Here is a 57,671-nt window from a genome sequence, read left to right as displayed (position 1 = left end):
GAAAGTATACAAACAGATGAACTGATTCGTTAATTACGAATGTCCCACCCCCAGTTAAGTTTGCTACGGAGGGTATTCAGAAAATTATCATCCTTCAATTTTACCAGTCTCGCCTTAAACGCTTCTTTCCGAACGTTGATCCGAACGGAGGTGTCGACGGTAAAGGAGCGGGAGTCCAGGGCGGCCAGAAAATTCCCGCTTCGGCTTTCCACCTCAAAAACAAACTCGCAGGTATCCATCACAATCATGGGCCTTACGTTGAGATTGTGCGGGCTGATGGGCGTGATAATCAGACTTCCGGTATGAGGCAACAACACCGGCCCGCCACAACTGAGCGAGTAGCCCGTAGAGCCGGAAGGCGTAGACACAATAAGCCCATCGGCCCAGTACGAATTCAGGAACTCCCCGTCCAGATACGCGTGAACCGTAATCATGGACGATGTTTGAGTTCGGGTAATGGTAAAGTCATTCAGACCGAAGGGTAGTTTCCCGAAAATGTCCTGACTGGAACTAACACTCACCAGCGTACGCTCATCAATGCTGTACTGTTCGCTAAACAAAGCGTCAATCATGAGCCTTACCGAAGCGGGTGCCACCGTTGCCAGAAAACCCAGCCGACCAATATTGATACCGATAATCGGGATTTGACGGGCACCTACGTGCGTAACGGCATCGAGCAGTGTGCCATCCCCCCCCAAACTGAAAATAAAGTCAGCGTCGGTAACTCCTTCGTCGAAGGTGTAGGTGGCCTGACTGTAATGGCTTACACCGGCGTTATCCAAAAAATCGCGGTACCCCTGAGAAATGATTATTTCGGTTTGCCGCCGGGCCAGCTCTTCAAACATAGACTGGATGTAGGGGCGGGCAGATTCGGGGAAGTTGCGCCCGTGAATGGCGATTTTCATTAGTCAGTCGGTGAGTTAATCAGTTGGTCAGTGAGTTGATGGGTTGATCAGTCGTTACATGTTGCCTTAGTTTGCTACTAACCGACTGATTGACTGACCACCACACTGACTGGTTTACGTATTTAAGTAGCGAAGCAGTGAATCGAGCCGTTCCTGGTCGATACTTTCAACGGGGGCATTGGCAAATGCGGCTTCTATCTGATACCCAAACCGCTCGAGCGTCGAAATGACGGGGGCAATATCCCGGCGGTTGAGCTTGAGCGTTAGCCGGGAGCGGTCGGGCATGCCATAGGCTGCGCTAGAGTAATAGCTGCTGATAATCTTGACATTGTTGGACTCAACCAGTCGGCTGATTTCCGTCAGGGAATAATCGCGTTCATTGAGAGACAGAATCAACACAGCCCCTGCTTCCTGTACGCCCAGTTCGTGCGCAAAATGCTTGAGTAGTTCGTTGACGGAAATGGTACCGATAAAGCCCTGCCCTTCATTAAGCACGGCAATTACTTTCATCTGATGCTTGATAACCAACCCCAGCACCTCCAGCAGATGCTGGTCTTCCAGCACGAAGGTTTGTTCGAACAGGCACATCACATCCTGGAGTAAACGCTCGGTATCAACTACATCCAAAAGCAGTTCTTCACTTACTATACCCCGGTACTCATCCTGATCCGTTAGAATAAGTTGCCCGACATGGTGCTCCTGCATCCAGTCCAGTGCCTGCCCAACCGAGTCGGTTGGTTTCAGGGCGGGGAGCATGGGGTCTATTAGTTCGGCAGCCAGCATAAGGAACAATGTATAATGGGTAAAAACAGCTATCGACTCTGTTTAGCAGAAAACTACGGAAATTATCCCTTAGTTTCCAAATTCTCGTCTCTTTCTCTTACGCTACCAATTCGCCAACCACCTGTTGGGCCAGCCAGGTATCCAGGAGTGTGTTGAATCGGTCGGGACATTCCATCATGGGCGCATGACAACATTTATCAATAAAATGCAGCTCCGAATTAGCAATTAACCGGTTAAACTCATGCCCAACCTCGGCGGGGGTGATGGTGTCGTTCAATCCCCAGACGAGCAATGTCGGCACCTGAATCCGGTGCAAATCCTTTGCCACATTATTACGCTGAGCCGATTTTGCGATGGCAACAATACTCATGCATTTTGGAATACTGCTGGTAATCTCAAAAACCTCGTCGATTAATTCTTTGGAAGCTACCTCGGGGTCATAAAATGTGTAGGCAACGCGTTCGGAAATATACCCATAACTCCCCCGCTTGGGAAAAGAACCTCCCATTCCGTTCTCGAACAGGCCGGAACTTCCCGTTAGCACCAAACCCCGTACCTGTTCAGGATTTTTGAACGTGTACAGTATAGCTAAATGCCCACCCAGTGAGTTACCCAGCAGTGTCATGTCATGCAGGCCTTTCTGCACCACAAACTTTTCAATGTACGTAACCAGCCCTTCCAGACTGGCCTGCCGGATAGGCATCTCATATATAGGCAACAACGGTATCACGACCCGGTAGCGGTCAGAAAAAGTCGTGATAACACTATCCCAGTTGCTGAGTGCACCAAAAAGCCCGTGTAGCAGCAGGAGGACATCACCCTGCCCTTCGTCCACAAATCGGAAACCCGCTTCTTCCTGAATCTGATAGTTCATGTGTTGACTGGTTAAGGATGGAGCAATGGTTGTTTTCTATAACGAAGAAAAACTACGACTGTTCCGTTTTCAATGATTTGTACCAACGCCGGATAAAAGGTGCCAGTCCATTCCTACTGCTATAACATAAGGTAGTACCACAAAATTAATAGTTTCTAAAAAAAACAAAAATAATTAATAAAAAAACACTGACTTTCAATGCATTACCTTTTCATCAACGTAGAAATATTATATTTTTATAAAAAAAATACCACGAATTTCCTATAGAGGGTAGCGTGAATTTACCCAGCTATATACCTTTGACTTTTATTCATGCGTTCAACTCGTTGCTGCTATGGCTGCTGAAAATTTGCCCGTTATCATTGTTGGTGCTGGTATGGCCGGTTTAACCTGCGCTGTTTACTTAAAACAAGCGGGTATCCATGCGCTCGTGCTCGAAGCCAGTGACGGGGTAGGTGGCCGGGTTCGTACCGACCGGGTTGATGGTTTCCTGCTTGACCGGGGATTCCAGATTCTCCTGACGGCGTACCCCGAAGCAAAGCGGCTGCTCCATTACTCCGACCTACAGTTGAAATCCTTCCGGTCGGGTGCGCTGATTCGCGACCGTACCGACTGGATACCCTTCATCAATCCGCTACAGGAGCCTTTGGCGGTGTTTCAAACGCTGTTTTCGTCGGTTGGTACCCTGGGCGATAAGCTGCGTCTGGCCGAACTTATGTTCCGGGTTCAGGAATTACCGCTGGATGAGTTATTCAACCAGGCTCCTGTAACGACGCGGGAGTTCCTGGAAGATTTTGGCTTCTCCAGCCAGATAATCGACCGGTTTTTCCGACCGTTTTTTGGTGGCGTCTTTCTGGAAGATGCCCTCATAACGGCCAGTAATTTCTTTGAATTTTGTTTTCGGATGTTTTTTTCGGGCGATGCCGCCGTACCGGCACGGGGTATCGGTGCCATTGCCGACCAGCTGGCCAGCCGGTTAACGCCCGACCAGATTCGACTCAATACTCCCGTTGCCACCATTTCGGGGAGTGCGGTGTACCTACAGAATGGCGAATCGCTGACGGCCGATGCCGTTGTTATGGCCGTGGATGCAACCCAGGCCAGCCGGTTGATGGGTAGCCCGTTGCCTTCTCAACAGGCATTTAACCATACCACCTGCACCTATTTTGCGGCCCGTACGGAGCAACTCCCGATTACGCCAGCCCAGAAAAAACTGTTATTGCTCAACATGCACCGGAGTTCAGCTGTGCATAACGTGGCCATTATGAGTGATGTAGCACCTGGCTACGCCCCGGCAGACCAAACGCTGATTTCGGTCAGTACGCAGGGAGTGGAACTGTTTAATGAAGCAACGCTGACGGAGGAGATACGGCAGGAACTGACCGGCTGGTTTGGTAAGGGTGTTCAGCAGTGGCAGCATCTGCGAACGTACCACATTCCGCAGGCTTTACCCAGCTACAATCCGGCTCAGGCGGGCCAGTCGGCCCTTCGTAAACCCCTCCGTATAACGGATACCCTCTACCAGTGTGGCGACCAAATGACTTATCCATCGCTCAATGCCGCCATGCGAACCGGGCGGGAAGTGGCAGAGATGATTAGTCAGCGATAACGGCCCTAAAATGCCGATAACTGGTAGTAGGTCAGTTTGTGAAGTCAGCGACCTAAATATAAACGTAAAAATCGTTCTACTAGGACTACACTTTGTCACGAAGAGACGTGTTTATAACTGTCCCAACGACACGAAGTGCTGATGGAACACCGAATCATGGGCAAACAGCCAGAGTTAGCTAACCTTCCCACTCTTCGTCCTGTTGGGCACCCCAACGTGCTTAACTACAACTAATTCCTGTCTCCCGACACCGCTGAGCAGCAGAGCTAAAGTAGCACCGCACATTGCCATTTCGACTTTACAAACCTGCAAGCGATGTCCAAAATGACGATATATACAATTGCTAGCCAATCATGCTGATTGTTGTTACGCCATCCTTACGCTCAAAATCAAACATAGCAGCGTAGTCTATGTCGCTATTGTCTTTACTCACAGTATCAAAATTAAAACCTAAACAATCAAAAACGAAGTCTGAAAAATCATCCTTTTGATTTCGACTGTCAGATGGATTAAGCTTTCGATTAATCGCTCCTGTAAACAAATCTACAATCTGAATAAGTAAATCTTCCTTTGAATCCACAGGAGTGAATGAGCCTACATACAAACCATCTAATTTTTGGGCTTTGACTCGCTCTCTAATATTAGCCGCCTTCAAAATATCACTTCCGCTTTCATTTTCATCAAACAGAGTGTAAAGAGACCTAGGCAACGGTGCTCTTCCTGATTGGTTTTCGTGCTCTACACCATTTATAATTAAATGGCATGTTAAATCAGTGATTGCTTTTTCTTTATCTTGATGACCAGAATTTTTGAGAACTATAAACTTGAAACTGTACGACGTGTAAATGTCGAGAAACTTAAGAAAAAACTCCTTGTAATTATTTACAGTTTTGGGGGTCATCTTGACGAAATGAAATTCAGATGTAAGTCCCTTGTCTTTCTTCCATTGTGTTAAAGCCTCTACACAGTGATAAATTTTAAGCCCACCTTCTAATAACCATAAAGAGCCTACCGATAAATATTCTTGAGTTTTACCAGACTCATCAATGTAAACAGAATAAGCGCTCGGATAAGGTTGATCTTCTACTGCATTCAGCCTGAACTCCTCACTCATGCCTTTTCTGTGCCTCCTAACTTCTGCATCAGCGAGAAAAAGATTATACTCATTTTGAATCTTAGCCCGGTGTCTAGATAATGAGGGTAGTCGCGTCAGTTTGTATAAATCCTCTTTGGATATAAGTTTACCATTAAACTTACTACGTTCAAATAGTTCCCAATATGTCCAAGCCAGCTCTATGTCTGAATTACGTGCTTGAGGATATTGGTTCAGTACGTATGCTACTCGATCTCGAGTACTTATGAGATTTCCAGTCATTACCCGGCTGAGTACCTCGGCAGTGTTCTTTTCATTGAGTTCTTCTTTGGTAAGCTTGGTTTTGTTTGCTTGTTGATGCGAGGCTTGGCTGGCCTCTTCTATTGAATCATCTGATTCATTACTTCTATCCTTCATGATATGCTAACAGGTTGTGTGTTTACAAGGTACGCAATGTACCAGGATGTTGGGCACGATACAGCTATGTCGCTGCGATTTAAGAGGGGTAATTAGTTGATAGATAGGCAAAAGAATACCCGCATCGAATCCGACGCGGGTATCAAAAATTACTATCTTTTTGAATCAATATCAGGGCTTCGCCGTCATTTCTTCCAGCAACAGGTAACGCGCCCGATTCTTGTCGGTTTCGGCGCGGGTGTTCACGTCGATTACCATCACATTAGCCTCCGTTTTGTCCGTTATCGGCGACCATTTTGGTAAGCCCGGTCCATTTGGATTGCCGGTTTTGATAAAGTTGGCAAAGTAATTCTGCATCAGTTCCGACACCTTATAATCCTCCGGCGACCAGGCGTATACTTTATTGGTAGACAGATTACCCAGCGCGTACTCGATTTCGGCCGAGTGAACTGCCCCTTTAGCCGGTGGTGCTTTGGGAGCAGCCGGGTCACCACCCCGCACAACGCCCCCTGCCAAACCAGCCGTAGCATTACCCATTTCGGGCGTCATAACCGGGCGCGGACGCGAATAGAAATACTTGTATACGGGCTTACCGCCGGTTTTGGCCTGCATTTCGGCCCACCGCCAGGTACTGAACCCGATAAAGCGGTCGCTGGCTAGTGCCGTAGCCGACTGCATCACTTCCTCCGGCGTATTGCCCGGATACACTTTCAGCACCTCTTCGGCTTTATCACCGTACAGTTTCTTCACGGCAGCCGTGTAGTTTTCAGTCGTGGGTTCGTCCTTGCCCAGAACAACCCGACCGGTCATTTCTTCCGAGTTCCAGCCTACCAGCAGGGGTACGTGTGCCTGCTCACCAGCGGCAAAAATGGCGTATGGGTCCTTGGGGAAGAAATACCCGTCGATGGCGGAGCCGAAGCGGGGAGCACCGGGTTTACCAGCCAGTTCGAGCAGTTGCTGAGCGGGCATGGCCCGTAGGTCGGCCAATGATTTGGCCCCAACACTAGCCGCAAACGTAGTTCCCATTTCCTCGGCCTTGCTGAGGGGGGCGGGGGGCAATGTGCCTAAAACAGAACCACTTTCTCCGATGGCACCGGCAATCAGGTCTTTCGACAGGGGCGACATCATTTGCGCACTCACCGACGCCGAACCCGCTGATTCCCCGGCAATGGTAACCCGTTTAGGGTCGCCACCAAAGGCTGCAATGTTCTGCTGTACCCAGCGCAGGGCGGCACTCTGGTCCAGATAACCGTAGTTGCTCGATGAGTGATGGGGCGATTCTTTCGTTAGTTCGGGGTGGGCCATAAAGCCAAACACGCCCAGCCGGTAGTTCATCGTAACGGCAATAAGGCCTTTCTGAGCGATGCTTTCTCCATCGTACCGGGGTTCGGAGCCATCGCCCGCAATGAAGCCACCGCCGTAGAAGTACACCATAACCGGCAGTTTTTCACTGGCCGATTTGGCTGGTGTCCATACGTTCAGGTACAGGCAGTCTTCACTGACCCCATTCGACCGAAAATTCATGTCGCCAAAAACGGGCAGTTGCATGGCACGGGGGCCAAACTGATCGGCTTTACGCACACCCGTCCAGTTTTTGGCGGGTTGTGGCTCTTTCCAGCGCAAATCGCCAACGGGGGGCTGGGCAAAAGGAATCCCTTTAAAGGCGCGAATACCGCTGGCTTCGGTAACTCCCTCCAGCATGCCATTTGCTACCTTCGCCTGCGGGGTCGTTTTCGATAAGCCATCTTTCGATTGAGCATTGGCCTGATAAGCCAATGGGGCCGTCAGTAGCGAAACTAATAGCAGTGCTTTCATGGTCATTTTTTTCATGTACTAAGAGTTATTTGATACGAAAAATATCCACTGGATGCGAATAACTGTTTACTATTGTAACAATATGATACAATAATAAACAGTTAGCCTGAAACAACCAAAAAAATCTGTTACTTGCAATGTCCCTTCCCCGTATGAGCAAACCATTAAAAGTTGAGGAAGCCGAGCCTAAGGGAGTCGATTTTTTGCCTGGCCTGGCTGTAGACACCGTTATTTTCGGGTTTCATCTCAACCAACTGAAAATTTTACTGCTCGAATACCGCAACACGGGTTTAATGGCACTCCCCGGTGGCTTCGTCAGAAATACGGAGAACCTGAACGATGCCGCCCGGCGTATTCTGGCCGAACGAACGGGATTACAGGACATTTACCTGGAGCAGTTTTACGTTTTCGGCGATCTTACCCGGCACGACCCGGCACCGATGCGAGCCATCATGCAGGCTAAAGGACACATGCCCGACGATGACCACTGGCTGCTGAGTCGGTTTGTGTCGGTAGGTTACTATGCACTGGTCGACTTCACGAAAGCCATTCCCATTCCCGATGAATTATCGGACAGTTGTGGCTGGTATGATTTGGCTGCGTTACCTCCGCTGATGCAGGACCATACGGCTATTGTACAAAAGGCACTGGCTACCCTGCAAGCCGACCTGGACCGAAAGCTGATTGGTTTTAACCTGCTATCGGAAACGTTTACCATGGCTGATTTGCAATCCTTGTACGAAACCATTCTGGGGCAGCCATTACACCGCTCCGGTTTTCAGCGCAAAATACTTGGTTTGGGTATCGTGGAACGGCTGGAAAAGCAGTACAGCGGTGGGGCACACAAAGCACCTTACCTGTACCGATTTGTTCCGAATAAATAGCTCGTCAGGCGTTTTACGTGAAAAAAAACACCGTACGTTTACGCATGAGGTCGTTGACCAATAAACAAACAACCTGATTCGTTGACTTTTCATGCGTGGAAACGTACTGCTTCGTACTGGTTTATTACTGCTGATTATACTGCCAGTTGGTTTCCTGCTCCTTACTCCTCCCCTGATGCGGTGTCTGTGGATTAGTCGGTCGGTCACCTATCGGCCACTGGCTGGCGTGAAAGACGCCTATACCCATCAGGCAGTAACCACCCGGCAGGAGAACCAGCTCAGGCAACATGTGGCGACCGCCCGAAACCGTATTGTCTGGTTCTGGGGCGACCGGCGCGGGCAGGCCACGCTTATTTATTGCCCGAATCAATCCGAGTATGAGCAGTTTTGCGACGGGGGCGAGGGAGCCGGTTGTAGCCTGGGTTTACCCTGGGGCGACTCTTATCTGATACTGGGACCCGATGGCAACAATGCCGACGTGATTGCCCATGAGTTGTGCCACGATGAACTATTTGCCCGACTGGGCTGGTGGCGCGTAAAAAGACAAATTCCTCAGTGGTTCAACGAAGGCCTGGCATTGCTGGTTGATTATCGATTCAGTAAACCAGCCCTGTGGGATACCCCGCGCCGGCCCGGAAAACGTCCTCCCACCGAATCAAATTCCTCCCCATTTACCACCCGCCAGATGATAAAACTATCCGAGCTGGAAACCACCCGCGACTTTTTCGGGGGCGATTATGGGCACACCATGCTGGCCTATCAGACAGCAGCCAGTGAGGTGGCTCACTGGCTGTCGGTGGTAGGGAAAGCAGGGATTCCGGCCCTGATGGATGCTGTTGCGAAGGGAGACAATTTCAGCGATGCGTATCGGCAACTTGAGCGCCAGAGAACGGAGAAATAACCGGCGTTACTTATAACTTCAGTACCCGTTTGGAGGCCGTTCTGTCGCCCACCCGAATCCGCAGAATATAGGTGCCTGTCGGGTGATGGTCGAGTGATAACGAGGTGGTAGACTGCCGGGTTTCCTGTCGGTGTGTGATATGCCCGGACAAATCGGTTAGCTCCAGAACGGCTTTCTGGCTGGCAAACAGTCCCCGGATACGCACCGTCAGCACCGAGGTTGTCGGTATCGGGTATATATCTACCGCTTCGGCCAGGGCCTGGTCTTCGATGCCCAACAATCTATTTACGGTCACAACTACCGAGCGGGCGGCCAGCGTACCGGTTCCACAGCTGTTACTCACCTGAGACAGCAGGTACGCGGTGGTTTTGGCCGGTCTCACTTCCAGTGCGTACGGACTAACGGCTGTCGTTATGGACTGGGCCGTACCCAAACCGGTGGCTGAACTGTCACGATAGGAAAAAGCCCACGGACCATCGCCCGAAAAAACAACCGTCAGACTGGCAGGCTGGCCCTCAAAAATGGTTTGATTGCCAACGAGAGTAGCTACCGGAAGTGGGCGTACGGTTAGCAGCGTTGGGCTATTGGCACCTTTAATCGGTATTTTCGGGTTGGTAGCCAGTACCCGCACCCAATACGTGCCAGCCGGTGTATTGGCCGGAATCGTACCGTTTACCTGACCGTTACCCGCCTGACCATTCACCAGATCGGCGAAGGCAATTTTCGTCGTGTCAGTTTCTACTTTAGCCAGTTGAAGTTTGAAAACGCTGCCGGGATTGAAGGAGCCCGATGTGGTGAAGTTCGCAGTCAAACTAGTCCCGGCGCAGAGCGTTGAGGACGTTAGTGCCTGGGTCTGGATAGTGGGTACTACCACGGTAATGGTAGCCGAAGAACCATTGCCGGGTAACCCGGCCCCGCATTTGTTGGCCACATCAACAACCTGGTAGATGGTAGTCCGGTCGGCCAGCACCAGCAGCGTGGTGTCTTTTGTGGTTGTTCCGGCAAGGCCATTGGTCAGTTTGTACGTATAAGGCCCCACCCCGGTAAATACTAGCTTTAGCGGTACATCCAGACCCAGATTCGCGGTGGTACTGCCCAGGACTGACAGCGTGGGCGGACTTTGTATGAACACACTGACAGCAGCTCTGGGGCTTTCGCACCCGTTGACGGTCTGCGTCACATAGAAGCGGTCTCCGCCAGGGTTTTGAGTTGCATTCAGGGTAGCTGGCGTGGGAGCCTCGGTGGTTACCTTACCGGTTGGGTCAGTCCATTTCAGGCCCGTTCCGGTAGCCGATAGCGGTTGAGCTGTGGCACCCTGACAGATTTCGACGGTTGCTTTGCCAACGGCGGGCGTTGGGGTTTCCACTACGATTACACTCTGCGTAGCTTTCGGCCCTTCGCAGCCGTTAACCGTTTGCGAAACCAGCACCGAAAACGACGCCCCCTTATCGGTACCAACGACCGGGGCTGAGCCAAACTTGCTGCCATCCACATTGTACCAGGTCAGATTATCGCCCGTAGCAGACAATATTTCGGGGGGAGCAAACTGACAAACTACTTTCGGCGAAACGGTGGGAGCCGAAGGCAGGGGTTTCACCGTAGCGGACAGGGGCGCGCGGGGTCCCTCGCAACCGTCGAGGCTTTGACTTACGTAATACGTTGTTTGACTGGTCTGTCCCGTGCTTACCAGCGGTGCGGCTGCATTGCCCGTACCACCCGTTTGCGCCGTATACCAGAGCAGGTTCTGACCCATTGCCGTTAGTGTGGGCGCGGCTGCGTTCTGGCACACCGCTACGGACTGCACCGTGGGCGCGTTGGGCGTGGGTCTGGTGGTGACGCTGATTTCGGCCCGACCACTTTCGCACCCATTTACCGACTGAGTCACGAAATAGCTAACCGTACCCGGCGTGTCAGTCGAAGGGGTTGGAGCATTGTCGCTGCTTTTACCCGATGCGTCGTACCATTTCAGCCCCGTTCCCGCAGCGGTCAGCGCCGGGGCCGGGGTTCTTTGGCAATAACTAAACGTTCTGGTCACACTGGGCGTCGACGGGGGCGCTACTACCGTAACGGTAATACTGCTGCGCGGTCCTTCGCAGCCGTTGCTGCTCTGACTCACGTAGTAGGTAGTAACCCCGGCGGTTTTGGTGTCGGGCGTGAGGGTACTACCCAACGAGGTCCCCCCGCTTACTTCCCGGTACCATTTCAACTCCTGCCCGGTTGCTGTCAATGAGCTGGCTGCTGCATTCTGGCAATACGTCGGCCCGGCATTGGCCACTGTGGGCGCATCCGGCAGGGCATTGATCGTGACGACTAAACTGGCGCGGGCACTTTCGCACCCATCCACACGCTGACTAACATAAAAAGTCGGCTGCCCCGTCTGACTGGTGCTCACTACCGGCGCAACAGCCGTACCCGTGCCACCCGTTTGCGTCGTGTACCAAAGCAGGTCCTGACCACTCGCCGTCAGCGTGGGCACGGCTGCGTTCTGGCACACCGCTACGGACTGCACTGTGGGCGCGTTGGGCGTAGGTCTGGTGATGACGTTGATTTCGGCCTTTGGACTTTCACACCCATTTATCGACTGAGTTACGAAATAGCTAACCGTACCCGGCACATCGGTGGAGGGCGTTGGAGCATTGTCGCTGCTTTTACCCAATGGGTCGTACCATTTCAGCCCCGTTCCCGAAGCGGTCAGCGTAGTGGACGAAGCTTTCTGGCAGTAACTAAATGTACTGGTAACGGTGGGAGCCGACGGAGAAGCAACCACCGTAACGGTCAGGCCATTGCGGGGGCCTTCGCAGCCGTTTTCAGTTTGACTCACGTAGTAGGTAGTAACCCCAACTGTTTTGGTGTCGGGCGTGAGGGTATTGCCCAACGAGGTTCCCCCGCTCAATTCCCGGTACCATTTTAAGTCCCGTCCGGTGGCCAGCAGGGAGCTGGCCGTTGCGTTCTGGCAATAGATTGGCTTGACACTACCCACTGTCGGCGCACCCGGCAGGACGTTGACAGTGACGACTAAACTGGCGCGGGCACTTTCGCAGCCGTTCACTAACTGACTGACGTAGTACGTTTTGGCCCCCGCCAGGGACGTGCTGACAACCGGCGTGGTGCCCGACCCGGTACCACCGGTTTGAGCGGTGTACCAAAGTAAGCCCTGACCGGTCACCGTTATAGGTGGGGCCGTTGTGTTCTGGCAAACCGTTAAAGACTGCACCGTAGGGGGAGCGGGTGTTGCTGTCACTTCCACCGTAATTTCGGCTCGTTCGCTTTCACAATCGCCTGATTTTTGCGCTACGTAATACCGAAATGTTCCAACCTTGTCCGTTGCCGGTTGCGTTGGCGTCGCTACGCCCGTCCCCCCCGTTGCATTGGTACCGTACCAGACCAGCGATGCCCCGGCGACAGTAGTCGTGGCAGTCAGAGGGGTAACTGACTGCGACTGGCAAATTGACAGCGAGTTAGTGGTGGTAGCCGGTTTGCCGGGGCGGGCGTTTACGGTTACCACCAGTCGGCTGACCGGATCCACCGCTGCCGGGCATCCATCCAGATAGGTTCTGAACGTAATAGTCGCCTTACCGGGCTTATCGGTAGCCGGAACGGGCGGAATCAAGGTGCTTTGTCCGGGGGCCGCACCATCGGTAAACCCTGTCAGAGACAGGTCGCCAGCTTCCTTGATATACTGAACAACTACATTATCGGGTAGGGGCTTAATGCCAAATTCTTTTAAAGACACCGCTTTGTCACCCTGACAGAGGTCTATTTTACCAAACGAGCCACCAAAACCATCACTGGTAAAGGCGTTTAACGGAACTACTACCGGCGGCAGGGGCTTGATGGTGACGTTTATTTCCTTCCTGTCACTTTCGCACCCGTCAAGCTGCTGGGTAACGTAGAATGTTTTGGTACCCGGTAAAAACTTGCTTATTTCGAACGATTTAGCGTCGGAAGACGGTCTGAAATAACCGGCCACGCTGCCATCCTGGTTGTACAACTGCGTGCTGGCGGCCGACGAACTGGCGGTTACAGATATAATAACAGTGATTTCGTTTGAAGTAGCCGCTTTCTGACATCCGGTGATGCTCGACAGAACGGCCGGTGGCGCGGGCTTCGCATTTACCCGCAAGAGCGTTGCGCTGGGACTTCCTTTAGCATCAGGACCTCTTGATATGAACCGGACCCGGTAATTGGCTCCGGGGGCGGTACTGGCCGGGATGGTAGCCCGATACGTAATTTCGTAACGCCCCGACGTGCTTACAACCACGGAAGGAACTTCAAAGTAGGTTGCCCCATCGCTCGACAATTCTATCCCGTAGCTATCAGCCGGACTACTCCTAAAGCCAGTTACCTCCAGCTGGGCACCGGGGCAAACGGAAGTTGTAGTCAATGGATCTGTACTGAGTTGAGCTCTTGTCTGAACACTCCACAGAATCGGAACAAGTAGTAAAGCCCATTTGATGAGCCAACTTCCATTACTTCGTCTGAGTTGATTGTGATACCGTAAAAAGCAGTTCATATGTATGGGTAAATGAGGATTAAGGCCGATAGTACGAGTAGCCAGTTAGCCCGGTAATGGCGTACAGACAGGGCTTTCATTTAACTATTAGTCAACAAAAACTCACTCCCTGGCGCCAGTTTTACACAAAGCTGGCTTTTAGTTTGATTTAGCAATAGTGAATGAAGCAAAGATGATTCCAGAAAAACAGGCAACTGACCATCAATCACTTAAAAAGTATGGACAAAAGGAATAGGTAACAAATACGCGTTTTCGAGGTCTAATTTTGCTCGAATATAAACAAAACGCCATTTATGGACCATAGCCAGAACAATTTGTTCTCTGTTTATTTCATTTCCACTACCCGGCCCGCTAGCTCACCTAGTTCTGCAGGTAAGTGAGCCAGAATCTCCGCCCTGAATGTATTGATTAATTTACGCTTCAGGAAGCTCCGATGCATAACCAGACTTACCTCACGCACGGGATGGGGCGCCGTAAACGACCGCAGTCGCGCACGGCGTTGCGGGTCCATATCGGGCGTAGCTAAATAAGGCAACAGGGTATACCCCCCCTGTTTGTCAATCAGTTTGATGAGCGTTTCCAGCGACCCCGTTTCGTAGCGCAGTGCGCTCGTACCATTGGCCTGCCGGTCGGCCCCGCAGAGATTCATGACCTGATTCCGGAAACAATGGCCCTCTGTCAGCAACCAAAGCCCGTCGGCAGGCAGGTCTGCCGGCGAAACTGTGGTTCTGGCCAGCAACGGGTTGGACTCAGCCGCGTACAGGACGAAGGGCTCCTGAAACAGCGGGATTTCGGCAATACCATTTTCGGACAAAGGCGTTACCACCAGTCCCACGTCAATCAATCCGTTGCGCAATCGTTCAACCACCTGCTCGGTTACCATCTCCTGAATCTGTATGGATACGGCGGGGTACTTCGCCATGAATTCACCGATGAAGTACGGCAGCAGGTACGGAGCCAGCGTTGGAATGATGCCAATGCGGAAGTCGCCCCGGAAATTGTCTTTCGATTCACTAACGATTTCGGGTATACGCCGGGCCATTCGGAGTACATCCCGTGCCTGAACCAGTATGGCCTGCCCGGTTTCGGTGGGCACTACCGGCTGCTTCGACCGGTCGAATACCAATACCCCCAATTCATCCTCCAGTTTCTGAATCTGCATACTCAGCGTGGGCTGCGTAATGTGGCAGGCTTCCGCTGCCGTAGCGAAATGCCGGTAGGTGTCAACGGCCACGATATAATCGAGTTGGGAGAGGGTCATAGATGGCGCATGATGGTTATCAATAAAATCTATACAAATCTAAATCATATTAGAACCAACAATCCAGCCTATGTCTTATTTTTGTTACGTAAACCCCTGTAATTTTATGTACACACGTATTCTTACCGTCGCTATTCTTTTAACTATCAGTGGAATAGGCTGCGCTCAATCAAAAAAATCAGCTAATCCGGCCGCCGACGGCTTCGACATGGCCAGTTCGGACCCCAAAGCCGTTGAGATTGCCGATCAGGTCATGCAGGCCATGGGCGGCCGTAAAGCCTGGGACAATACCCACTACATCAGCTGGAACTTCTTCGGCTTTCGCAAACTCGTTTGGGATAAATGGTCGGGCGATGTGCGGGTAGATAACGTGCGCGACGACCAGAGTGTAATTCTGAACATCAACACCGACAAAGGCCGGGTGTTTCGGAAGGGAGCCGAAGTGACCAATCCCGATTCTGTGGCCAAGTACGTGAAGGCAGCAAAAGGAGCCTGGATCAACGATTCGTACTGGCTCGTAATGCCCTTCAAGCTCAAGGATTCGGGTGTTACGCTGAAAAGTGTGGGCGAAGACAAAACGCAGGAAGGCAAAGCCGCCGATGTGCTGCAGATGACCTTTAAAAACGTAGGTAACACGCCCGACAATAAGTACAAGATATGGGTCGATAAGGATTCTCACCTGGTTACGCAGTGGGCCCACTACCCCAAGTATACCGACGAGCAACCCCGCTTCACCCTGCCCTGGGCCGATTACAAGCAGATGGGTGGTGTCCTGCTCTCCGGCGAACGCGGTGAGCGCGATCTGACCGACATTCAGGTGTACAAAAAACTCCCCGGCACAGTTTTCAGCGAACTTACCCGCCCCGACATTAGTCAAATGAAATAAGTAAAAACCCGGCAGATCCTGAAGGTCTTCCGGGTTTAATTAAAACCAAGCCGTTCAACTTACTGTTGCTTTTTTCATGGAAGTTTCTGCTTTAAAACCGCCGGTTGCTACCCAAAAATCAGTAGGAAAAACGGGCGTTCTGATCGTAAACCTCGGCACGCCCGACAGCCCCTCGGTGCCGGATGTTCGTAAATACCTGCGTGAGTTTTTGATGGATGGCCGGGTAATCGACATACCGGCTACGCCCCGTTTTGCGCTCGTAAACGGTATTATTGCCCCGTTTCGTGCACCAAAATCGGCCAAAATCTACCGGGAACTCTGGCAGGATACGGGTTCCCCGCTGAAGTACTACGGCCATGTTGTAGAGCAGGATTTACAGAAAGCACTGGGCGATGACTACGTGGTGAAACTGGCCATGCGCTACCAGAGTCCCAGCATTGACGCGGGTCTGGATGCCTTTCACCAAATGGGGTTGACAACTATTGTAGTGGTGCCGTTTTTCCCTCAGTATGCCTCAGCCTCAACGGGTTCCGTTTACCAGAAGGTGATGAATATCGTTAAAGACTGGCAGGTGATACCGGCTATTCGGTTCGTCAACCGGTTTCTGGACCATCCGGGCTTTATTGAAGGGTTTGCCCGGATTGCCCGTAAGTACATGGCTGCCTACGACTACGACCACTTTCTGTTCAGCTACCACGGCCTGCCCGAACGGCAGATCCGGAAGGGGGATGTGACGAAAACGGTTTGCCAGTTCAATGATTGCTGCGGCACGCTGCACGCTATGAATCAGCACTGCTACCGGGCGCAATGTTTTGAAACGACCCGCCTGCTGGTGCGGGCACTGAATATTCCCGAAGGTAAATACACCACTTCCTTTCAGTCACGGCTGGGGAATGACCCTTGGATTAAGCCGTATACCGACGATGTGATTAAAACCATGCCGGGTAACGGCATCAACAGTGTACTGGCTTTCTCGCCCGCTTTCGTAGCCGATTGTCTGGAGACAACTATTGAAGTAGGTGTGGAATACAAGGAGCTATTTGAAGAAGCGGGAGGCAAGCACTGGCAGCTCGTCGAGAGCCTGAACGATAGCCCCATCTGGATTGAGACGCTGGTTGATCTCGTCACCAATGCCTGATCGGATTTTTATCCTCATAAGCCCGCTTCTTTAAGTAAAGAGCGGGCTTTTCATTGCCTTACTTTGCTGAACAGTAGCGATCACCAACTTTTTATGCAGACTACCCAGGCATTCCCGTCCAAACTTCCCCAGGTGGGCACGACTATTTTCACCGTCATGTCGAAATTAGCCGCTGATACAGGCGCGCTGAATCTCTCGCAGGGGTATCCCAATTTCAACACCGACCCGGTGCTGATTGAGCTGGTTGCCAAGGCCATGCGGGATGGGTACAACCAGTACGCACCGATGCCGGGTGTACCGGTTCTGCGGGAAGCCATCGCGCAGAAAACGGCCCGGTGTTACAACGTTACTTATAACCCCGAAACGGAAATCACCGTAACCACCGGGGCTACTGAAGCCATCTATGCGGCCATCACAACCGTAGTGCAGCCCGACCGGAACGCCGGACCGCGGGGTGCCGGACCGGACGAAGTTATTGTGTTTGAACCAGCCTATGACAGCTACGTACCCGCTATTGAACTGTCGGGCGGGAAACCGGTATTTGTATCGCTGAATTCGCCCGGCCGGTCAGAAGGCTGCATCCCCGCCGATGCGGTGGATGCGCCCCGCGTGGATACGCCCGGTTCAGCCATCGACTGGGATGTGGTTCGGGGAAAGATTACGGAGCGCACCCGGCTAATTATCGTTAATACTCCCCACAACCCGACCGGCTACGTCTGGTCGGCTGACGACCTGAATCAACTGGCCGGGATAGTTCAGAAGTATAACCTGTTCGTTATCAGCGATGAGGTGTACGAACATATTATCTTCGATGAACGGACGCACCACTCCCTGATGCAACAACCGTTACTGCGCGAACGGACATTTGTTGTCGGCTCATTCGGCAAAACATTTCATACAACTGGCTGGAAAATCGGCTACTGCTTGGCCCCGGCTAACCTAACGGCTGAGTTTCGGAAGGTACACCAGTTTGTTACGTTCAGCGTATCGACACCCATGCAGTACGCGCTGGCTGAATACCTGCAGGACCCCGCCCCGTACGAAGCCCTTCCGGCCTTCTACCAGCGCAAACGCGATTTATTTTTGCAGTCAATCCGCCAGTCACGTTTTCAGTTTGTGCCCTCGGAAGGCACCTTTTTCCAAAACGTTTCGTACGCCGGCATTACCGATGAGCCAGATTATGATTTAGCCATCCGCCTGACCCACGATATTGGCGTAGCATCCATTCCGGTATCGGTGTTCTACCACGAGCGAATCGACCATAAAATTCTGCGCTTCTGTTTTGCTAAAGACGATGAAACGCTCTTACAGGCGGGGGAACGGCTCACCCGCTGGTCACTCAGTCAATAATCTTTCCAAAGGCCTTCTCCTATGCCCCGTATTCACCCCCTTCCTGACGCTGAGGCTCCCGACGAGTTAAAAACGGCCTGGGCACGGCATATAACCGATTACCCCGGCTCGCGCATCACCAACATGAAAGCTACGCTGAGCCATTCGCCCCTGGCGTTTGCCGTGTATATGCAGTGGTACCCGCTGTACCACGACGTTATCCGGATTGTGGGGAAACGGTCGGCGTATCTGTTTGCCCACGCTGTTTCGGAAGCGAATGATTGCCCGGTCTGCACCACGTTCTTCCGGAAAATTATCATCGAACACGGCGAACGACCCGAGGCCCTGCACTTGACCAATGATGAGCAGCACCTGCTGAACTTTGGAGCCGACATTGCCCGCAACAGGGGCGAGATATCAGACGAACTTTTCGCCCCAATCCGGCAGCGATTCAATGATTCCGAAGTTGTGGTGCTGGTGGCATTCGCCGGACAAATGATTGCCACAAACCTGTTCAATAATGTGCTGGAGGTGACGGTGGATGATTACCTCGCTCCTTACCTACCCCTAACCCAACCGACCACGCATGGCTGACTTAACCGGAAAAGTAGCGTTTATTACCGGAGCCGCTCACGGACAGGGCCGTGCCGTAGCCCTGGCTTTAGCCAAAGAAGGGGTCAATATACTGGCCTTCGACGTGGCTAAAGACCTGCCTTACCCAGCCTATTCCTTCGGCTCGTCCGACGAGTTAACCTCGTTGCAGCACGACATTGAAGCCCTGGGTGCCCGTTGCCTCCCCATCAAAGGCGACGTTCGGCGGGATACCGACGTGCGCGACGCCGTGGAGCAGGTAATGGCAGCCTTCGGGCGAATCGATATTCTGTTCAATAATGCCGGTATCTGCGCGTACGGACTGGCGCACGAACTCACCGAAGAAGAATGGGATAGTATGCTGGATATTAACCTGAAAGGGGCCTGGCTGGTGGCACGCCGGGTAATCCCCGTTATGATTCAGCAACAGTCGGGGGTCATTATTAACAATTCTAGCATTGCCGGGTTGCGGGGTATGAACCGCCTGAGTCACTACGCAGCGTCCAAATGGGGGCTGGTGGGGCTAACCAAATCGTGGGCTATCGAACTGGCTCCCTACCACATTCGCGTCAATTCCATCCATCCGACTGGGGTAAATACACCCATGAATGATGGACTGGCCGCGCTGGAAGGTACCACGACCCAGGCCATTGCCGAACGCTCGGCGGGCAATCTGCTGCCCGTTCCGTGGGTTGAACCGGAGGATGTATCGGCTATGGTGCTGTATCTGGTATCGGACGGTGCCCGCTACGTCACCGGTGCCCAATTTGTACTCGACGCCGGGTTGCTGACCCGGTAGAGGTATTGTCCGCAACTACTACCGGATTATACGCTAATACCCCACCCTAACCCTCCCCGGTAGGGAGGGAATTGCTCACCGGATTTTTCGAATCCCTCCCTGCCGGCGAGGACAGGATGTAGTCAGTTGGCTGCCACCTTGTTAGCAGGTGTAAACCGCTCTACCTTGTTCTCAACCGGTGCCACCGTATGCAAATAATCGTAGATAGCCCCCAGGTCCTGCTCGGTCATGTCGGCGTACATGGTCCAGGGCATGATAGAATTAAAATCGGCATCACGAACGGCAGGCGGCTCACCCTGTTCACCGGCATACGCTTTGAACCGGGCAATGAATGCCGCTTTCGTCCAGGTGCCAATGCCCGATTTGGCGGGGGTGATATTCATAGAGCGTACTAGGCCCGTTGGCATCGGAAACCCGCGACCACCTGCCATAGCCATACCCGGCAGCGGTTGTCCCTGTTCGTTTACAGGCGTATGGCATTCCCCGCAGGAGGCAAATGTGGTGATGTATTTGCCATAAGCGATTCGGTCCGTTGTATCAGGTCGTTTCCCCGCGTCAATTTTAGCCGGAATCGTATTAAGGATAAAATTCATCGGGAAATCGGGTTCAGCCGGTGGTATTTTGTTGGGAATCGGCTTTAAGGTGCGCAGGTAGGCGATGATGTCTTTTATATCGCTGGGATCCATCTGCGCATAACTTTTGTAGGGCATCACCGGAAACAGCGCACTTCCATCCCGGCTGACGCCCGTAGTGATAGCCCGAAAAATTTCACCATCGGTCCAGGTACCCAGGCTGGCTGGGGTTAGGTTACGGGCGTAGAAAACACCGGGAAAACCCATTTCGCGGGAAAATTTCTCACCACCCATCCCTTCCGTTCCCGGAACTAGTGGACCGGTAAACCGGGTAAAATCACGGGTCGAGTGGCAATCGACGCAAGCGGCCACGTGATGCGCCAAATACTTGCCGTGCGCTACCTGGGTCACTGTTGGATTAATCGTTAGTTCGGGAGCCGGGCCAACATCAGGCAACGCCCATTTTACGTAAGCCAGTGCTACACCAGCAAATAGCACGAACCCAGCAACGACGAACAGTGCAATTTTAAGGAGTCTCTTTTTCATGGGCGCTACGATGAGGTTTAGTAAGCAAGTTTACATTTTTCGCTTTTCAAAGCCCGGAAAAGTGTGTAAACGGTAAAGAGTACAATGATCAATCACAAAAAAACCCGGTTAGCAAGTTTGCTAACCGGGCCTTGATGATTACTTGTTTTGCTATTTAAGCCGCCATGCGCATGTCGGTGGGCAACGACTGCTCCGGGGTCAGCATGGGAGTGATGATGGTATTCATCCGATCCCGAACGAAACTCTCCTGTAAATAGGCGGGGAGTTTGGCCACCAATTGCCGATAGCCCTGAATACCCAGCGCCTTGGCAATGTAGGCTTCGTGTACGGAATTGACGTGAGCCACGATATTGACCAGACTTTGGTGGAACAGTTTCACATCAATCTCCGAATCGACAAAGCGTTCAATCTCCCGGTTCGTGGATGAAATACGCAACCGGCTCAGCATATCGAAGTACGTGGTGTAGCCAATTTGTTTAGCTAATTGCTTATACTGCTCCACGCTGAATTTTTGCAGAATCTCGCCGGTTTTTAGGCTGCGCAACGCCGTTTTGGGATTATTCTGAATCACGTTCCGCAGGGTTTTTACGCGCTGATCGCGGGTGGTTTTCAGGAACTGTGCCAGTTCGACCTGCACGAAACCCTCCCGGGAGGGCAATAGCAGATCGTTTTTGGTTGCTACGCTAAAGCGTTTGGCCATTGGCAGCCGCTGAATGCGGTAATTGTTGATTGGACCAAGGGCATAGTACCCAATGGATGGGGGATAGTAGCCCCGCACAACCATGTTGCCCACGCGCTTGCGGATCAACTCTTCGTTGCTAACGGTAATCCCCTGCACCGCCAGGAAGGCCCGCGCGCTGAACAGGGCACTGTAGTAAGCCTGCGGAAAGGTCCAGTGCAGCGAACTTTGCAGGTATTGCTCGTCATTGACAACGGGCGTAATACGAAGTGCGTACTCGGCGCTCCAGCTATTGAGTAACAACTTTTCCAGTGCCTTCCGCGTCTCGTCCGTAACGCGTCCGTAGAATTGCTTGAATACGGGGAATTTGACGATGTCAAACAGGTCATTCTGGTTATGGATATGGTAATCCATCGCAAAAAAATGGTTCAGAAACACCTGCGCCGGAATAGATTTCCGCCAGCTGTCATCAAGTGGCATATTGCCCGTAGAAGCCGGTGCAGAAGGTGCCTGAACGTTCGGGGAGTGCATCGATGCGTTGGTTATCTGTGTCATATTTTATTAACGAAAAAGAGCTTTTTCACGTTCATTTTTGGTTAATTATTTTACCTACACAATATACTGAAAATCAGTGCATTAATTGTAGTTTTGCCCCGAAAAAAGTACAATAGAATGTACTCTTTTCGGGAATAGCCAGCTGGGTAACTTTTACAGCTGTAAAGACACTTTTAAGCGCCCTATTTACGTTGCCTTTACAATATGAATTGGACGAAATACGTATTAATTGGCGGGGCTCTATACCTGACTAATCTGGTATCCCCGGTGGTTTTGGGACAAACCGGCCAACAGGCTGCCCCTGTAGAAGGAAGAACAACAGTGGAAGGCTCCATTCAGGATGCGCAGACGAAAACGGCAGTTATGGGAGCCACCATCCTGGCGAAAAGCGAAGATGGAATCGTTCGTGACCAGCAGGTCACGAATGCGAATGGGGATTACTCACTGACACTGGATTCCAGGAAATCCTATATTTTCACCGTTAAAGCAGCGGGCTACATTGCGCTGGATGAGCAGGTGATGTTTACCTCTGAGAAGGCCTATCGGCTGAAGCGAAAGCCTACGCTTCTATTTCGTCAGAGTGCGTCTTCTGTCCAGAAAATAATTGCCCCTTCTTCACCATCCGTCCCCACCCCTGCTGTTGCCTCAACGCCGGCGAGAACGACTCCTGCCGCAACACCACCGGTCACTGAACAGACCGTAGCGTCCAGCGGCTCCAGCGCTGATAATGCCCGCGTGGCGCCACCTAAAACGCTCGATGCGAAGGTAATTTACACACCGCCCCTCGTTGTGGCTCCTGTGGGTAAAGCTACCCAGCTACAGGCTCTACAGTTCGTGCAGAGCCAGCCGGAGTTGCTCCCTGAAGCACAGCCCGCTCTGGACCAGCTATTGGGGTTCATGCGCGACCATCCAACGACAGAAATTGAACTGGCGGGGCATACCGACAATCAGGGTGACTTTGACAAGAACCTACAACTTTCCAAGCAGCGCGTTGAGGTAGTGAAGGATTATCTGGTGAAAAATGGTATCGCATCCGGTCGGATTACCACGCGCGGCTACGGCCCAACGCGCCCCATTGCCAGCAACAACCGCGAAGCTACCCGCCAACTCAACCGACGGGTCGAAATGACGGTGGTAAAGCAGTGAGGATTAGCTTATGGCTTATGGTTGGCTGACGCGAAATTGTATGGCGCGTCAGCCAACCGTGAACCAACATTACCTTTTCCGTCCCAGCCACAGCCCACCAATTACGAACGTGGTGCCGATGAGGGTGTACAGGGTAATTGGTTCTCCCATCAATACGTACGAATACGCAAAACCGAAAATGGGGCACAGGAATAGCCACAGTGAAGCCCGGACGGGGTCCTGCCGGATGAGGTAGAACCACAACTGCAAAGCCGCCACCGACACGGGTAGAATCAGCCAGAGTACCGATGCCCAAAAACGACCGTTGTACTCAGATTCGCCAAAGCCCCCCGATACCAGCGTGAATGGCAACAGCAACAGACCACCGATGAAAACCTGCCAGCCATTAATGACCAGATTCGGCAACCGCCATTGAATACTGGCGTAGTATACCGTAGCCGCCGAAACAGAAATCATTCCAACAAGTAAAATCAGCAGGCCCGATACGGTAGCATAACTGGTTTGCAACAAGGGATAAGTGGCAATAGCCACCCCCAGCAAGCCCAGCATCAACCCACCCGTTTCGTTCCAGCGAGGTATCCGGCGCAGCCACAACGCGGAGAGCAGGGCAATAAACAGCGGATTAGTGGCCGTTGACAAACTACCGATTCCCGCCGAAACCTGCTTGAGGGCCAGCACGAAAGCACCCAGATAAATGGTGGTATTCAACAAAGCAAACAGGGTAAGCTGTCGCCACTCGGTACGGGTAGGCCAGGCATTTGGGGTACGCTGGATGCCATAAGCGAAGAGCAGCATACCACTCCCTGCAATAAAAAACCGAACATTGGCCAGTACGAGCGGGTGTACCGACTGAACCCCAAATTTGGTGGCTACGGAGGCCGAAGCCCAGAGGGCGGCAAAAGATAAACCAGCCAGGACTCCGGCAGAAAGACGTTGTTTCATTAGTCGCCCTGAATAATGCGAAGTTTCCGAGTTGTAAGAACGGCGGATACATCGATTAAATCAGTTCCATGCTTGTCAAATAAGTCAAAAATCAACGCTATTTTTCCTTTCGGCTTATATGCTTATGTAAGCCGCATAGCGTAAAGAAACTACTATTTCTTCCCGCGTTAAGGGTGGATAGGATTCCAAGACGGCATCAATCGTTTTGCCATAGCTCATTCTGTCAACCATCACCTCAACTGTTCGGGGCCTTATTGGTTGGCTTCCCTAACATGATCTATCGGTCAGCGACACTGGAAATCCACCAGTGAATTACCTTCTTCCCCTAATCCCTTTTTGGCAAATATACACTTGTTTTACCCCACCGGGTAACCCTAGGCAAGTAAGCTACCTGCTTAGTTCGGCTACCTAAATGCCCTAAACTATGGTCACTGTTAACTTTAGTACGTCATCTAAAAAAGCATCAATGAATCGATGATAAAGTACGGACGACTCATGTTCAAACCTCTAAAACAATTCAAGCCATTGATTCTATTTATGTGAAAGATGGGTAGATAAACTCGTACGGTGTTATCTGCAAAGTATCTTTCCGAGTAAGTGCCGCATAGATGTTGTTTTTTTACGCTGTCAGTTATACCAGAAAGCACTCGTGAGAGGGCTTTTCGCATTTGACTCAACCTGGGTTGTAAGTCGGTATCGGTATGGGCAAAAACCCGAACGTTTTCTGCTTTCCGAACCCACCTAAGGGCTTAATTCAGCCTGCTGGTTAAACCCATTTTTAATTCGTATCAGTGTAGAATCGCTTCTACACTTGTAGGCATCCTTATTCCCGACTACTCTATAAACCCTCTTTACTAGATTGAGTTAATATTAAAAGCTATTCAGTGTTATTTGACGTATATTACTATATATCAGTTTGTTATGCCGAATAATTCACAAGCAATAAAACGATGGGTTAAACTGGTACAGCATTTGGGTAGTAGTAATAGATACCAAACATTCACGATATTATGATGAGTAAAAGCAATCAGTTAAAATCAGCCGGAACAAAGTCACTAGCGGTGCTGCTAACCGCGGGCTTACTTTCAGGCAGCATTTTAGTGAGTTGTAAGTCTGAAAAAAGCTTAAACAAAACGCAGAAGGGTGCTGTCGTTGGGGCATCGAGTGGTGCCGTTATCGGTGGCATGATTGGTAAAAGTAAGGGGGGTACTGCCCTGGGGGCCATTTTGGGGGCTACCGTGGGTGGAGCAGCCGGTGCTGTTATTGGTCGTCGTATGGATAAACGAGCGGAAGAGATAAAACGACAGATGCCCGATGCCCAAGTAGAACGAGTAGGCGAAGGCATAAAAGTTTCCCTAGGCTCCGATATTCTGTTCGACGTTAACTCATATGCGCTGAAACCAGCTACGAGAAAACAGTTGACCGATTTCGCGCAGACACTCAATAAGGAAGAGGAGACAGATGTATTGATTGAAGGTCATGCTGATGCTACCGGACCTGAAGATTATAACCTGAAACTGTCCAAACAGCGGGCCAATGCCGTAGCCAGTTTTCTGGAAGCGCAGGGCGTGAAAACGTCACGGGTCGATGAGAAAGGGTACGGTGAATCACAACCCGTTGCCGATAACTCCACGGAAGCAGGCCGTCAGAAGAACCGTCGGGTCGACGTTGCCATCTTCGCCAGTAAAAAAATGCAGCGGGATGCTAAAAATGGTAAACTAAGCGAATAGGTTAGTTAACTGCAATGTGGTACCGTTGCCTAACTGCTCGGTTGTTTTTAGCAAAGCAATAAACAATCCTACCAGACAAGTAGTCAATTGTACATAATGAGAAAGCTGAACAAAGGAGACGAGGTAACCTGGAAATACGGAACAGGGAAAGCGACGGGAACAATTGACTCCGTACACACGGATGATGTTGAAAAAACGGTGCAGGGAACAAAAGTAAAACGCAAAGGCTCTGATGCGGAGCCTGCCCTGGTTATTAAGCAGGGAAAAAAGAAGATTGTCAAATCGGCTAGTGAAGTGAAGAAATCGACGTAGTGAAAGAAGCAGGACAATAGTGAATACAACTTTCTGATTTACTCAACTCATAAATTAAGTAGTACACAACGTTAAATTTTTAAAATGTAGTGCCCATGAATGACACAAGAGAGGAAATCCTTGACCAGCTAGGCAAACTGTTAACGCTGAGCAACGATGCCGAGGAAGGTTATAAAGAAGCGGCCGATAACGTTGATGACAACGAATTGAAAACGTTGTTTCTGGAGCAATCACGGCAGCGGGCCGATTTCGCTCAGGAACTGAACCGCGAAATAAGCACTCTGGGTGGCAATGCGGATAATGGCACCAGTCTGACGGCTGATTTGCACCGGGCCTGGATAAATATAAAATCGACATTTAGCAGTGATGATGATAAAGCGGTAGTACAGGAATGTCATCGGGGTGACCAGGAAGCACTAAATGACTATAATTCTGTGCTACAGGGAACGAACTTAGCGGCCAGCACGCGGGAACTGTTGCTTCGCCAGAAGCAAAGTATCAGCACAGCCAATTCAACAATGGCTCGTCTGGCCCAGGTAGTGTAGTGAATGGTGGGATTAGAAAGCCTGCTCTCTGTGAGGGCAGGCTTTTTCGTGTCTCAAAGCGCAGAAACATTTAAAGAATACTATGCGTTATGCTTGAAGGCGAAATAGCTAATTTCTCCTGGATTTCAATTTATTTACCAAGTTTTTTATGAACAAAACGTCTAAAGAAGGAGTCCCTTCTGACAAAACAGGATCGGAGAAAATAGTATCAAAACCAGGAAAACCATATCCACGCGGAGCAACCTACGACGGTGAAGGCATCAATTTTGCCCTGTTCAGTGAAAACGCCACGGCTGTGTATGTCTGCTTGTACGATACCGCTGACCCCACCCGCGAAACCAACCGCATTCCCCTTACTGAACGGACCGAAATGGTCTGGCATATTTACCTCGAAGGCCTGCATCCCGGTCAGCTATACGGCTATCGCGTTGATGGAGACTACAATCCACAGGCGGGCCACTTTTTCAACCCCAATAAACTACTTCTCGACCCGTATGCCCGCGCCATCAACGCGCCGGTCAATCATGATGATTCATGGCTGGGTTATGACACGGCAAAAGCGACCTCCCGCGAGTTTGGTCGGGAGCTACACCTGAAGAGAAGTGAGATAGACAGCGGTCCTACTATGCCCAAGAGTGTGGTAGTAGACACAACGTTCGATTGGGAAGATGACTCACTGCCCGATGTTCCCCTGCACCGGTCTATCATCTACGAAATGCACGTGAAGGGGTTCACGTACCAGAACACAGCCATTCCGGAGGCAATCCGGGGAACCTACGCAGGCTTAGCCGCTCCGGAAAGTATTGAGTATCTGAAAAAACTGGGTATCACCGCCGTTGAGTTGCTACCCGTTCATCAGTTCTCCAACGAAAGTTACTGGGGCTACAACAGCATCGGCTTCTTTGCGCCCCAGAATACGTATTCCTCTTCGGGAATGAACGGTGAGCAGGTTACCGAGTTCAAGCAGATGGTTAAAGCCCTGCACAAAGCCGGTATCGAAGTTATCCTGGACGTTGTGTATAACCATACCGCCGAAGGCAACCAGATGGGCCCTACGCTGTCTTTTCAGGGTATTGACAACCGGGTATATTACCATCAGGTAGGTGACAGCCCGGAGTATTACATGGATTACACGGGTACGGGCAATACGTTCAACCTCAGCCACCCTCGGGTGTTGCAGATGGTTATGGATAGCCTGCGGTACTGGGTAACGGACATGCACGTTGATGGTTTCCGGTTCGACCTGGCGTCGGCCCTGATTCGTACCGACGAAGAATTTGGCAGCGTATCGTCCTTTCTGGATACGGTAGCGCAGGACCCCATTCTGGCGCCTGTAAAACTTATTGCCGAACCGTGGGATATTCACTCCTACCACGTTGGCGGTTTCCCCGTTACCTGGTCGGAATGGAATGGCAAGTACCGCGATGCAATCCGGGCGTTCTGGATAGCGCACGAGGGGAAAGCGGCCGAAACGGCTGCCCGGCTGCTGGGCAGCCCCGACTTGTATGCCAACGATGGACGTTCCCCTGCCAACAGTATCAACCTGATTACGGCGCACGACGGTTTTACGCTGAATGACCTGGTCAGCTATAATGAAAAGCACAATGACGCCAACGGAGAAGACAACCGGGATGGCAGCAATGACAATATAAGCTGGAACTGCGGGGTAGAAGGCCCAACCAAAAAAGCGGCTATCAACGAACTGCGCGAACGGCAGAAGCGGAATTTCCTCACCACCCTCATGCTCAGTCAGGGCACACCCATGCTGGTGATGGGCGATGAGTACGGACGGACGCAGGACGGCAACAATAACGTGTATAACCAGGACAATGAGCTCAGCTGGATGGACTGGAAATGGACTAAAAGGCAGAAAGACCTTTTCGAATATACCAGCCAGCTTATGCGGTTACGTAAGGAGATTCCGCTTCTGAGCCGACGACGTTTCTTTGGTACCGACCAAATTTCTTATCTGCTGCCCGAAGGAGGAGAAATGACGGGGCACGATTTCGACAATCCCCGCACCCACTGCCTCGCTTTGTTTATCGATGGACAGCGCGTAGATGAGCAAACGGAAGATGGAAAGGATATTGGTGATGAGCAGCTGCTCTGGATACTGAACGCCTACTGGGGAGAAATTCCGTTTAAGCTCCCTAAAGTGGGCCGCAAAAACTCGCAGTGGCAGATACTGGTCGATAGCTTTATGGGTACTGTACATCCAACCAGCCAGCCATTCGACGGGGGCGAAACCTATATGGTACAACCCCGGTCATCCATGTTGTTTCGGCTGGTTTAATTCGGTACACAGTAAACGATTAATGAAATCAGCCCTTCCTGACTAAACAGGAAGGGCTGATTTCATTAAAACAAGAGTAGCACTGCAAACTCAGGCCGACCTGAACGTCCATTCTTTTGTGGCTACTACTGCATCCTGTATAGCATTATACAGTTCATCGTCGTTCTTGAAAACCAGCTGGGATAGCTGAAATAGTTCGACGTGCGCCGTTACGGATGATTCCTCAAATGGCCAGGGATCCAGACACAGTGTTTCATCTGGTTGCTGGTAAATATAGTATGGGATGCCATCCGGGCCGGGGCTTACCTCAAGTCTGCGGCCTTCGGGCGGTACCTGATCCATGCACAGTATCAGCGAGAGGGCATCGCACCATTGCACGAAGCCGTATGCGTAAGCGACTTCGGCTTTTGTAGTCTTTGTCTGCTTGCGCCACTTAGCCTGGTTTTTCACCTGCTGATCCAGAAATACGTCAAGAGCTTTGTCGGTACCCCGTTTAGGTTCGTACAAAAAAGAGGTGTGCATTGATAACATGAGGGCATTCCAGCGGCTTTTCTGGAGACCAATATCGATCATGTTTTTGCATTGCTCCACCGAGTAATCCAGAATCTGGAAGTGCATCGGTGCTCCAGCCGTAGTCAGGTGATTTCGCCCCTCCCACTTCGTTTGCCCATCATCGTGCTCAGTCAGGGCTACCAGTGTTTCTACCCAGTTTATCGGACGCTTACCAACCTGCCAGTGCAGGGCCAACTGCATAGCCAGCAAGCCGTGCGCCTGCTGATGAATAACCTGCCAGCCCGTATCTATTTGTGTAACAATCATAAACTCATTTCAACCGCGAACGGGTAGCCCGACTGACTGATCTACTAAAATCACCCGTCCGACTACCCGCTCGCTGTCAAAAATATAATTAGTTATAAACTTTTTCGTTGTCGCCCATTTTTGGCGGACTTCCCGTTACAGCAGCAGTAGCCTGCTGAAAAAACCGGACCATCTTGCTATCGTTCGCGCTCCAGTATTCAGCCATGTCGATATGTACTTTCAGCAATATCAGTTCGGGATCTTCTTTCCCTTCCGGAAACCAGGCTTTTACCTGTGGATTCCATAGTTCATCAATTTTGGCCTGATCGTCTACTTCCTGCCCCGTTCCTGATACCGATACGTAATCAGAATCATCAGCGTTGGCAAACGAAAGGTTTACTTTGTGCTGATTCTGGTCTATCTGGTCAACTTTTGGCGACGACCGTTTGGTAAAAAACCAGATATCGTTGTGCTCGTCTATTTGAGCAACCGCCATGGGGCGGCTTACCAGGTTTTCCTGCTCGTCGACCGTGGTCATCATTGCGATACGAATGTCCTCAATCATATCGTGCACTTTTTTCAGTGACTCACTCGCTTTTGACTGTGTTTCCATAAGGGTATAAAAAATGCTGATCAGCCGATATCAGCTGGGTATCACGCCTAACTGACAACGCCTGACCAGCCTCTTGGGTCATTGATGAATTATGCGTTTTGCCTGGAGCAGTTCTGCCGAAGCATTTATTTGTTTAACATTTAAGCGCTTATGCGTACTGTGGCACACTGCCAGTTGGCCAGTCTTGCCTGTTCCACTCACGGCGTGCCCATTGACGGGCTTCATCGATGCTTAGCACGACAATGCGTTGTTTATCCATTTTCCCTAATTCCGTCAATTGATTGGCAATTTCTATTGCCTTGGCGCGGGTGCTTGGATTTAGCGAACGCATGGCTGCCGGAAAGTGTGTAGTAGACCACATAGCTGTAGCTGGTTTGTTACTACTATCATAGCCTATATTGTGCCACTTCCCGTTTTAAACCTAAAAACCATACGCATTCGAAGACTAATCTACTAGCCATCAGGACATTACTAACTACTGTTATCCGATGCCCCTTTTTTACAGCGTACCGGCGTTGGTAGTTATTTGTAGAACCGGTCACAAATAGTGAGTATATTTTTCTACACTTTACCCCCACATTACAGGCAGTGCCAACGAGAAAAAGAATTCGCGTAAAAGTATAAAAGTATATGTTGTTTGTCGGTTCGTACACAGTAAGTATACAATACTACGATAACCCGGCGGGGCATAATTCCGCTAACAGGAACGGGTCACTGACTTTGCCGAAAACCTGTGCCTGCCAAAACAACTTTCCCCGCCCGTTGTTGCATAAAGACAAACTGTTACACAAAACCAATTGTATTTTATGAACTCAGGAACAGGAAAAACAGCCCTGATTACCGGTGCCTCCAGTGGTATTGGTCAGGAACTTGCCAAACTCTTTGCTCAGGATGGCTATAATTTAGTGCTGGTAGCTCGTAGTGATGATAAACTGGACCGGCTGGCCGAGGTATTCAAAGGTAATTATGACACGCAGCAGATTACCGTTATCGGCAAGGATTTGTCGCAGGAAGATGCAGCTCAGGACGTGTACGACCAGGTGAAGGCAAAAGATATCACCGTTAATGTACTGGTCAACGATGCCGGAGTTGGCCTGTACGGCATGTTCGGTACCGATACCGACTGGGAGCGTGAGAAGGCAATGATTCACCTGAACGTGCTGACCCTCACGCAGATGACAAAGCTTTTCCTGTACGACATGCTGGCCCGGAATGAAGGAAAGATTTTGAACCTGGCTTCGCTGTTGTCCATCACTCCTTCGCCCCTGATGGCGGTATATGCCGGCACGAAAGCCTACGTGTACAACTTCACGCAGTCGCTCATCAATGAGTTAAAAGACACTAATGTTACGGTTACGGCACTGCTGCCAAACGCCACCGACACCGACTTCTTTAACAAAGCCGGTGCAGAAAATACCAAAGTAACCGATGAACTTCAGGACCCTGCTATGGTAGCTAAAGACGGTTACGCAGCCGTAATGGCTGGTAAAAACAAGATTGTGCCCGGCGGACTGAAAAATAAGTCGTACGAAATACTAGCCTACGTAGCTCCCCAGGAGGCTATGGCGGCTGCCATGCGCGGCAAGATGGCCCAGAAGCCAGAGCCCGATGCGGAAAAAGAAGGGTCGGTTTCGGTAGCCTGGGCGCTGGGGTTTGGCATTGCCGTTCTGGCAGGTATTGCCCTGACCATAGGGTACAAAAACACCAGCGATTTCAAGAAGGCCCGCTATAAGTATAAGGCAAAGGCGGTCGGCAGCAAAGCAAAATCGGCTGGTAATGCGCTGTCTGATGCGCTCTCATCAACCGCCGGTACCATCCTGAACAGTGTGTTCGACTCTTACAAAACGACTAAGAGCAAGGCTACCGACCTTACGCAGCAGGCAAAAGAAAAAGGTAACGATCTTACACAGCAGGCAAAAGAAAAGGGTACCGAGTTGAAAGAAAAAGGAAAAGAATTAAGAGATCGCGCCGAGAAGTTAGTGGCCTAACGAACTAGACAAAATCATGAAAAATTCATCATTTTGGCGAATCGCTACGGCGGTGCTGGCCGTTGGTAGTATCGTTTACACAACGGTGTCCAGCAACCGGTCACGCCAGCAGAACGATGAGCGCGAAAAATCCGAAAAAGGTGGCCTGGCTTATGAATATGATGTTCCGGTAGAGTACGAAAAGGTGTTCGAGAAGAACCTGATTGTACCGGCAGGCTGGACCTTTGCCACTGTCTGGTCGACCATCTATACCGGGCTAACCGCGCTCATGGTTCATCAGGCACTCCCTTCTGAAGAGGACAACCCGCGTTATAGCAAAGCAATGCCGTGGTGGTGGGCCAGTTGGGCATTGAACGCTGTATTCGGACGTTTTTTCTCCCAAAATGATCCGCAAAGCATTGTCATCTCGGACATAACCACCAAACTTAGCTTACCGGCTGCGCTGGGCTTGCATCAGAGTCTGGGCATCGGAAAAACGGAGGTATCAGGCGTTGAAAAATACCTGCGGATTCCTGTTAGCCTGTACACTGGCTGGCTCACAGCCGCTACAGTAGTAGGAACGCCCAACACCGTGTTAACGCTCAATGCCTGGCAACCCGACGAAGAGCGGGATGGCCCCATTGCTGCAGGTATTCTGGGCGCTACAGCGGGGGCTGGTTACCTCATTGCCAAACAATTGAACGACCCCTGGTATATGGTTCCTTTTGTGGCTGGCTTTTCGGGCATTGCCACCCGACAGGTAAAAAAACAACCCGTTGTTGGCTGGACAGCAGTGGGCCTGGCAGCCATCTATACCGGTTTGCTGGCCTATTGGCTCCCAAAAGGCAAGTTTCGTGAGTTTGTGAGTGAAGTTGATGATTAGTAAACCGACCTGGTACGATAAACACCTGTATTCTAACCCGACCCGTTTGGCTACCGGTTTGAACGCAAAAAGCCGCCTTCGTGAGTACGAAGGCGGCTTTTTGCGTTCAAACCGGTAGCCACATTACTACGCTGTCGCAATGATGAGCGCCGGGTAAAAACTATGAACTAATCAGGATTTATTATAAAATAAATTGCCGGTCAGACTAAGGGTAATCCTGTATATTCGTGTCATTCCAGTAGCTGACCGCCCAATAAATGATACCTGGACCCCAAGACCAACCGCTGTTTGATCAAGGAGACTTAATACGGCCTCTTAACGAACATGACCGGACAACGCTGGTTGTGGACAACGAGCATCTTATCCGCTCAGCCTTCGCCAATTCACCCGAAAAAGGGTTTGAGTCACTATTCCGATTGTACTATTTACCCCTTTGCAGTCATGCAGTACGCTTTGTGTATACCCAGGAAGTTGCCGAAGACATAGTAGGTGAAGTTTTTTATCAACTCTGGAAAACCGGCGCCTACACGGCGATTCAGCATACCTACCGAACCTATCTCTACGCAGCGGTACGACACCGGGCGCACAACTACCTGCGCGACGAACTGACAGGCACCCGTACCGTTTCCTCGCTCGATCAGGTAGACGATGGTCGGCTGGACGAAACGCCCCAGACCCTCATTGAATACGACGAACTATTCCAGCGGGTAGAAAAAGTGATCCACGAATTACCTCCGCAATGTCAGCGAATATTTCTAATGAGCCGGTTCGAAAATCGAAAAAATCAGGAAATAGCGAACGAGTTGGGTTTGGCCCTCAAAACCGTAGAGGCACACATGGCGCGTGCGCTTCTACAACTACGCCGGGTCTTTTTAGCGACGGTATCGATCCTTTTTGTCGTTTTTCCTGGCCTATATCCCCTGCCTGGGTAAAACAATCAACCACCCTATATGGAAGATATTGTTAACAAAGCAGTTTTGTTTGATTATTTCTCAGGTCGTGTGAGCCCGTTGCAGAAAAAGTCCGTTGAAAGCTGGCTGGATGGGGCCGGTAATCGGGACCTATACTACCAATGGTTGCACGAATGGGAAATGAGCCGTTTACAGGTAACGGCCAATTGGCAGTACGCGTACGGGAAGACGATGTCGCGAATGAATAATTCGGCAGACGGACCTCAGATGGAAAAGCAACAGCCAAACCGCCGGGAAACAGGTATAGTAAGGCAGTGGATAAACCGAAGCTGGCTTATAGCCGCTTCCTTACTGCTGACACTGGCTGTTTGCGGTTGGCTGTTCCGCGATGCACTGTTTTATAAAACCGTTCGCACAGGTTTTGGTGAGACCCGGAGCCTGACCTTACCCGATGGTTCGACCATAGTGCTCAACGCCAACTCATCGCTTCGCTTCCTGCGGTTTGGCTTCGGGGAATGGACGCTCCTCCCCGATGCTTCCTATCAAAGTTTGAGAACCGTGGAACTGGTCGGCGAGGCCGACTTTTCAATCCGGCACTTGCCCAATCATCAGCCCTTTATCGTGATGACGCCCAAAGGGGTGACTATACTCGTGCTTGGAACCCAGTTTACCGTGTTCAGTCGGGCGCGGGCCACAAGGGTAGCACTCCGGTCGGGTAGTATTCGATTAACTAGTCACGAAAAAAATGAACGACCACTGCTTATGCACCCCGGCGATCTGGCCGTACTAAACGAGCAGGGTAAACTGGCCCTGACCCGAACGCCCCATCCGGAAACAATGGCATCCTGGAAAAACCACCGCTTTAGTTTTGAGCTGACTCCCCTTCGGGAAATTGCCGATATACTCCGCGAAAACTATGGGTTGACCGTGGTCATTAAAAACCCACAGTTAGCCAACCGTACTATTTCAGGCTCGTTCACCGCCCGAAACGCGAACGAAGTATTACAGTTGATAGCCCAGTTGCTACAAATAAACTATGCCCGCGATAACAACCACGTGTCATTCACTGATTAATGCCCAACCACAAAAACCAATCAATTACATGCTGTACACTCTACGCCTATTTTTCGCCTTGCTGGTTTGTTCGCTGGTAGCGGCAGGCCACCCCGGACTGGCACAATTTGTGGCAAAAGCCAGTCCCTTTCCCCGAATAACGCATCAGGCCGCACAGCCTCAGGCACTGTCGCTGCGTGATGTACTGAATCAGTTCAAGACGCGCTACAAGGTTGATATTCTGTTTGAGGACCGCCTGATTGACGATCACCTGGTTGAGTCCGACATGATTGATACTGCGGCCCCGCTGGAAAAAAACCTGACCAGTCTGCTGAAACCGAAGGGGCTTCAATTCACAAAAATAAGAAACGGAGTTTATGCCGTCCTGGCCGATACCAGGACCAGAAATATGCCATTGGCTGATGATATAAATCGCCTGTCTACGCCTGCCATACTCCCTAAAGAACAACCAGAGTCTGCTCAGTTAATCCAGCTTAAAACGAAAGAACTGAGCCCTGTTGCTGCCGATCAGACGATAAATGGCCGGGTAACTGATGGAACCACGGGTGGTGGACTACCTGGTGTAAGTGTAGTGGTGAAGGGAACGAGTCGGGGCACCACAACGGATACCGATGGTAATTTTCGGGTTACGGTGCCCGAGCAGAATGCTACGAATACATTGACACTGGTTTTCTCCTTCATTGGCTATGCTACTCAGGAAATAGTGGTAGGCACCAGAAACACGGTGAACGTAACGATGGCCACCGATGATAAAACCCTGAATGAAATTGTGGTGGTTGGGTATGGTACCCAAAACCGACGTGAGTTAACCGGATCGGTGGCTTCCATACAAACCCAGACCATCAAAGACCAACCCGTTACCAATGTAGTGGAGGGTCTTACGGGCCGTATGCCGGGTGTTTTAATACAGCAGAACACGGGAGCCCCCGGCAATGCCCCTTCCATAAAAGTGCGGGGTTTGGGGTCTATCAGTGCAGGAAATGGACCGTTGATTGTTGTTGATGGCCAGCCGTTAAATTCAGGTACGACGACCAATGCGGGCGGGTTGAATCAGATTAACCCGAACGACATCGAGAAAATCGATGTACTGAAAGACGCTTCGGCCACAGCCATCTACGGGTCGCGGGGGTCAAATGGCGTTGTGATGATTACAACAAAGCGAGGCAAGTCAGGGCAGAGCCGCATCAACTTTGACTTTTACACCGGTGTTCAGGAAGTCAGCAAAAAAATGGCTATGCTGAATGCCCAGCAGTTTGCCGACTTCTCGAAAGAAGCCTTCAATACCGCCTATCTGGACCGGGTTCCGGGGGCATCGTTGAGTGACCCGAATTCGGTTCGGGCTTCGGGGCAGCGTTACCGCTATCCACGGGGCGAGTTTACGGGGGTTAATTTCGACGATCCAGCCAGTTTAACGACGTATGATTACCAGGATCTGATTTTTCAGCGGGCTCCAATCAGCAACTATCAGTTATCGGCCGGGGGCGGTACCGAGAAAGTACAGTATTTCATTTCCGGAAACTACCTCAAACAGGACGGTGTCATCAAACAGTCGGGAATAGACCGCTACACGGTACGCTCCAATATCGACGCTCAACTATCGGCCAAACTCAAAGTAGGAGTAAGTTTTAGCCCCTCCTTCATGTCGGAAAACCGGGTTAACTCCGATGGGCACTGGGCGGGTAACGGCGTAATCAATGCCGCCCTGTCTTTACCCCCGTTCATCCCGGTTTATCAGGCCGATGGGGTTACCTACAATTCCCAGGCTTTTTATGCCGCTCCCTACGACTGGCCCGGTATTACCAACCCACTGGCCAATATTACCGAAGTAGACAACAAAGTAACGCAGCTGCGCCTGCTGGGTAATGCCTACGCCGAACTGTCAATCTGGAAAAGTCTGCGTTACCGGGGTACAATTGGGGGCGACCTGAACTACCTGCGCCAGAATCAGTATCAGACATCGGCTTTACCCCTAAACCAGTTACTGCCGCCAAACGTCAGCACCGGCTCGGCTTACACATCGCAGAATATCAACTGGGTCACCAACCATACCCTCAGCTACACACTCGACCTGAATACTACGCATCACCTGGAAGCACTGGTCGGTTTGGAATCGCAGCGTAATGATTTCCAGGAGAGTCGGGTGAATGCCAACAACTTTCCAAACGACATTGTGAGAACGGTTAATGCGGGTACTATTATCGGTGGAACATCCTATCAGGATCAATGGTCGCTGGCCTCCTATTTTGCCCGGGTTACCTACAGTTTAAAGGATCGTTATCTGTTCAATGCATCGGTTCGGCGCGATGGCTCATCCCGATTTGGGGCCGTAAGTCGCTACGGCACATTTCCTTCAGCCTCCATCGGCTGGCGTATCATCGAAGAGCCATTTATGAAAACGCTACCCGTGTTTTCGGAACTCAAGCTGCGGGCCAGCTACGGTCTGGCGGGTAATAATGCCTTCAGCAGTAATTACCCGGCCATTGGTGTGCTTAGCAAAGACAACTACCTATTAGGCAATAACCTGGCGAACGGGCTGGCAACCAGTGCTATCGCAAACGATAAGTTGGGTTGGGAACGAAGCCGCCAAACCGACGTTGGCCTGGATATGGGCGTATTTCAAAACCGCATCCTGTTCACGGTAGATTATTACAAACGTATCACCACCGATTTACTGCTTTCCGTGCAGGTACCTACGCTGACGGGTTTCTCAACGGCGGTTCGAAACATTGGACAGGTCGAAAACAAAGGGATGGAATTTTCGCTGTCGACCCGTAACATCAACGGAGCAGGAGCGGGCAGCTTTAGCTGGACAACCGATCTTAACCTATCCTTCAACCGAAATAAGGTGCTGGCTCTGGGACCCACGGGCGACCCCATCCGCAGCGGTACGGGCGTGGGCGAAACCAATATTACCATTATTGGTCAGCCATTAGGTAGTTTCTTCGGTTACCAGCAACTGGGTATTTTCCAGGATCAGGCTGATCTTGACGGCTATCCACACTTTGCTGATAGTCGCCCCGGTGATGTAAAATTTGCGGATGTGAATGGAGATAATAAAATAACCGCCGACGACCGGACCACCATTGGCAACAATCAGCCCGACTTTATCTACGGTATCACTAACTCGTTTTCAGTCAAAGGCTTCGATCTGGGGATTGTAGCGCAGGGCGTTCAGGGCGGACAAATCCTGAATTTATCCCGCCGGTTCTACGAAAACCTGGAGGGTAATGCCAACGCACTGACGACGGTACTAAATCGCTGGCGTTCGGCGCAGGACCCTGGCGATGGCAAAACGCCACGTGCCAACACCCGCAGTACGGGCAACAACAATCAGGTATCCAGCCGCTGGGTGGAGAGTGCTTCCTATTTCCGAATCCGAAACATAACGCTGGGCTATAATGTACCGCGTACCGTTATGCAAAAGATTAAAGTACAGTCGTTACGGGTGTATGCCGGGGTGCAGAACGCGGTCACTTTTTCCAAGTATTTAGCCTATAACCCGGAAGTGAGCGGCTACGAAGGCCCCCTGACGGGTGGCGTCGATTATGGCTCTTATCCGCTGGCACGCACGTACACCATTGGTTTAAACCTGGGCTTTTAACCTTCTTCCCTGACTTGTCATGAAAACAACGTATATACTGGCTGGCCTCCTGGCGCTAACCCTGACTGCCTGCAAAGAGAAATTTCTGAACCTGGCCCCCGTTTCGGCCGTCAATACGTCTTCCTATTACCAGACTCAGTCGGATATTCTGACAGCCCTGAATGGAGCCTATGGTGCGTTACAATTCGGCGGGCAATACGGGCAGCTCTACGTGGTAGCTGAAATCCCCTCCGACGATACCACGCCTGTCTTGTCGGGGTCGGTGACGGACCAGGACGAGTTTGATAAATTCTACGTCCGTACAACAAATCCATTCATTCTGGCCCGGTGGAGTGATGGCTACCGGGGTATCTATCGCTGCAATACCGTTGTGGATCGCATTGCGGGTATCACGATGGACGAAACCCTGAAAAAACGTATTGTGGGTGAAGCTAAATTTTTACGGGCACTAATGTATTTCAACCTGGTACGGGTATTTGGTGATGTGCCCCTGGTGCTTACCGAAATCACGGACCCATTACAGGGGTATGAGTATGGCCGGGCGCCGGTTGCTGATGTGTATGCCCAAATTATCAAGGATTTAAGCGAGGCAGAAGCGGCTCTGCCCACTAGCTATGGCGTTGCTGAAGTTGGTCGCGCTACGAGTGGTGCCGCCAAAAGTTTGCTGGGCAAGGTATACTTAACCCAGAAGCGTTATGCCGATGCCGCTGCGAAACTGAAGGAAGTAATTGACCTGGGGATTTATGCGCTGTTACCAAACTACGCCGATTTGTTCGTAGCTGCCAACAAGAACAGCAAAGAGTCGGTATTTGAAGTTCAGTACAAGAAAGGGAATATTGGGGAGGGAAGTAGCTTTGCCAACACCTATGCCCCCGAAAACTCCGGGAATGCCGTTATTGCCTTTGGCGGTGGTGGCAACAATCGCCCTACCCCCGACTTGGCCAACAGCTACGAAGCAAATGACCCCCGCAAAAACGTATCGCTGGCTACGAGTTACGTGAATAGTAGCGGGGCAAAAATCGATTATTTCTACATCAAAAAGTACGCCGATCCACCAGTTGTCAATGGAGATTCGGGTGATAACTGGTATGTGCTGCGCTACGCCGATGTACTGTTGATGTATGCCGAAGCCCTGAACGAAACGGGCAAACCAACCGAAGCGTTACCGTACCTTAATCAGGTTCGGAAGCGGGTGGGGTTGACGGATAAAACCAGTACAACACAAGCAGACCTTCGCCTGGCCATTGAGCAGGAACGGCGGGTGGAACTGGCATTTGAAGGCCACCGCTGGTTTGACCTTGTCCGCACGGGAAGAGCGCTGCCCGTTTTGCAGGCCAAAGCCACAGCCATCGGCATCAAAACTGCTCTCACCGAAAACAACCTTATTTTCCCCATTCCCCAAAGCCAGATAGACATTAACGCGACCAAGATCAAGCAAAATCCCGGGTATTAACGTCGGCTATATAACGAACAACGCGGCATGAGCATTAAATTGCCCATGCCGCGTTGTTCGTTATATAGCAATCAGTCTGTCTGGTACAAAACTCAGGCCGTTTCTTTTTTCAGCTTATCCCTCAACTGGAATAGTTCATCCCGGTAACGGGCGGCTTCCAGAAAGTCGAGGTCTTTGGCGGCCCGCTCCATTTTTGATTGTGTTTCGTTGATTACTTTCTCCAGATCGCCCTTGCCCATGTACTGAACGACCGGATCGGCAGCAATGCGGATTTCCTCCGGCTCCACGTAGAAGTGTTTTACCTTCGAGTCGGCCACTTTGGTTTGCCCCATGATAGATTCCCGCGATTTCAGTACCGTTGTAGGCGTTATTCCATTCTCAGTATTGTAGGCCATCTGGATAGCCCGCCGACGGTTGGTTTCGTCAATGGCTTTCTGCATCGAGCCGGTAATCCGGTCGGCGTACATGATTACCTTGCCGTTGGCATTCCGGGCGGCACGTCCTATGGTCTGAATCAGGGACCGAATGTCGCGCAGGAAACCCTCTTTATCCGCATCCATAATCGCCACGAGCGACACTTCGGGCAGGTCGAGTCCTTCACGCAACAGGTTGACCCCCACCAGCACATCGAAATTACCCAGACGCAGGTCGCGCAGAATCTCAACCCGGTCCAGCGTTTTCACTTCGGAGTGAATGTAGCGAGTTTTGATACCCACCCGGTCCAGGTACTTGGTAAGTTCTTCGGCCATCCGTTTGGTGAGTGTAGTGACCAGTACCCGCTCTTTCTGTTTGACCCGGCTTTCAATGGAGTCGAGCAAATCATCGATCTGGTTCAAACTTGGCCGAACGTCGATTTCGGGGTCCAGTAGGCCGGTTGGGCGGATAATCTGTTCTACCACAACGCCTTCGCTCTTCCGCAGCTCGTAGTCCGACGGGGTAGCCGACACGTAAATTGTCTGGCCCGATAAATCCTCGAATTCCTGGAAGGTGAGCGGACGGTTATCCATCGCGCTGGGCAACCGGAAACCGTAATCGACCAGTGCCGTTTTCCGTGAGCGGTCGCCCCCCCACATAGCCCGGATTTGCGGGATGGTTGCGTGGCTCTCGTCGATAACCATCAGATAATCATCCGGGAAGTAATCGAGCAGGCAGAAGGGTCGCTGCCCAGGTTTCCGCTTATCGAAGTACCGCGAGTAGTTTTCAATGCCGGAACAGTATCCCAGTTCACGCATCATTTCGAGGTCGAATTCGGTACGCTCCTGAATGCGGGTTGCTTCCATTTCCCGAAACTCCGATTCGAAATACCGTACCTGTGACACCATATCATCCTGAATTTGATGAATAGCCCCGTTCAGCGTATCGCGGCCCGTAACAAATAGGGTGGCCGGGAAAATAGTCACCATGGTTTCGTCCGACAGTTTTCGGCCTGTGCCGGGGTCGATGCGCTGAATCGTTTCAATTTCATCGCCAAAGAAAATGACCCGGTAAGCAAAGTCGGCGTAGGCCACGTACAGATCCACGGTATCTCCTTTTACCCGGAAGTTACCCCGCTCAAAATCACCTTCTGTCCGGCTGTAAAGAATGCTGACCAGCTGATGCAGAAACTGATTGCGGCTCATCCGCTCCCCCACCCCAATCCGAACCACATTCCGCTTGAATTCTTCGGGGTTACCCATGCCGTAAATGCAGGATACGGAGGCCACCACAATTACATCCCGCCGACCACTCATGAGGGCCGACGTAGCGGCCAGTCGCAGTTTATCAATTTCTTCGTTGATAGCCAGGTCTTTCTCAATGTAGGTACCGGTGGTAGCGATGTATGCTTCGGGCTGGTAATAGTCGTAATAGGAGATAAAGAATTCGACGGCGTTTTCGGGAAAGAACTGCTTAAATTCGCCGTAAAGCTGGGCTGCCAGCGTTTTATTATGGCTGACTACCAGCGTTGGGCGGTTAGTCTGCGCAATCAGGTTAGCGATGGTGTACGTCTTACCTGATCCCGTTACGCCGAGTAGAACCTGGGACTGTTCACCCTGATTGGTACCCTTTACCAGTTGTTCAATAGCCTTCGGCTGATCGCCGGTTGGCTGAAATTCTGAGGTTAATTTGAAGTTCATTAGCCGCGTTGATAATCTGGCTAATTTACACAGATTTGAGGGTGATTACAAGGGCGTTTTTAGAAAAATTCCCACGCGAATAGTATCAGTATCCGGGTTCTTTTGAGCCGATTGGAAGACGTTGCGTACGGACCTCACGCAGAGCGACCAGCCCCACCGAAGCGATTGACAGCACCGCCAGAATGTCGATCAACAAAAGCCTGTTAGTGTTTTCCCTGTAGCCAAACAGCCAACGAACTTAAGGTACCTCATGTGCAGCAAACGCAGAAGTGGCCCGGTGAATAATCCACGAAAGAAACCAGGCCAACGGGGCAGCCGGCTGGAATTTATTCCGTTATTTTGGCTGTGTATCGTGCGTCGGGCAAAATCCGGGGTACGATACGTTTCTCAACAACACCCGGTACAACGAATGCCCCAACCTAAATTTGCCCGGGAGTCGACCACGGTAATGACCGAAATGGTGCTCCCCAACGATACGAATACGCTCAACAACCTGATGGGTGGGCGGCTATTGCACTTCATGGATATTGCCGCAGCTATTGCTGCCCAAAAGCATTCCAATCGCATTGTTGTTACGGCCTCCGTCGACAATGTTTCATTCGCCCAACCGATCCGTCTGGGCAACATTGTGACGATGCAGGCGCAGGTAACCCGCTCGTTCAACTCGTCGATGGAGGTATTTATCGACGTTTGGGCCGAAGATATTCCGGCGGGTATCCGGGTCAGTACCAATAGCGCCTTTTACACCTTCGTAGCGGTCGATCAGAGTGGCCGACCCATCGAAGTACCCGCCGTTGTTCCCGAAACCGACGATGAGAAAGACCGTTACAAAAGTGCCCTGCGTCGACGGCAGTTGCGGTTGGTACTGGCCGGACGCATGAACCCAGCAGATGCGACGGAGTTGCGGGAGTTTTTAATGGTATGAATTCGATTTATGGTTTATGGTGGCCTGCCGCGAAAGCTATACGTAGTCTATGCGTCAGCCCACCGTAAACCTAAAAACCTTATACCTTAATTTGGCACCCTCAGGGATTGCCAGGTCACCATTTGCCACTGATTCCCCTTGCGGACGTATACATCGGTGTATTTGAGCGTAGTATTGATGGTTTCGCCATTGTTAGTTGCCTTAATCAGGCATTTTCCATTAATAATGGCCGTGTTGCCATATACACGTACCTCTTGCCCCTGGCTCTCGATAGAATCATATTGCGATTTTCCATCCCGAATTGACTGAATATACGACTGCTTGTTATCGGTATTCCCGTTCGAGTGATTATAAACCAGGTCATCGGCCAGCACGCGATCCAGCATGGCGTAGTCCTTCTTCATCTGAGCCTCAAACCGTTGTTTTTCCGCGGCAAGTACCGCCTTCTCCACGCCGGAGATAGTCTTTTTAGCAGCTACGGCTCCCGCAGAAGGTGATACCGGTGTCTGCGCCCGGACGAACGAGACAGTTAAGATGAGGGCAAAGGCAATGAGGGTTTTCATAGTTTTGAGGGATTATGCTTTAATCAACTTTGTACAGAAAATCATTTACGCCTTTTTCCGGGCGTTTACTTTGGGGCCTGTAACTGTGTAATGGCCTGATAGACCAGCACTTTGAATTTGTCGCTCAAATCACCGTAACTGTTCGGCACTTTCTGGGTGTAAATCAGGGCAACGATACCTTCTTTCGGGTCTACCCAGTAGGTAGTACCAAAGAAACCGCCCCAGTCAAAACTACCCTGTGAGACGGGTAACTGGGCCGCACTTTTCTCAGACGTTATCGCAAAGCCTAGCCCAAATTTATTGTTTCCCTGGTTCAGGTCACCAATCTGGTTGGTGGTAATCAGCCGTACGGTCGTAGGACTCAGGAACCGCTTGCCGTTGTACTCGCCACCGTTCAGCATCATTTGCAGAAAAATGGCGTAATCGTACAAGGTTGATGACAAACCTGCTCCGCCGGAGTAATATGTACCGGCCATTTTTGGATAATCTGCCGATATACCCCCCTGAGCGGACATCGGCTGAATCATTTTTTCGGCATCTTCGGTATACACCTTCGTGAGTCGGTCCTGCCTGGCAGCAGGCAGGTAGAAATAGGTATCCTGCATGCCCAGTGGGTCGAACAGCCGAGTCCGCAGAAACTGATCGAGGGATTGGCCGGATAGTACTTCAATCAACCGCCCGACCAGATCGACGCTCAGGCCGTAAGTCCATTTTTCGCCGGGCTGATGGACGAGCGGCAAGGCTCCCAGCTTGTTCATGGCATCTTCCAGGGTGCCTGCGGGCGTACCGATGCCGCTCGGAATCCCGTATTTTGCGTACATGGCCACCGCTTCTTTACTACCAATACCTGGGTAACTAATTCCGGACGTATGGGTCAACAGCTGCCGAATCGTAATTTCCCGTTTAGCAGGCACGGTGGTAAACGTCGTGTCTTTCTCATTGAATTTATCCACCACTTTCGGACTTTTGAACGCGGGAATATACCTGGATATGGGTTCGTCGAGCAGGAATTTACCTTCTTCAAACAGCAGCATCAACCCAATACTGGTAATGGCTTTCGTTTGGGAGGCAATCCGGTAAATGGCGTCACGTTTGAGGGCAGTTTTGGCCTGCATATCGTCCAGACCATAGGCTTTGTGGTACACAATACGGCCGTTGCGGGCTACCAACACACTCACTCCCGCCTGCCGCCCTTTGGCAATGTAGTCATTGATAACCCCATCCATGCGCTGCAGCCGGGACGTACTCATACCCACCGTTTCGGCGGCTGCTTCTTTCAAAATCGGGTTTGCTGATGTCGTCTGGGCAACCGTGATTTTGGGAGTTACTGTGACAAAAAAACCGGCCATGAGGCCGGTTAATACGAGTGTTTTCATAAAAGACCGGAGTTAAGGAACCGGCACGAAGTTAGTTATTTCATTGTACTAAAAACCTCATCAGTGCGGGAGTATTCAGCCCCATTACGTAAAGCGCGTGCCCGGGATGTATAAACGAATTGTTTAGTACTCAGATCAAATAGACCAGTAGCCGTATAATCCGATGTTACCTTACCACTTGGCAAGGTTATCTCGTCTGAGGACTTATCAATTACGGTAAAATTCACCCCATCTAACTCGGCCGTTACCCTCGTCGTATAGCCGCCAGAAAACCCTCCATTGAACACCACTGTGTTCTCAATGTATATTTCTTTAGGATTGGATGCTTTAGTAATTGTAGTGGTAGCGGCTCCGGGAATAGGCCCCTGAAAAATATCAGCGCTCACGTACAGAGTACGCCGGGAATTACCTTCATAAACGCCAACATATTGATCGCGGGGGTCAACGTCATCGACACCCCCCGATTTTTTGCAGGCGGTAGTCAGCGAGCCAATAATGAACAAAGCCAGTAACGAAGTACGCAATGAGCGTACGGCGTAAGGAATAGTCATGGTAGTATTTGCGGAGATTAGGTTCACACGTTTCCTATCAAACGCTATACCAGCTTTTTCCAGTATAGAAAGGCTCGAAAAGGCTGAATTTATGTAGGTTTACAGTCTGGTAGAACCCTATAATTTACCGGTTTCTTCATGACCATAAAAACCCTGCTCGTTTTCGCATCCCTCTGCGTTTCCTCATCGCTGATGGCGCAGCCGGTTGCTAACACATCGGCCAAACCCCGTACTATCATCACAACAGATGGCGAGGTCGATGATGTCGATACGTTCATTCGGATGCTGCTGTACAGCAATGAGTTTAACGTGGTGGGGCTGGTATACAGTAGTTCGCAGTGGCATTACAAAGGCGATGGCAAGGGCACTAAATTCACCTCTGAAATGGCCAGCACCGAAAAACGATACGGCGAGCGAACGGAACTACGCTGGCCCGGCACTACCTGGATGGAGGAGTACATTGGCAAGTACCGGGAGGTGTATCCCAACCTGATCAAACACGCCAAAGGCTACCCAACGCCCGATTATCTGCTGAACCTCGTACGAATCGGCAATATTGATTTTGAAGGGGAAATGGACCACGATACTCAAGGCTCGGACTTTATCAAAACGATTCTGCTCGACGACGATTCCAGTCCGGTGTATCTACAAATATGGGGCGGCACCAACACCGTGGCCCGCGCGCTGAAATCCATCGAAGACCAATATAAAAACACGCCTGACTGGCCGACAATCGCCAAAAAAGTAAGCGACAAAGCCATTATCTACGCCGTGCTCGACCAGGACGCTACCTACCAGAAATACGTGGCTCCGAACTGGCCGCACATCAAAGTCCTGTACAATGCCGACCAGTTCTGGAGTTTCGCCTACCTGTGGCCCCGTGTCGTTCCGGCCGAATTACAAACTTACCTGAGTGGAAAGTGGTTTGCCGAACACATCAAATTTAACCATGGCCCGCTGCTGAGTGCCTACTACCTCTGGGGCGATGGCCAGAAAATTACGGGTGACCCCGAGCATACGCATGGCGACATGGAAGAAGCCAAAAAATATAAGTTGAACCAGTACGATTTTATTTCGGAAGGGGATTCGCCCGCGTTCTTCTACCTGATCGATGTGGGACTTCGTAACAAAGAAGATGTTTCGTACGGGGGCTGGGGAGGTCGCATGGTCCAGTCAGCAATCAATCCTTACCGTTGGGAAGATGGTAAAACCGTGACCGACTATGACCCGTACACAAAAAAACAGGATGCCGCGTACCCACAAACCCGCTGGATTCCGGTGCTCCAGAATGACTTTGCCGCCCGCGCCGACTGGTGCGTCAAATCCTACCGGGAAGCCAACCACCCACCCGTTGTCAAGCTCAATCAGGCCCACGACCTGCGGGTAAAACCGGGGCAGCGCGTAACCCTTAGCGGTTCCGCTACTGACCCCGACGGCAACCCGGTCAGCTATCGGTGGTGGCAGTATGAAGAGGTGGATTCGTATCCGGGCAAGGTAATGATTGACCAATCAGGCCAGGCCAAAGCATCGTTTGTGGTACCTAAAGACGCTTTGGCTGGCAACACGATTCACCTGATTCTGGAAGTGACCGATAAAGGCACCCCAGCCCTGACCCGTTATCAGCGCGTTATTGCGACGGTTGTCGACTAATTCATAACGGGCCTAGTCGTCAATCGGGGCAGAAATCCTGCACTCACGTTACAAAAACGTATTCAGGGGCCCACATAAGATCGAAAAGAAGTGACCCATAGAGACAGCCTGCCGACAGGCTGAAAGTCGATTATTGAAAGAGCACAGCAGGCCTTATGTCTTATGCCTTTAAACTTACTATTTTAAACAGAAAGTAGACAAATACAAAGCGATTACTACTTATCTCCACAGCCACTTATTTTACCTGCCTGCTAGCTGGCATGGCGTTGATTCCCTGTAGCGTGCCGGGGCTGAAGGCAAAAACTTTCACCTCGCTCAGCAAAATTCGTTCCTTATCGTCATAACTCCGGGGCAACACATTGGTCGGCACAATGGGATTAGGCCCTTCCCGGTAGTGGGTAAAGCAAAAAGCAATGGGCAGGAGGTATTTTCCGGCGTGTGCCGGGCTGAGGGGCGGCATGTGCTTCAGTCCCGCTTCTATCTCATAATCAAATCCATAGTTCTTGCTCATCTGAGTGCTCATCTTGGGGTAAAGCACGGAAACATCTCTAATATGTCCCGTTTCGTCGATGCTGAATCCGGCGTAGAAACGGCCATAAACAGCTCGGGAAGCGGGTTCAGAAGGGTAGTGTATCCATTGGGCAATAGTCTGATTAAAAACCGGATCCTGCTCCAGCGCAGCAGGCACGTTTTGTGCACTCACTCGTTGGCTCAGCAATAAGAGGCTCAGCAGGATTGCTTTTGTCAGATTAGCCATGTTTATATGTTTTATTAAACTTTCAGTTTACTGTATATATATTTTATATACAATAATTTTGCCATTATTTGCTTTTAGTAGCGGTCAGGTTGAGGTAGTATGGCCAGCACAGTTTCTTTGCAAGACCAATCGATTTGATAACGAAGTACGCTGGTAGGGCGTCGGGTTTTGGAACCGGACCGGACCATGTTAGCAGAATACAGGTCAGCTAACAGCAAAAGCCGCATCGGTTAATTCCGATGCGGCTTTTTGTTAAGGTACCGATGTTGATGGGGCGATTACACCGTCAGTACTTTCATGTAGTCGGCGTCATTTTTCATGCTCACCATAACCGGGCCGGGGTACTCCTCCTGCTCAACCAGAAAATACTTAATACCGCTATCCATGGCAACACGTAGTGTCTTTTTAAAGTCTACGCCACCTTTACCAAGATCATCCTGAACGGGCTTTCCTTCTTTCATGGTATAATCCTTTACGTGGCAAAGTTCATACCGCTTGCCGTACTTCTTGAGGTGGTCGGCAGTGTTGACACCCGCTACATCGATCCAGCACAAGTCCAGTTCAAACATCACGTATTTTGGGTCGGTGCTGGCCAGCAGATATTCCTGCGGGAGTTTACCATCCAGCGGCCGGAATGAATAGTCGTGGTTGTGGTACCCGAATTGCAGGCCCGCTTTTTTAACCTGTTCGCCCACGGTGTTGAATTCATCGGCAATTTTCTTCCAGTCGTCCCAGGTTTTCTGCGCACCTATGTACGGACAAAGCAAGTACGTTAGTCCCGCGTCGTGCGCCATTTCGATACTTTTCTTCAACTGATCGGGCTTTGCCACGTCGCCCCGGTAATTGAAGTGCGTGCTGATCATTTTCACCCCCAGGCCATCCAGAAATGATTTTATTTCTTTAGGCTCCATACCCCACAAAAACCCCTGCGGACCACTGTAGCTTTCAAACTGTTTGTACCCCATTTCGGCCAGTTGCGTCATAATGCCTTTTGGGTCTTTGGGCAGTACGTCACGAGTACTATAAAGCTGCACACCGAACGGACTGATGGTTTTGGCAAATTCACCGGATAGTAGATCGGCAGCCGTCGATATGGATTGGCTAAGGGCAAAAGCACCAGCCGTAAGCAGGCCGGACTGTTTCAGGAAATGACGTCGTTGCATAATAAAAAGAATAGTTAACTAATTTGAAACGTAAAGATGTACCTGTTTTGGATGGAACCGGCTGCAAATGGTTTAAAAAACACGTTCCGGCTTGCGCATGAGCCGCTTTTATGTTTCCCTGTTCTCCTCCGTTTTATCCTTCCTCCCCTTCGGCGTATCTTTGTAGCCTTTTCAAAACTGTGAATGACATTTTCTAAATTATTTCTACAGGCTGGACGCGACGAGGCTGTGCGTCGGTTTCACCCCTGGGTGTTTTCCCGGGCCATTAGCCGATACGAAGGTGGCCTGAATGACGGCGATACGGTGGAGGTATTTGACCATAAAAGTCGTTACCTAGCCACCGGCCACTATCATAATGGCAGCATCACTGTCCGTATTTTTTCCTTCGGTGCCACAACAGGAGGCCCCGTTACGCCTGATTTAGCCTTCTGGACGCAAAAATTAACGCAGATTCGCCATGTCCGGCAGGCTATTATCAGTAACCGGGAACAAACTAACTGTTACCGACTCGTGCACGGCGAAGGCGATGGGTGTACGGGCCTGATCATCGATATGTACAAAGGCGTAGCCGTGTTGCAGGCGCACTCCATCGGGATGCACCGCGAGCGGGAACTTCTGACGGAAGCCCTGAAAACGGTTTTCGGGGATGAACTGAAAGCGGTATATGATAAGAGTGCCGATACCCTCCCCGATGAGTATGGCAAAACCATAACCAACGGGTACCTGTTTGGCGAGGTGCCCCTGCCGCATCCGGTTCTGGAGAATGGGCACACCTTTTTAATCAACTGGCAAACGGGTCAGAAAACCGGCTTCTTCCTCGACCAGCGCGACAACCGTGCCCTGCTGGCCCGGTATGCGCAGGGCAAAAACGTACTGAATGCCTTCTGCTATTCGGGTGGTTTTTCGGTGTATGGACTTGCAGCGGGGGCTAAGCAGGTTCATTCGGTGGATGTGTCGCAGAAGGCTATCGACCTGACCAACCAGAACGTAGCGGCTAATTTTGGGGAGACGGAAACAAGACACGAAGCGTACACCGACGATGTCATGCACTTTTTGAAGGCCCACGATCATCAGTACGATGTGGTGGTACTCGACCCGCCGGCCTTTGCCAAAAGCCTGAGCGCGCGGCATCGGGCCGTGCAGGGTTACAAACGACTTAACGCCGAGGGTCTGCGCCGGGTGGCGAAGGGCGGTATCCTGTTTACCTTTTCATGCTCGCAGGTAGTGGACCGGGAATTGTTCTATAATACCATTGTGGCAGCGGCCATTGAAGCCGGTCGGCAAGTGCGGGTACTGCACCACCTGAGCCAACCTGCCGACCATCCCGTTAACCTGTTCCACCCGGAAGGTGGTTACCTCAAAGGGCTGGTTTTGTGGGTAGAGTGATAAATTATAACTGAAGAATTAGGAGTGAAGAGGGAAAAATAAACGTACATCAGGAGATTATTCTTCATTCTTCGCTTATAATTCTTCACTCATTTTACTTGCTTTCCGTTAATTTTGACTTTTACCGGCCCGGTACGTCGGTCAACGGTCTGTCTTTTTGTATAATCCGATACCTCTAGAATAAAGCTACTATGGCTGAATTGATCCGAATGCCCAAAATGAGCGACACCATGACCGAAGGAGTCATTGCGGAGTGGCACAAGAAGGTGGGCGATAAAGTTAAATCCGGCGATGTACTGGCCGAAGTCGAAACCGACAAAGCCACCATGGACCTCGAAGCCTACGAAGAAGGCACGCTGCTTTACATCGGCGTTGAAAAAGGGGCATCCGTACCCGTTGATGGTGTAATGGCCGTTATTGGTGCCGAAGGCGAAGATTACAAAGCGCTGCTCGACGGATCTACCGGTGGCAGTCAGGAATCAAAACCGGCTCCCCAGGAAGACAAACCGGCCCCTGCTCCCAAAAACGCAGATAATAGCCAGGTTGCCACCAAACTACCGGACGAGAAAGCCGTTTCTGCCGCTCCAGCAGAAAATGTCAATGCCTCGGTGATTCGAATGCCAAAAATGAGTGATACCATGACCGAAGGCGTTATTGTATCCTGGCAAAAGAAAGAGGGAGATACCGTTAAAGCGGGCGATGTACTGGCTGAAGTCGAAACCGACAAAGCTACCATGGACCTCGAAGCCTATGAAGAAGGTACGTTGTTGTATATTGGCGTAAAAGAAGGCGAATCCGTTGCGGTTGATGCTGTCATTGCCGTTGTGGGCGAGAAGGGTGCCAACTTCAAAGTATTGCTCGATGGCGGACAGCCTGCATCCGCCCCGGCTGCGGCTGGTAAAGAAGCCGCTACCAGCGAAGGCGGCAGCGAAACCGCTCAACAAAATCCACAGGCAGACTTACCCGCCAACGCCGACACCGATTTGTCGTATGGTGGTGGAAAAGGCGATGTCATCGAGTCGAATGGCCGAATGAAAGCATCGCCGTTGGCCAAACGCATTGCCGAAGAAAAAGGAATAAACCTGACGCAGGTGAAAGGTTCCGGACCGGAAGGCCGCATTGTTAAGAGTGATGTTGAGTCGTTCGTACCTGGTAAAACCGCACCGGCAGCGCAGCCCGCAGCCCCGGCGCAGCAGGCCCCAGCCCCCGAACAGAAATCAGCCGCTCCAATCCCCGCCCCAGCCGCTACACCCGCTGGGGAGTACGAGGATGTTCCGGTTAGCCAGATGCGGAAAACGATTGCCCGTCGGTTGAGCGAAAGCCTGTTTACAGCTCCGCACTTCTACCTGACCATGGAAATAAACATGGACAAGGCAATTGACCTGCGCGGCACGGTAAACGGCATCAGCCCGGTAAAAGTATCATTCAATGATTTCGTGGTGAAAGCCGCAGCCCTCGCGCTGAAGCAACACCCGAACGTCAACTCGTCGTGGCTGGGCGATAAAATCCGCAAGTACAAGTACGTGAACATCGGTATTGCCGTAGCGGTCGACGAAGGACTGCTGGTTCCCGTTGTTCGCAACGCCGACCAGAAAACGCTCTCGACCATTTCGAGTGAAGTGAAAGACCTGGCTGGAAAAGCCAAAGACAAAAAACTCCAGCCGAAAGATTGGGAAGGCAGCACGTTCTCCATCTCTAACCTCGGCATGTTTGGTATCGACGAGTTCACGGCCATCATCAACCCACCCGATTCCTGCATTTTAGCTATCGGGTCGATCAAACAATCCGTGAAATTTGAGGACGTGGATGGCGTACAGGTTGCCAAGCCAACGAACGTTATGAAGGTAACCCTCTCCTGCGACCACCGCGTAGTGGATGGTGCAACAGGCGCATCATTCCTGCAAACGGTGAAGCAGTTACTCGAAGACCCCATGCGGATGCTGGTATAACTCAGACTACTGGTCTTTCTTACAAAAAGAAGCCGCCCCGAGTATCGGAAAGCACTATTCATTCCTACCACGAATATTGGCCCGTTGTAAAAAAGTTTTGCCCTATTTTCACCTTTTTACTCCATTTTAATATAATACTATGATGGCGTAAACTTTGGATGCAACCACTATATGTTTTAGTTATCGTATAATTAGGCAAAAATTATACGATACCATGCCCTTTCAACGAATAGCCCGGATGACACCTTTCCTTTCCTTTCACGTAAGGAGTCAGAAAAAATCAGGACAGGTAATGCTCTACTGCCGCCTTAGTTTCAACTCTGTCCGCACGACCGAATACAAGACCGGCATCCTGGTTCCGGTCGAGTGCTGGCCCGATTTGCCGCCTGCTCACCCCGAAACGCCCGCCATTTCGGTTCGCATTGCCGAGTTTCGCGCCCAGCACAATTGGATTGCCCTGAACCTGAAAGAGCCGACGGCGGAGGCTATCCGTACCGACTGGATTCGTCAGCATTCAGCCCTGCCCCCTGCCGTGCCTAAGTCCCTATCAATTATCGAAGCCTACGGACGGTGGGCTACCTATAAGCTCCGTCCGCCAAATCGTAAGCCCGCCGGCTGGCGGCCCATGTCGGACACCGGCCAGAAACGTATTCAGATGTCAGGCCGACACCTGGCCGGTTTTCTGAAACTGACCAAACAGGTGCATCTGTCGCTAACGGAAGTAAAGCCCAGCACCGGCTACGCCTTTTCGGAATACCTCTTTGACCTGGGCGTTTCAGCCGACACCGTTACGCGGCACATAACCAACCTGTCGGAATCGCTTGACTACGCCGTTCGGCTCGATGAGATTGAGGTCAACCCCTGGGCAGGTATCAAAATTAAAGGCGAACCACCCAAACGAATAGACTATTTGAACGAACTGGATTTGATTCGCCTGGCAGCCCTGCCACTGACCGGCATTCGGGACACGGTGCGTAACTGGGCACTTTTGATGTGCTACACGGGTCTGGATTACAATGATGCGCTACTTGTTACATCTAACTTGGGTAAGTACTACAAAACAACGCCCGATGGGGATGTGATAATATTCCAACGCCTAAAGTTTGACCATGCCCCGCAGTGGGGTGAATGCCATATTCCGGTACTCAGCATGAGCCGTGAACTACTCTCGGATGTACTGAACTGGAAACGGCCCCGATTGAAGGTCATCAACACGCACCTGAAAGAAATTGCTGTTCAGATTGGGCTTTCCTTTCCGATGAAAGCCAAGCATTGCCGCAAATCGGCAGCCCTGGTTTTTTTGCTCTATTACGAGAATATCTTCATGGTTCAAAAGATTCTCGGACACCAATCGGTGAAAACGACCCAAGCCTGCTACGTAAATACCCCGCCCGAAATTGTCTATTCTGGTATGAGGAAAAAACCCGTCCAAAAATAGGATAACCCCCTGATATTCACTATATTTAAGTGTTCAAAATGAACGGCCCGATACTACGCTCTAACATAGTATCGGGCCTAACCAACACAATAAACAACTATTGCAATGGGTAAGGTAAAGGTAGACAAAAAAGTAGTTGAAAGTTTCTGGTCAAAAGTAAAAACGGTAGAATCCGGCTGTCACGAGTGGCAAGCCGGTAAGTCGGCAGCGGGTTATGGCCGTTTCTACTCGAAAGAATTAGGCGCACAGGTCTATGCACACCGCTATAGTTTTGAATTAACAAATGGGCCTATTCCGGCTGGCCTTGTTATGTGCCATAAATGCGATAACCCTAGTTGCGTAAATCCAGAACATTTATTCTTGGGCACGCATGCGGATAACAGTCAGGATATGGCAGCAAAGGGGCGCGGTGGTATGCAAAAGCGTACTCATTGTAAAAAGGGCCACGAATTATCCGGCAATAACCTGAGGTATGATAAACAGAAAAAGTGCAATACATGCCTTACCTGTCATAAAGAATCGCGCAAACGAATAGACGACCGCCGTAATGCTGAACGTAGTGCTAAGTTATGGGCGGGTAAGCCAATCGAAATCCCCCTACCACCCAATACCCATGTATGCTGTGTTTGTGGCGTACTGGCATTAACCGAGAGTACGCGAAAGTTTCGTTGCCAGTCCTGCCAAAACCAGTACGAGCGAGATTACCGGGCAAATAATCGGGAACGAACTAATGCCAATACCCGCGCTTACAAGGCACGTAAACGGGCTGTCCAGGTATGATGTGCTATACAAAGTGGGTGTTTACGCCCGGCCCCTACCCATTTCTCCCGGTGTCCGTCTACACCGATACCCAGCAGTGGCATTACCGAATGGGGCTGAATTAGTACCCCCCGGCCTGTTCAGCTTCGGGCGGTTTTGTTTGCGGGCGGGTCATCGGGAGTGGTGCCCCGTTTTTTTGTGGGTGTTTGTCGCGCAAAGTAGAAACCGTATCTTTGGGCATGGCTAAAAAAGAAATGAACGTCAATGATTTTGCAAAGCTGATAAACTACCACCGTTCGGGCGTAACAAAGGCGTTACGGGATGGTAGAACCCTTCCGGGTATCGTTCGCAGTCGGCAGGTCGGCAAGGTCTGGGTGCTGACGGTTGATACGGAACAGGTAAAAATAAAGGCGGGTAAAAAGTAGCGTTTGCGCGACTTATTGCGTAAGTTTGACAACAATTAACCATTACTATTATGGGACGCGAACTAAGAAAAGTACCTGCCGATTGGGAACACCCCAAACAGCATAACGGAAACTACCAGCCGATGTACGAAGAATACTACGGCGATGCGATTGCTGACTGGATAAATGAGCATCAACAGTGGGAGAACGGCACACACCCAACACTGGTAGTGCATCCCGAATACAAAGAGGAATACCCGTTCTATGCTATGTGGAACGGCGGCCCGCCGAACGTTGACTACTACCGGACGCGAAAGTTTACGCCCGAAGAACTGACACATATTCAGCTATACGAAACAACCAGCGAGGGAACACCAAAAACGCCGGTATTCCCTGCTGACCAGTTAGAGCAACTTTGCGAATATGCCGCCGAGCATTGCACAACCTTTGGTAGTTTTAAGGCCACTAAGCAGGAGTGGTTTGATATGCTGTCACGCGGGTTTGTGTCACACACTGAGGGGAACGCAATATTTATTTAACCCCCCACCCCATGAAGCACATACTGGAATCCCCCGACGTAATGGCGACCGAAATGATATGACCACCACCGAGAAACGGCAGCACGGAAAGAAATGGATGCCCGCTATGTACGTGGCTTACTTTGGTATCATTCAGGAATTGGCAAACCGGCACGGCTACGCGCTTTGTGTGCATGGTTCGGTAGTTCGGGATTTTGATTTAATTGCCGTTCCGTTTGAGCCGGTTGTTAGTGCGCACGAGGTGTTACTAGCTGATATTAGGCTGGCTATTGGACTGACCGGCCCGACTGACCCTATTTTTGATATTGTTGGTCAGGAAGCACACGGTAGGATGTGTTATACGATTGAATGCGGGGCGGGTGGATATTTTGACATTAGCTTTACGCCATCCCTTAACGATGCGGTTGCCTTCGTTAATCGTGAAGAAGAACGAAAAATAGAGATACAGGCCATGTTTGCCGCAATGAACTAACCCCCCCCCCGAACCAATCAACCCCCGCCGGGATAGAAACCAGAAAGAGCGATGGAAAAGAAAGTAACAGATTTTCGTGAGGTAACAACGCCGTTGATCCGGGCAATGACCGCGTTTGGCCGGTCTATGAACTTAACAGCCGCGCAGGTCCGCACATTGGGTAAGGATATGGAACTCGTGGGCATGACACCCAATCAGCGAAACCGGCTTAAAATCCGTAGACTATTGAAGGCATGAACAGCACCAAACAAACCACCCGTTACCGTTTCCGCTTCCTGGCTGAATCAACCAGACCGCGCGGGCAGACTTACTACTATCAGGGCGAAACGTTCCGGCGCGGTCACTTCTTTTCCAACACGGATTTATTCACGCTGGATGAGGTACGGAGGTTCCTTGCTGCGGGATTCGTCAGCAATGACATTACCCACGTGGGCGTTGTGCAATGGGATTTTCCCGGCTCGTTCAGTCTGGAACGGGTCGTGATTACCGAAACGACGGAGGTGGAAGCGGTTGAGGTGGGGGAATTGATAAACGAGATTGAGCAATGAAGAAAGAAATCAGAGAAATCCTGTCAACCAAAGGCCGGGAAAATAGAAACGCTTTTATTGAGGATGCCGTTTTAGCGTTTCACCAATCCGATTTACCTGCCGATGACCGGCTGGCTCTTTCCACGAAGGAAAACTCCCGTCTGCGCCAAATTATAGCCGCCAATGAGGAATACATTGCTGAACTGGAAAGTAAAATCAGTCAGCTAAAAAAACAGATACGTGACCAAACCAAAGTCCTTGACGATAACCAGGGACGTATCAATGGTTTGGAAAGGGAAGTATGGGCAGCGAAGGTTAAGCCATCTAATGCTAACGCTCAACCTGTTGATGAAGAAAGGACAGCAATAAAAACCAGTAAACTTATTCTTCTTCGTCAACGCAATAAAAACCTACAAGTAGCCAACAGGCAGTTAGTGTACACCTTGATACAGAACGGCCTTACGGTTGATAAAAGCCTACATTATGAGCCTTACATTGAGGAGCGCGATTGAAGCCAGCCACGTTCAGGAGAACGAATACAACACCCGTATCGGGGAAATAGATAAGCAGATACGGGCATTACTGGCAGAAAAAAGGCTGAATTTAGAACAGGTAAAAACTGTCAAGATTGGCAAGGCGAAGGACTACGAAAAAGATAAAATGCTTTTTCTGGTTACTAC

At 50.9% G+C, this 57,671-nt stretch carries 52 protein-coding genes; 32 read left to right on the top strand and 20 right to left on the bottom strand.

The features are described from left to right. Positions 1–29: 29 nt before the first annotated feature. The 3 genes from B156_RS0107810 to B156_RS0107800 form a co-directional block, all read right to left on the bottom strand. Positions 30–905: an NAD kinase gene (locus B156_RS0107810; protein WP_018619123.1), complete on the bottom strand. Its 876-nt coding sequence runs from the start codon at positions 903–905 to the stop codon at positions 30–32. Positions 906–1,019: 114 nt separating this feature from the next. Continuing rightward, the gene (locus B156_RS0107805; RefSeq protein ID WP_018619122.1) at positions 1,020–1,688 is read right to left on the bottom strand and encodes a CBS domain-containing protein; all 669 of its coding nucleotides are present in this window, start codon (positions 1,686–1,688) and stop codon (positions 1,020–1,022) included. Between the two features lie 97 nt (positions 1,689–1,785). Continuing rightward, a complete protein-coding gene (locus tag B156_RS0107800) occupies positions 1,786–2,562 on the bottom strand; it encodes an alpha/beta fold hydrolase (protein ID WP_018619121.1) in 777 nt (258 codons plus the stop codon). Between the two features lie 334 nt (positions 2,563–2,896). Between B156_RS0107800 and B156_RS0107795 the strand changes: the two genes are divergently transcribed. Continuing rightward, positions 2,897–4,171: a protoporphyrinogen/coproporphyrinogen oxidase gene (locus B156_RS0107795; RefSeq protein ID WP_018619120.1), complete on the top strand. Its 1,275-nt coding sequence runs from the start codon at positions 2,897–2,899 to the stop codon at positions 4,169–4,171. Positions 4,172–4,514: 343 nt separating this feature from the next. Here B156_RS0107795 and B156_RS0107790 read toward each other — a convergent pair whose 3' ends face one another. After that, the gene (locus tag B156_RS0107790; RefSeq protein ID WP_018619119.1) at positions 4,515–5,681 is read right to left on the bottom strand and encodes a DUF3800 domain-containing protein; all 1,167 of its coding nucleotides are present in this window, start codon (positions 5,679–5,681) and stop codon (positions 4,515–4,517) included. Between the two features lie 171 nt (positions 5,682–5,852). Next, complete coding sequence (locus B156_RS0107785; protein WP_018619118.1) at positions 5,853–7,511, bottom strand: carboxylesterase/lipase family protein; 1,659 nt, start codon at positions 7,509–7,511, stop codon at positions 5,853–5,855. Between the two features lie 137 nt (positions 7,512–7,648). On the opposite strand from B156_RS0107785, the gene B156_RS0107780 reads away from it, so the two are divergent. Together B156_RS0107780 and B156_RS0107775 are read left to right on the top strand one after the other, a co-directional pair. Beyond that, positions 7,649–8,380 carry an NUDIX hydrolase gene (locus tag B156_RS0107780; RefSeq protein ID WP_018619117.1) on the top strand — a complete coding sequence of 244 codons (732 nt, stop codon included), beginning with the start codon at positions 7,649–7,651 and terminating at the stop codon, positions 8,378–8,380. Positions 8,381–8,471: 91 nt separating this feature from the next. Continuing rightward, on the top strand, positions 8,472–9,281 hold the full coding sequence (locus B156_RS0107775; RefSeq protein ID WP_018619116.1) for a hypothetical protein: 810 nt from the start codon (positions 8,472–8,474) through the stop codon (positions 9,279–9,281). 10 nt (positions 9,282–9,291) lie between these two features. On the opposite strand, the gene B156_RS0107770 is transcribed toward B156_RS0107775, so the two are convergent. Both B156_RS0107770 and B156_RS0107765 read right to left on the bottom strand, forming a co-directional pair. Next, positions 9,292–13,665 carry a T9SS type A sorting domain-containing protein gene (locus B156_RS0107770; protein ID WP_245563699.1) on the bottom strand — a complete coding sequence of 1,458 codons (4,374 nt, stop codon included), beginning with the start codon at positions 13,663–13,665 and terminating at the stop codon, positions 9,292–9,294. Positions 13,666–14,119: 454 nt separating this feature from the next. Then, positions 14,120–15,055 carry a hydrogen peroxide-inducible genes activator gene (locus tag B156_RS0107765; RefSeq protein WP_018619114.1) on the bottom strand — a complete coding sequence of 312 codons (936 nt, stop codon included), beginning with the start codon at positions 15,053–15,055 and terminating at the stop codon, positions 14,120–14,122. A 106-nt stretch (positions 15,056–15,161) separates the two neighbouring features. On the opposite strand from B156_RS0107765, the gene B156_RS0107760 reads away from it, so the two are divergent. The 5 genes from B156_RS0107760 (at position 15,162) to B156_RS0107740 (ending at position 19,798) form a co-directional block, all read left to right on the top strand. Beyond that, positions 15,162–15,941, top strand: coding sequence for a hypothetical protein (locus B156_RS0107760; RefSeq protein WP_018619113.1), 780 nt, complete (start codon positions 15,162–15,164; stop codon positions 15,939–15,941). A 76-nt stretch (positions 15,942–16,017) separates the two neighbouring features. Beyond that, the gene (gene hemH, locus B156_RS0107755; protein ID WP_018619112.1) at positions 16,018–17,079 is read left to right on the top strand and encodes a ferrochelatase; all 1,062 of its coding nucleotides are present in this window, start codon (positions 16,018–16,020) and stop codon (positions 17,077–17,079) included. Positions 17,080–17,172: 93 nt separating this feature from the next. Then, positions 17,173–18,429, top strand: coding sequence for a methionine aminotransferase (locus B156_RS0107750; protein ID WP_018619111.1), 1,257 nt, complete (start codon positions 17,173–17,175; stop codon positions 18,427–18,429). 21 nt (positions 18,430–18,450) lie between these two features. Continuing rightward, positions 18,451–19,002: a carboxymuconolactone decarboxylase family protein gene (locus tag B156_RS0107745; protein WP_018619110.1), complete on the top strand. Its 552-nt coding sequence runs from the start codon at positions 18,451–18,453 to the stop codon at positions 19,000–19,002. Beyond that, positions 18,995–19,798 (top strand): mycofactocin-coupled SDR family oxidoreductase, encoded by an 804-nt coding sequence (locus B156_RS0107740; RefSeq protein WP_018619109.1) that lies wholly within the window; start codon positions 18,995–18,997, stop codon positions 19,796–19,798. The genes B156_RS0107745 and B156_RS0107740 overlap by 8 nt, the downstream gene beginning before the upstream one ends. A 122-nt stretch (positions 19,799–19,920) precedes the next feature. On the opposite strand, the gene B156_RS0107735 is transcribed toward B156_RS0107740, so the two are convergent. Both B156_RS0107735 and B156_RS0107730 read right to left on the bottom strand, forming a co-directional pair. Then, a complete protein-coding gene (locus B156_RS0107735) occupies positions 19,921–20,916 on the bottom strand; it encodes a c-type cytochrome (protein WP_018619108.1) in 996 nt (331 codons plus the stop codon). Positions 20,917–21,070: 154 nt separating this feature from the next. Beyond that, positions 21,071–22,150 (bottom strand): hypothetical protein, encoded by a 1,080-nt coding sequence (locus B156_RS0107730; RefSeq protein WP_026260673.1) that lies wholly within the window; start codon positions 22,148–22,150, stop codon positions 21,071–21,073. Positions 22,151–22,354: 204 nt separating this feature from the next. On the opposite strand from B156_RS0107730, the gene B156_RS0107725 reads away from it, so the two are divergent. Then, positions 22,355–23,296 (top strand): OmpA family protein, encoded by a 942-nt coding sequence (locus tag B156_RS0107725; protein ID WP_018619106.1) that lies wholly within the window; start codon positions 22,355–22,357, stop codon positions 23,294–23,296. A 69-nt stretch (positions 23,297–23,365) separates the two neighbouring features. On the opposite strand, the gene B156_RS0107720 is transcribed toward B156_RS0107725, so the two are convergent. Continuing rightward, positions 23,366–24,238, bottom strand: coding sequence for a DMT family transporter (locus B156_RS0107720; protein WP_018619105.1), 873 nt, complete (start codon positions 24,236–24,238; stop codon positions 23,366–23,368). 114 nt (positions 24,239–24,352) lie between these two features. Next, positions 24,353–24,469: a DUF433 domain-containing protein gene (locus B156_RS32565; protein ID WP_084757678.1), complete on the bottom strand. Its 117-nt coding sequence runs from the start codon at positions 24,467–24,469 to the stop codon at positions 24,353–24,355. 779 nt (positions 24,470–25,248) lie between these two features. Between B156_RS32565 and B156_RS0107715 the strand changes: the two genes are divergently transcribed. From B156_RS0107715 to glgX, 4 genes are all read left to right on the top strand, one after another. Next, complete coding sequence (locus B156_RS0107715) at positions 25,249–25,968, top strand: YiaD family glycine zipper/OmpA-like lipoprotein (RefSeq protein WP_018619104.1); 720 nt, start codon at positions 25,249–25,251, stop codon at positions 25,966–25,968. Positions 25,969–26,064: 96 nt separating this feature from the next. Then, positions 26,065–26,280 (top strand): hypervirulence associated TUDOR domain-containing protein, encoded by a 216-nt coding sequence (locus B156_RS0107710; protein ID WP_018619103.1) that lies wholly within the window; start codon positions 26,065–26,067, stop codon positions 26,278–26,280. A 95-nt stretch (positions 26,281–26,375) separates the two neighbouring features. Beyond that, on the top strand, positions 26,376–26,825 hold the full coding sequence (locus tag B156_RS0107705) for a ferritin-like domain-containing protein (protein ID WP_018619102.1): 450 nt from the start codon (positions 26,376–26,378) through the stop codon (positions 26,823–26,825). 148 nt (positions 26,826–26,973) lie between these two features. Further along, positions 26,974–29,118 carry a glycogen debranching protein GlgX gene (gene glgX, locus B156_RS0107700; RefSeq protein ID WP_018619101.1) on the top strand — a complete coding sequence of 715 codons (2,145 nt, stop codon included), beginning with the start codon at positions 26,974–26,976 and terminating at the stop codon, positions 29,116–29,118. Between the two features lie 90 nt (positions 29,119–29,208). Here the strand turns inward: glgX and B156_RS0107695 are convergent, their stop codons facing one another. The 3 genes from B156_RS0107695 to B156_RS0107685 all read right to left on the bottom strand — a co-directional run bounded on the left by B156_RS0107695 (position 29,209) and on the right by B156_RS0107685 (position 30,890). Then, positions 29,209–29,937 (bottom strand): DUF3891 family protein, encoded by a 729-nt coding sequence (locus B156_RS0107695; protein WP_018619100.1) that lies wholly within the window; start codon positions 29,935–29,937, stop codon positions 29,209–29,211. Between the two features lie 88 nt (positions 29,938–30,025). After that, positions 30,026–30,529, bottom strand: coding sequence for a pyridoxamine 5'-phosphate oxidase family protein (locus B156_RS0107690; protein WP_018619099.1), 504 nt, complete (start codon positions 30,527–30,529; stop codon positions 30,026–30,028). Between the two features lie 148 nt (positions 30,530–30,677). Further along, a complete protein-coding gene (locus B156_RS0107685; protein ID WP_018619098.1) occupies positions 30,678–30,890 on the bottom strand; it encodes a DUF2188 domain-containing protein in 213 nt (70 codons plus the stop codon). Positions 30,891–31,335: 445 nt separating this feature from the next. Here B156_RS0107685 and B156_RS0107680 point away from each other — a divergent pair, with 445 nt between their 5' ends. From B156_RS0107680 to B156_RS0107650, 6 genes are all read left to right on the top strand, one after another. After that, a complete protein-coding gene (locus B156_RS0107680) occupies positions 31,336–32,517 on the top strand; it encodes an SDR family NAD(P)-dependent oxidoreductase (protein WP_018619097.1) in 1,182 nt (393 codons plus the stop codon). A 16-nt stretch (positions 32,518–32,533) separates the two neighbouring features. Next, positions 32,534–33,379, top strand: a complete 846-nt coding sequence (locus B156_RS0107675) for a tryptophan-rich sensory protein (RefSeq protein ID WP_018619096.1) — start codon at positions 32,534–32,536, stop codon at positions 33,377–33,379. Between the two features lie 257 nt (positions 33,380–33,636). Next, the gene (locus tag B156_RS0107665; RefSeq protein WP_018619094.1) at positions 33,637–34,311 is read left to right on the top strand and encodes an RNA polymerase sigma-70 factor; all 675 of its coding nucleotides are present in this window, start codon (positions 33,637–33,639) and stop codon (positions 34,309–34,311) included. Positions 34,312–34,329: 18 nt separating this feature from the next. Beyond that, a complete protein-coding gene (locus B156_RS0107660; protein ID WP_018619093.1) occupies positions 34,330–35,364 on the top strand; it encodes a FecR family protein in 1,035 nt (344 codons plus the stop codon). A 28-nt stretch (positions 35,365–35,392) separates the two neighbouring features. Then, entirely contained in the window at positions 35,393–38,965 is a 3,573-nt protein-coding gene (locus tag B156_RS0107655; protein ID WP_018619092.1) for a SusC/RagA family TonB-linked outer membrane protein, read from the top strand. A gap of 19 nt (positions 38,966–38,984) precedes the next feature. Next, entirely contained in the window at positions 38,985–40,418 is a 1,434-nt protein-coding gene (locus tag B156_RS0107650; RefSeq protein ID WP_018619091.1) for a RagB/SusD family nutrient uptake outer membrane protein, read from the top strand. Positions 40,419–40,510: 92 nt separating this feature from the next. Here B156_RS0107650 and uvrB read toward each other — a convergent pair whose 3' ends face one another. Next, positions 40,511–42,532 carry an excinuclease ABC subunit UvrB gene (gene uvrB, locus B156_RS0107645; RefSeq protein WP_018619089.1) on the bottom strand — a complete coding sequence of 674 codons (2,022 nt, stop codon included), beginning with the start codon at positions 42,530–42,532 and terminating at the stop codon, positions 40,511–40,513. 409 nt (positions 42,533–42,941) lie between these two features. On the opposite strand from uvrB, the gene B156_RS0107640 reads away from it, so the two are divergent. After that, positions 42,942–43,457, top strand: coding sequence for an acyl-CoA thioesterase (locus B156_RS0107640; protein ID WP_018619087.1), 516 nt, complete (start codon positions 42,942–42,944; stop codon positions 43,455–43,457). Between the two features lie 86 nt (positions 43,458–43,543). On the opposite strand, the gene B156_RS0107635 is transcribed toward B156_RS0107640, so the two are convergent. The 3 genes from B156_RS0107635 to B156_RS28900 all read right to left on the bottom strand — a co-directional run bounded on the left by B156_RS0107635 (position 43,544) and on the right by B156_RS28900 (position 45,947). Then, complete coding sequence (locus tag B156_RS0107635; protein ID WP_018619085.1) at positions 43,544–44,020, bottom strand: nuclear transport factor 2 family protein; 477 nt, start codon at positions 44,018–44,020, stop codon at positions 43,544–43,546. A gap of 65 nt (positions 44,021–44,085) precedes the next feature. After that, positions 44,086–45,396, bottom strand: coding sequence for a serine hydrolase domain-containing protein (locus tag B156_RS0107630; RefSeq protein WP_018619084.1), 1,311 nt, complete (start codon positions 45,394–45,396; stop codon positions 44,086–44,088). Positions 45,397–45,431: 35 nt separating this feature from the next. Continuing rightward, entirely contained in the window at positions 45,432–45,947 is a 516-nt protein-coding gene (locus B156_RS28900) for a hypothetical protein (RefSeq protein WP_018619083.1), read from the bottom strand. Positions 45,948–46,085: 138 nt separating this feature from the next. Here B156_RS28900 and B156_RS0107620 point away from each other — a divergent pair, with 138 nt between their 5' ends. Then, positions 46,086–47,597, top strand: a complete 1,512-nt coding sequence (locus B156_RS0107620; protein ID WP_018619082.1) for a DUF1593 domain-containing protein — start codon at positions 46,086–46,088, stop codon at positions 47,595–47,597. A 235-nt stretch (positions 47,598–47,832) separates the two neighbouring features. Here the strand turns inward: B156_RS0107620 and B156_RS0107615 are convergent, their stop codons facing one another. Together B156_RS0107615 and B156_RS0107610 are read right to left on the bottom strand one after the other, a co-directional pair. Continuing rightward, positions 47,833–48,354, bottom strand: coding sequence for a hypothetical protein (locus B156_RS0107615; protein ID WP_018619081.1), 522 nt, complete (start codon positions 48,352–48,354; stop codon positions 47,833–47,835). Between the two features lie 278 nt (positions 48,355–48,632). Next, positions 48,633–49,517, bottom strand: a complete 885-nt coding sequence (locus B156_RS0107610) for a sugar phosphate isomerase/epimerase family protein (RefSeq protein ID WP_018619079.1) — start codon at positions 49,515–49,517, stop codon at positions 48,633–48,635. A gap of 183 nt (positions 49,518–49,700) precedes the next feature. On the opposite strand from B156_RS0107610, the gene B156_RS0107605 reads away from it, so the two are divergent. The 11 genes from B156_RS0107605 to B156_RS28890 form a co-directional block, all read left to right on the top strand. Further along, the gene (locus tag B156_RS0107605; RefSeq protein ID WP_018619077.1) at positions 49,701–50,903 is read left to right on the top strand and encodes a class I SAM-dependent rRNA methyltransferase; all 1,203 of its coding nucleotides are present in this window, start codon (positions 49,701–49,703) and stop codon (positions 50,901–50,903) included. Positions 50,904–51,094: 191 nt separating this feature from the next. Beyond that, complete coding sequence (locus B156_RS0107600; RefSeq protein ID WP_018619076.1) at positions 51,095–52,852, top strand: pyruvate dehydrogenase complex dihydrolipoamide acetyltransferase; 1,758 nt, start codon at positions 51,095–51,097, stop codon at positions 52,850–52,852. A 214-nt stretch (positions 52,853–53,066) separates the two neighbouring features. Continuing rightward, positions 53,067–54,290 (top strand): tyrosine-type recombinase/integrase, encoded by a 1,224-nt coding sequence (locus B156_RS0107595; protein WP_157626945.1) that lies wholly within the window; start codon positions 53,067–53,069, stop codon positions 54,288–54,290. Positions 54,291–54,395: 105 nt separating this feature from the next. Then, positions 54,396–55,070: an HNH endonuclease signature motif containing protein gene (locus tag B156_RS32560; protein WP_018619073.1), complete on the top strand. Its 675-nt coding sequence runs from the start codon at positions 54,396–54,398 to the stop codon at positions 55,068–55,070. Positions 55,071–55,288: 218 nt separating this feature from the next. Beyond that, complete coding sequence (locus B156_RS0107575; protein WP_018619070.1) at positions 55,289–55,474, top strand: hypothetical protein; 186 nt, start codon at positions 55,289–55,291, stop codon at positions 55,472–55,474. Positions 55,475–55,524: 50 nt separating this feature from the next. After that, positions 55,525–55,992 (top strand): hypothetical protein, encoded by a 468-nt coding sequence (locus tag B156_RS0107570; protein WP_018619068.1) that lies wholly within the window; start codon positions 55,525–55,527, stop codon positions 55,990–55,992. Between the two features lie 58 nt (positions 55,993–56,050). After that, complete coding sequence (locus tag B156_RS0107565; RefSeq protein WP_018619066.1) at positions 56,051–56,464, top strand: hypothetical protein; 414 nt, start codon at positions 56,051–56,053, stop codon at positions 56,462–56,464. A 51-nt stretch (positions 56,465–56,515) separates the two neighbouring features. Further along, a complete protein-coding gene (locus B156_RS0107560; protein WP_018619064.1) occupies positions 56,516–56,701 on the top strand; it encodes a hypothetical protein in 186 nt (61 codons plus the stop codon). Further along, entirely contained in the window at positions 56,698–57,012 is a 315-nt protein-coding gene (locus B156_RS0107555) for a hypothetical protein (RefSeq protein WP_018619063.1), read from the top strand. Before B156_RS0107560 ends, B156_RS0107555 begins: the two co-directional genes overlap by 4 nt. After that, positions 57,009–57,503 carry a hypothetical protein gene (locus B156_RS0107550; RefSeq protein ID WP_018619061.1) on the top strand — a complete coding sequence of 165 codons (495 nt, stop codon included), beginning with the start codon at positions 57,009–57,011 and terminating at the stop codon, positions 57,501–57,503. The genes B156_RS0107555 and B156_RS0107550 overlap by 4 nt, the downstream gene beginning before the upstream one ends. Then, a partial coding sequence (locus B156_RS28890; RefSeq protein WP_040585318.1) for a hypothetical protein occupies positions 57,475–57,671 on the top strand: 197 nt, incomplete at its 3' end. The genes B156_RS0107550 and B156_RS28890, both read left to right, overlap by 29 nt.

The organism is Spirosoma luteum DSM 19990 (assembly GCF_000374065.1).
Taxonomy (GTDB): Bacteria; Bacteroidota; Bacteroidia; order Cytophagales; family Spirosomataceae; genus Spirosoma; species Spirosoma luteum.
This window is presented reverse-complemented; position numbering and strand designations above follow the sequence as displayed.

Coding starts and splice junctions, on each gene's coding strand:
- B156_RS0107810 (WP_018619123.1), bottom strand. CDS start 905: ATGAAAATCGCCATTCACGGGCGCAACTTCCCCGAATCTGCCCGCCCC.
- B156_RS0107805 (WP_018619122.1), bottom strand. CDS start 1,688: ATGCTGGCTGCCGAACTAATAGACCCCATGCTCCCCGCCCTGAAACCA.
- B156_RS0107800 (WP_018619121.1), bottom strand. CDS start 2,562: ATGAACTATCAGATTCAGGAAGAAGCGGGTTTCCGATTTGTGGACGAA.
- B156_RS0107795 (WP_018619120.1), top strand. CDS start 2,897: ATGGCTGCTGAAAATTTGCCCGTTATCATTGTTGGTGCTGGTATGGCC.
- B156_RS0107790 (WP_018619119.1), bottom strand. CDS start 5,681: ATGAAGGATAGAAGTAATGAATCAGATGATTCAATAGAAGAGGCCAGC.
- B156_RS0107785 (WP_018619118.1), bottom strand. CDS start 7,511: ATGAAAAAAATGACCATGAAAGCACTGCTATTAGTTTCGCTACTGACG.
- B156_RS0107780 (WP_018619117.1), top strand. CDS start 7,649: ATGAGCAAACCATTAAAAGTTGAGGAAGCCGAGCCTAAGGGAGTCGAT.
- B156_RS0107775 (WP_018619116.1), top strand. CDS start 8,472: ATGCGTGGAAACGTACTGCTTCGTACTGGTTTATTACTGCTGATTATA.
- B156_RS0107765 (WP_018619114.1), bottom strand. CDS start 15,055: ATGACCCTCTCCCAACTCGATTATATCGTGGCCGTTGACACCTACCGG.
- B156_RS0107760 (WP_018619113.1), top strand. CDS start 15,162: ATGTACACACGTATTCTTACCGTCGCTATTCTTTTAACTATCAGTGGA.
- hemH (WP_018619112.1), top strand. CDS start 16,018: ATGGAAGTTTCTGCTTTAAAACCGCCGGTTGCTACCCAAAAATCAGTA.
- B156_RS0107750 (WP_018619111.1), top strand. CDS start 17,173: ATGCAGACTACCCAGGCATTCCCGTCCAAACTTCCCCAGGTGGGCACG.
- B156_RS0107745 (WP_018619110.1), top strand. CDS start 18,451: ATGCCCCGTATTCACCCCCTTCCTGACGCTGAGGCTCCCGACGAGTTA.
- B156_RS0107740 (WP_018619109.1), top strand. CDS start 18,995: ATGGCTGACTTAACCGGAAAAGTAGCGTTTATTACCGGAGCCGCTCAC.
- B156_RS0107735 (WP_018619108.1), bottom strand. CDS start 20,916: ATGAAAAAGAGACTCCTTAAAATTGCACTGTTCGTCGTTGCTGGGTTC.
- B156_RS0107730 (WP_026260673.1), bottom strand. CDS start 22,150: ATGACACAGATAACCAACGCATCGATGCACTCCCCGAACGTTCAGGCA.
- B156_RS0107725 (WP_018619106.1), top strand. CDS start 22,355: ATGAATTGGACGAAATACGTATTAATTGGCGGGGCTCTATACCTGACT.
- B156_RS0107720 (WP_018619105.1), bottom strand. CDS start 24,238: ATGAAACAACGTCTTTCTGCCGGAGTCCTGGCTGGTTTATCTTTTGCC.
- B156_RS32565 (WP_084757678.1), bottom strand. CDS start 24,469: ATGGTTGACAGAATGAGCTATGGCAAAACGATTGATGCCGTCTTGGAA.
- B156_RS0107715 (WP_018619104.1), top strand. CDS start 25,249: ATGATGAGTAAAAGCAATCAGTTAAAATCAGCCGGAACAAAGTCACTA.
- B156_RS0107710 (WP_018619103.1), top strand. CDS start 26,065: ATGAGAAAGCTGAACAAAGGAGACGAGGTAACCTGGAAATACGGAACA.
- B156_RS0107705 (WP_018619102.1), top strand. CDS start 26,376: ATGAATGACACAAGAGAGGAAATCCTTGACCAGCTAGGCAAACTGTTA.
- glgX (WP_018619101.1), top strand. CDS start 26,974: ATGAACAAAACGTCTAAAGAAGGAGTCCCTTCTGACAAAACAGGATCG.
- B156_RS0107695 (WP_018619100.1), bottom strand. CDS start 29,937: ATGATTGTTACACAAATAGATACGGGCTGGCAGGTTATTCATCAGCAG.
- B156_RS0107690 (WP_018619099.1), bottom strand. CDS start 30,529: ATGGAAACACAGTCAAAAGCGAGTGAGTCACTGAAAAAAGTGCACGAT.
- B156_RS0107685 (WP_018619098.1), bottom strand. CDS start 30,890: ATGTGGTCTACTACACACTTTCCGGCAGCCATGCGTTCGCTAAATCCA.
- B156_RS0107680 (WP_018619097.1), top strand. CDS start 31,336: ATGAACTCAGGAACAGGAAAAACAGCCCTGATTACCGGTGCCTCCAGT.
- B156_RS0107675 (WP_018619096.1), top strand. CDS start 32,534: ATGAAAAATTCATCATTTTGGCGAATCGCTACGGCGGTGCTGGCCGTT.
- B156_RS0107665 (WP_018619094.1), top strand. CDS start 33,637: ATGATACCTGGACCCCAAGACCAACCGCTGTTTGATCAAGGAGACTTA.
- B156_RS0107660 (WP_018619093.1), top strand. CDS start 34,330: ATGGAAGATATTGTTAACAAAGCAGTTTTGTTTGATTATTTCTCAGGT.
- B156_RS0107655 (WP_018619092.1), top strand. CDS start 35,393: ATGCTGTACACTCTACGCCTATTTTTCGCCTTGCTGGTTTGTTCGCTG.
- B156_RS0107650 (WP_018619091.1), top strand. CDS start 38,985: ATGAAAACAACGTATATACTGGCTGGCCTCCTGGCGCTAACCCTGACT.
- uvrB (WP_018619089.1), bottom strand. CDS start 42,532: ATGAACTTCAAATTAACCTCAGAATTTCAGCCAACCGGCGATCAGCCG.
- B156_RS0107640 (WP_018619087.1), top strand. CDS start 42,942: ATGCCCCAACCTAAATTTGCCCGGGAGTCGACCACGGTAATGACCGAA.
- B156_RS0107635 (WP_018619085.1), bottom strand. CDS start 44,020: ATGAAAACCCTCATTGCCTTTGCCCTCATCTTAACTGTCTCGTTCGTC.
- B156_RS0107630 (WP_018619084.1), bottom strand. CDS start 45,396: ATGAAAACACTCGTATTAACCGGCCTCATGGCCGGTTTTTTTGTCACA.
- B156_RS28900 (WP_018619083.1), bottom strand. CDS start 45,947: ATGACTATTCCTTACGCCGTACGCTCATTGCGTACTTCGTTACTGGCT.
- B156_RS0107620 (WP_018619082.1), top strand. CDS start 46,086: ATGACCATAAAAACCCTGCTCGTTTTCGCATCCCTCTGCGTTTCCTCA.
- B156_RS0107615 (WP_018619081.1), bottom strand. CDS start 48,354: ATGGCTAATCTGACAAAAGCAATCCTGCTGAGCCTCTTATTGCTGAGC.
- B156_RS0107610 (WP_018619079.1), bottom strand. CDS start 49,517: ATGCAACGACGTCATTTCCTGAAACAGTCCGGCCTGCTTACGGCTGGT.
- B156_RS0107605 (WP_018619077.1), top strand. CDS start 49,701: ATGACATTTTCTAAATTATTTCTACAGGCTGGACGCGACGAGGCTGTG.
- B156_RS0107600 (WP_018619076.1), top strand. CDS start 51,095: ATGGCTGAATTGATCCGAATGCCCAAAATGAGCGACACCATGACCGAA.
- B156_RS0107595 (WP_157626945.1), top strand. CDS start 53,067: ATGCCCTTTCAACGAATAGCCCGGATGACACCTTTCCTTTCCTTTCAC.
- B156_RS32560 (WP_018619073.1), top strand. CDS start 54,396: ATGGGTAAGGTAAAGGTAGACAAAAAAGTAGTTGAAAGTTTCTGGTCA.
- B156_RS0107575 (WP_018619070.1), top strand. CDS start 55,289: ATGGCTAAAAAAGAAATGAACGTCAATGATTTTGCAAAGCTGATAAAC.
- B156_RS0107570 (WP_018619068.1), top strand. CDS start 55,525: ATGGGACGCGAACTAAGAAAAGTACCTGCCGATTGGGAACACCCCAAA.
- B156_RS0107565 (WP_018619066.1), top strand. CDS start 56,051: ATGACCACCACCGAGAAACGGCAGCACGGAAAGAAATGGATGCCCGCT.
- B156_RS0107560 (WP_018619064.1), top strand. CDS start 56,516: ATGGAAAAGAAAGTAACAGATTTTCGTGAGGTAACAACGCCGTTGATC.
- B156_RS0107555 (WP_018619063.1), top strand. CDS start 56,698: ATGAACAGCACCAAACAAACCACCCGTTACCGTTTCCGCTTCCTGGCT.
- B156_RS0107550 (WP_018619061.1), top strand. CDS start 57,009: ATGAAGAAAGAAATCAGAGAAATCCTGTCAACCAAAGGCCGGGAAAAT.